The organism is Pseudomonas sp. MWU12-2029, assembly GCF_023242425.1.
GTDB lineage: Bacteria > Pseudomonadota > Gammaproteobacteria > Pseudomonadales > Pseudomonadaceae > Aquipseudomonas > Aquipseudomonas kribbensis.
Genome location: NZ_JALJDY010000011.1, coordinates 110,485 through 167,266, shown reverse-complemented (window position 1 = coordinate 167,266; position 56,782 = coordinate 110,485). Strand labels below are relative to the sequence as shown.

Annotated in this window: 54 protein-coding genes (1 of these 54 cut by a window edge); 30 read left to right on the top strand and 24 right to left on the bottom strand. The window is 61.9% G+C overall.

Features of this window, described 5'->3' with window-relative positions:
- Positions 1 to 107: 107 nt before the first annotated feature.
- Complete coding sequence (locus tag M5B44_RS24940; RefSeq protein ID WP_047293552.1) at positions 108 to 437, top strand: hypothetical protein; 330 nt, start codon at positions 108 to 110, stop codon at positions 435 to 437.
- Positions 438 to 510: 73 nt separating this feature from the next.
- Here M5B44_RS24940 and cynR read toward each other — a convergent pair whose 3' ends face one another.
- Positions 511 to 1,389 carry a transcriptional regulator CynR gene (cynR, locus tag M5B44_RS24935; RefSeq protein WP_248740852.1) on the bottom strand — a complete coding sequence of 293 codons (879 nt, stop codon included), beginning with the start codon at positions 1,387 to 1,389 and terminating at the stop codon, positions 511 to 513.
- 120 nt (positions 1,390 to 1,509) lie between these two features.
- Between cynR and cynS the strand changes: the two genes are divergently transcribed.
- The 4 genes from cynS to M5B44_RS24915 all read left to right on the top strand — a co-directional run bounded on the left by cynS (position 1,510) and on the right by M5B44_RS24915 (position 3,911).
- A complete protein-coding gene (gene cynS, locus M5B44_RS24930; protein WP_248740851.1) occupies positions 1,510 to 1,974 on the top strand; it encodes a cyanase in 465 nt (154 codons plus the stop codon).
- Between the two features lie 83 nt (positions 1,975 to 2,057).
- On the top strand, positions 2,058 to 2,294 hold the full coding sequence (locus M5B44_RS24925) for a DUF2790 domain-containing protein (RefSeq protein WP_114883776.1): 237 nt from the start codon (positions 2,058 to 2,060) through the stop codon (positions 2,292 to 2,294).
- A gap of 12 nt (positions 2,295 to 2,306) precedes the next feature.
- Positions 2,307 to 2,966, top strand: a complete 660-nt coding sequence (locus tag M5B44_RS24920) for a carbonic anhydrase (RefSeq protein ID WP_114883778.1) — start codon at positions 2,307 to 2,309, stop codon at positions 2,964 to 2,966.
- A 171-nt stretch (positions 2,967 to 3,137) separates the two neighbouring features.
- Positions 3,138 to 3,911 (top strand): alpha/beta fold hydrolase, encoded by a 774-nt coding sequence (locus tag M5B44_RS24915; RefSeq protein ID WP_248740850.1) that lies wholly within the window; start codon positions 3,138 to 3,140, stop codon positions 3,909 to 3,911.
- A 47-nt stretch (positions 3,912 to 3,958) separates the two neighbouring features.
- Here M5B44_RS24915 and M5B44_RS24910 read toward each other — a convergent pair whose 3' ends face one another.
- Together M5B44_RS24910 and glsB are read right to left on the bottom strand one after the other, a co-directional pair.
- A complete protein-coding gene (locus M5B44_RS24910) occupies positions 3,959 to 5,461 on the bottom strand; it encodes an aldehyde dehydrogenase family protein (RefSeq protein WP_248740849.1) in 1,503 nt (500 codons plus the stop codon).
- 69 nt (positions 5,462 to 5,530) lie between these two features.
- The gene (glsB, locus tag M5B44_RS24905) at positions 5,531 to 6,439 is read right to left on the bottom strand and encodes a glutaminase B (protein ID WP_096820185.1); all 909 of its coding nucleotides are present in this window, start codon (positions 6,437 to 6,439) and stop codon (positions 5,531 to 5,533) included.
- A 241-nt stretch (positions 6,440 to 6,680) separates the two neighbouring features.
- On the opposite strand from glsB, the gene M5B44_RS24900 reads away from it, so the two are divergent.
- Together M5B44_RS24900 and M5B44_RS24895 are read left to right on the top strand one after the other, a co-directional pair.
- A complete protein-coding gene (locus M5B44_RS24900; RefSeq protein WP_248740848.1) occupies positions 6,681 to 6,884 on the top strand; it encodes a hypothetical protein in 204 nt (67 codons plus the stop codon).
- Between the two features lie 58 nt (positions 6,885 to 6,942).
- Positions 6,943 to 7,458, top strand: a complete 516-nt coding sequence (locus tag M5B44_RS24895; protein ID WP_096820187.1) for a DoxX family protein — start codon at positions 6,943 to 6,945, stop codon at positions 7,456 to 7,458.
- 3 nt (positions 7,459 to 7,461) lie between these two features.
- Here the strand turns inward: M5B44_RS24895 and M5B44_RS24890 are convergent, their stop codons facing one another.
- Entirely contained in the window at positions 7,462 to 9,066 is a 1,605-nt protein-coding gene (locus tag M5B44_RS24890; RefSeq protein ID WP_248740847.1) for a L,D-transpeptidase family protein, read from the bottom strand.
- Between the two features lie 152 nt (positions 9,067 to 9,218).
- On the opposite strand from M5B44_RS24890, the gene M5B44_RS24885 reads away from it, so the two are divergent.
- From M5B44_RS24885 to M5B44_RS24870, 4 genes are all read left to right on the top strand, one after another.
- Positions 9,219 to 9,932, top strand: coding sequence for a murein L,D-transpeptidase catalytic domain family protein (locus M5B44_RS24885; RefSeq protein ID WP_085711462.1), 714 nt, complete (start codon positions 9,219 to 9,221; stop codon positions 9,930 to 9,932).
- A 167-nt stretch (positions 9,933 to 10,099) separates the two neighbouring features.
- Positions 10,100 to 10,351: a DUF2790 domain-containing protein gene (locus M5B44_RS24880; RefSeq protein WP_248740846.1), complete on the top strand. Its 252-nt coding sequence runs from the start codon at positions 10,100 to 10,102 to the stop codon at positions 10,349 to 10,351.
- Positions 10,352 to 10,370: 19 nt separating this feature from the next.
- Positions 10,371 to 11,042: a heavy metal response regulator transcription factor gene (locus M5B44_RS24875; protein WP_085711464.1), complete on the top strand. Its 672-nt coding sequence runs from the start codon at positions 10,371 to 10,373 to the stop codon at positions 11,040 to 11,042.
- A complete protein-coding gene (locus M5B44_RS24870; RefSeq protein WP_248740845.1) occupies positions 11,039 to 12,454 on the top strand; it encodes a heavy metal sensor histidine kinase in 1,416 nt (471 codons plus the stop codon). The genes M5B44_RS24875 and M5B44_RS24870 overlap by 4 nt, the downstream gene beginning before the upstream one ends.
- On the opposite strand, the gene M5B44_RS24865 is transcribed toward M5B44_RS24870, so the two are convergent.
- The gene (locus M5B44_RS24865; RefSeq protein ID WP_248740844.1) at positions 12,399 to 13,799 is read right to left on the bottom strand and encodes an MFS transporter; all 1,401 of its coding nucleotides are present in this window, start codon (positions 13,797 to 13,799) and stop codon (positions 12,399 to 12,401) included. The two genes, M5B44_RS24870 and M5B44_RS24865, sit on opposite strands and share 56 nt — an antisense overlap.
- A gap of 103 nt (positions 13,800 to 13,902) precedes the next feature.
- Here M5B44_RS24865 and M5B44_RS24860 point away from each other — a divergent pair, with 103 nt between their 5' ends.
- Positions 13,903 to 14,790: a LysR family transcriptional regulator gene (locus M5B44_RS24860; RefSeq protein ID WP_114883793.1), complete on the top strand. Its 888-nt coding sequence runs from the start codon at positions 13,903 to 13,905 to the stop codon at positions 14,788 to 14,790.
- Here M5B44_RS24860 and M5B44_RS24855 read toward each other — a convergent pair.
- Positions 14,787 to 15,407, bottom strand: a complete 621-nt coding sequence (locus tag M5B44_RS24855; RefSeq protein WP_085711468.1) for a cell wall hydrolase — start codon at positions 15,405 to 15,407, stop codon at positions 14,787 to 14,789. The genes M5B44_RS24860 and M5B44_RS24855 overlap by 4 nt on opposite strands.
- 201 nt (positions 15,408 to 15,608) lie before the next feature.
- Here M5B44_RS24855 and M5B44_RS24850 point away from each other — a divergent pair, with 201 nt between their 5' ends.
- Positions 15,609 to 16,460 carry a CAP domain-containing protein gene (locus tag M5B44_RS24850; RefSeq protein ID WP_085711469.1) on the top strand — a complete coding sequence of 284 codons (852 nt, stop codon included), beginning with the start codon at positions 15,609 to 15,611 and terminating at the stop codon, positions 16,458 to 16,460.
- Between the two features lie 65 nt (positions 16,461 to 16,525).
- Here the strand turns inward: M5B44_RS24850 and M5B44_RS24845 are convergent, their stop codons facing one another.
- From M5B44_RS24845 to M5B44_RS24830, 4 genes are all read right to left on the bottom strand, one after another.
- On the bottom strand, positions 16,526 to 16,678 hold the full coding sequence (locus tag M5B44_RS24845; protein ID WP_169430809.1) for a DUF2474 domain-containing protein: 153 nt from the start codon (positions 16,676 to 16,678) through the stop codon (positions 16,526 to 16,528).
- Positions 16,665 to 17,681, bottom strand: coding sequence for a cytochrome d ubiquinol oxidase subunit II (cydB, locus tag M5B44_RS24840; protein WP_115078336.1), 1,017 nt, complete (start codon positions 17,679 to 17,681; stop codon positions 16,665 to 16,667). Before cydB ends, M5B44_RS24845 begins: the two co-directional genes overlap by 14 nt.
- A 17-nt stretch (positions 17,682 to 17,698) precedes the next feature.
- The gene (locus M5B44_RS24835) at positions 17,699 to 19,114 is read right to left on the bottom strand and encodes a cytochrome ubiquinol oxidase subunit I (RefSeq protein ID WP_248740843.1); all 1,416 of its coding nucleotides are present in this window, start codon (positions 19,112 to 19,114) and stop codon (positions 17,699 to 17,701) included.
- 109 nt (positions 19,115 to 19,223) lie between these two features.
- Positions 19,224 to 21,548: an FdhF/YdeP family oxidoreductase gene (locus M5B44_RS24830; RefSeq protein WP_248740842.1), complete on the bottom strand. Its 2,325-nt coding sequence runs from the start codon at positions 21,546 to 21,548 to the stop codon at positions 19,224 to 19,226.
- Between the two features lie 357 nt (positions 21,549 to 21,905).
- Here M5B44_RS24830 and moaA point away from each other — a divergent pair, with 357 nt between their 5' ends.
- Both moaA and M5B44_RS24820 read left to right on the top strand, forming a co-directional pair.
- On the top strand, positions 21,906 to 22,904 hold the full coding sequence (gene moaA / locus M5B44_RS24825) for a GTP 3',8-cyclase MoaA (protein ID WP_248740841.1): 999 nt from the start codon (positions 21,906 to 21,908) through the stop codon (positions 22,902 to 22,904).
- A 28-nt stretch (positions 22,905 to 22,932) separates the two neighbouring features.
- Positions 22,933 to 23,832, top strand: coding sequence for a bestrophin family protein (locus tag M5B44_RS24820; protein WP_085711473.1), 900 nt, complete (start codon positions 22,933 to 22,935; stop codon positions 23,830 to 23,832).
- A gap of 33 nt (positions 23,833 to 23,865) precedes the next feature.
- Here M5B44_RS24820 and M5B44_RS24815 read toward each other — a convergent pair whose 3' ends face one another.
- From M5B44_RS24815 to M5B44_RS24805, 3 genes are all read right to left on the bottom strand, one after another.
- Complete coding sequence (locus tag M5B44_RS24815; protein ID WP_248740840.1) at positions 23,866 to 25,152, bottom strand: ATP-binding protein; 1,287 nt, start codon at positions 25,150 to 25,152, stop codon at positions 23,866 to 23,868.
- Positions 25,153 to 25,860 (bottom strand): response regulator, encoded by a 708-nt coding sequence (locus M5B44_RS24810; protein ID WP_248740839.1) that lies wholly within the window; start codon positions 25,858 to 25,860, stop codon positions 25,153 to 25,155.
- A gap of 139 nt (positions 25,861 to 25,999) precedes the next feature.
- On the bottom strand, positions 26,000 to 26,608 hold the full coding sequence (locus M5B44_RS24805; RefSeq protein ID WP_248740838.1) for a tRNA-(ms[2]io[6]A)-hydroxylase: 609 nt from the start codon (positions 26,606 to 26,608) through the stop codon (positions 26,000 to 26,002).
- A gap of 158 nt (positions 26,609 to 26,766) precedes the next feature.
- Between M5B44_RS24805 and M5B44_RS24800 the strand changes: the two genes are divergently transcribed.
- Positions 26,767 to 27,630 (top strand): universal stress protein, encoded by an 864-nt coding sequence (locus M5B44_RS24800; RefSeq protein WP_085711476.1) that lies wholly within the window; start codon positions 26,767 to 26,769, stop codon positions 27,628 to 27,630.
- Between the two features lie 45 nt (positions 27,631 to 27,675).
- Here M5B44_RS24800 and M5B44_RS24795 read toward each other — a convergent pair whose 3' ends face one another.
- Complete coding sequence (locus M5B44_RS24795) at positions 27,676 to 28,146, bottom strand: DUF1289 domain-containing protein (RefSeq protein ID WP_248740837.1); 471 nt, start codon at positions 28,144 to 28,146, stop codon at positions 27,676 to 27,678.
- A 468-nt stretch (positions 28,147 to 28,614) separates the two neighbouring features.
- Between M5B44_RS24795 and acnB the strand changes: the two genes are divergently transcribed.
- Positions 28,615 to 31,224, top strand: coding sequence for a bifunctional aconitate hydratase 2/2-methylisocitrate dehydratase (acnB, locus tag M5B44_RS24790; protein WP_114883810.1), 2,610 nt, complete (start codon positions 28,615 to 28,617; stop codon positions 31,222 to 31,224).
- A gap of 67 nt (positions 31,225 to 31,291) precedes the next feature.
- On the opposite strand, the gene M5B44_RS24785 is transcribed toward acnB, so the two are convergent.
- From M5B44_RS24785 to M5B44_RS24765, 5 genes are all read right to left on the bottom strand, one after another.
- A complete protein-coding gene (locus M5B44_RS24785) occupies positions 31,292 to 32,950 on the bottom strand; it encodes a SulP family inorganic anion transporter (protein ID WP_248740836.1) in 1,659 nt (552 codons plus the stop codon).
- Complete coding sequence (locus tag M5B44_RS24780) at positions 32,940 to 33,557, bottom strand: ParB-like protein (protein ID WP_114883813.1); 618 nt, start codon at positions 33,555 to 33,557, stop codon at positions 32,940 to 32,942. The genes M5B44_RS24785 and M5B44_RS24780 overlap by 11 nt, the downstream gene beginning before the upstream one ends.
- A gap of 137 nt (positions 33,558 to 33,694) precedes the next feature.
- Positions 33,695 to 34,975 carry an HAAAP family serine/threonine permease gene (locus tag M5B44_RS24775; RefSeq protein WP_085732019.1) on the bottom strand — a complete coding sequence of 427 codons (1,281 nt, stop codon included), beginning with the start codon at positions 34,973 to 34,975 and terminating at the stop codon, positions 33,695 to 33,697.
- A 256-nt stretch (positions 34,976 to 35,231) separates the two neighbouring features.
- A complete protein-coding gene (locus M5B44_RS24770; RefSeq protein ID WP_248740835.1) occupies positions 35,232 to 35,402 on the bottom strand; it encodes a hypothetical protein in 171 nt (56 codons plus the stop codon).
- 48 nt (positions 35,403 to 35,450) lie between these two features.
- Positions 35,451 to 35,738, bottom strand: a complete 288-nt coding sequence (locus tag M5B44_RS24765) for a hypothetical protein (protein WP_371320928.1) — start codon at positions 35,736 to 35,738, stop codon at positions 35,451 to 35,453.
- Positions 35,739 to 35,918: 180 nt separating this feature from the next.
- Between M5B44_RS24765 and M5B44_RS24760 the strand changes: the two genes are divergently transcribed.
- The 3 genes from M5B44_RS24760 (at position 35,919) to M5B44_RS24750 (ending at position 38,154) form a co-directional block, all read left to right on the top strand.
- Entirely contained in the window at positions 35,919 to 36,302 is a 384-nt protein-coding gene (locus tag M5B44_RS24760) for a tautomerase family protein (protein ID WP_248740834.1), read from the top strand.
- A gap of 219 nt (positions 36,303 to 36,521) precedes the next feature.
- Entirely contained in the window at positions 36,522 to 37,046 is a 525-nt protein-coding gene (locus M5B44_RS24755; RefSeq protein ID WP_248740833.1) for a cysteine hydrolase family protein, read from the top strand.
- Between the two features lie 139 nt (positions 37,047 to 37,185).
- Entirely contained in the window at positions 37,186 to 38,154 is a 969-nt protein-coding gene (locus M5B44_RS24750; RefSeq protein WP_119427306.1) for a 2-hydroxyacid dehydrogenase, read from the top strand.
- Here the strand turns inward: M5B44_RS24750 and tssA are convergent.
- The 5 genes from tssA to M5B44_RS24725 are packed head-to-tail and all read right to left on the bottom strand — an operon-like array spanning position 38,151 to position 45,655.
- The gene (gene tssA, locus M5B44_RS24745; RefSeq protein ID WP_248740832.1) at positions 38,151 to 39,233 is read right to left on the bottom strand and encodes a type VI secretion system protein TssA; all 1,083 of its coding nucleotides are present in this window, start codon (positions 39,231 to 39,233) and stop codon (positions 38,151 to 38,153) included. The genes M5B44_RS24750 and tssA overlap by 4 nt on opposite strands.
- Positions 39,230 to 43,051, bottom strand: a complete 3,822-nt coding sequence (locus M5B44_RS24740) for a type VI secretion system protein (RefSeq protein WP_248740831.1) — start codon at positions 43,049 to 43,051, stop codon at positions 39,230 to 39,232. Before M5B44_RS24740 ends, tssA begins: the two co-directional genes overlap by 4 nt.
- A complete protein-coding gene (locus M5B44_RS24735; RefSeq protein ID WP_114883823.1) occupies positions 43,048 to 43,812 on the bottom strand; it encodes a DotU/TssL family secretion system protein in 765 nt (254 codons plus the stop codon). Before M5B44_RS24735 ends, M5B44_RS24740 begins: the two co-directional genes overlap by 4 nt.
- 18 nt (positions 43,813 to 43,830) lie before the next feature.
- Positions 43,831 to 45,162: a type VI secretion system baseplate subunit TssK gene (gene tssK / locus M5B44_RS24730; RefSeq protein ID WP_248740830.1), complete on the bottom strand. Its 1,332-nt coding sequence runs from the start codon at positions 45,160 to 45,162 to the stop codon at positions 43,831 to 43,833.
- A 46-nt stretch (positions 45,163 to 45,208) separates the two neighbouring features.
- Positions 45,209 to 45,655 carry a type VI secretion protein gene (locus tag M5B44_RS24725; protein ID WP_134826533.1) on the bottom strand — a complete coding sequence of 149 codons (447 nt, stop codon included), beginning with the start codon at positions 45,653 to 45,655 and terminating at the stop codon, positions 45,209 to 45,211.
- A 228-nt stretch (positions 45,656 to 45,883) separates the two neighbouring features.
- Between M5B44_RS24725 and tssB the strand changes: the two genes are divergently transcribed.
- The 10 genes from tssB to tssI all read left to right on the top strand — a co-directional run.
- A complete protein-coding gene (gene tssB, locus M5B44_RS24720) occupies positions 45,884 to 46,426 on the top strand; it encodes a type VI secretion system contractile sheath small subunit (protein ID WP_114883827.1) in 543 nt (180 codons plus the stop codon).
- A 29-nt stretch (positions 46,427 to 46,455) separates the two neighbouring features.
- Positions 46,456 to 47,940, top strand: coding sequence for a type VI secretion system contractile sheath large subunit (gene tssC, locus M5B44_RS24715; protein WP_085711487.1), 1,485 nt, complete (start codon positions 46,456 to 46,458; stop codon positions 47,938 to 47,940).
- Between the two features lie 77 nt (positions 47,941 to 48,017).
- The gene (locus M5B44_RS24710; protein ID WP_025111453.1) at positions 48,018 to 48,515 is read left to right on the top strand and encodes an Hcp family type VI secretion system effector; all 498 of its coding nucleotides are present in this window, start codon (positions 48,018 to 48,020) and stop codon (positions 48,513 to 48,515) included.
- Between the two features lie 15 nt (positions 48,516 to 48,530).
- A complete protein-coding gene (gene tssE, locus M5B44_RS24705; protein WP_248740829.1) occupies positions 48,531 to 48,974 on the top strand; it encodes a type VI secretion system baseplate subunit TssE in 444 nt (147 codons plus the stop codon).
- Positions 48,958 to 50,751: a type VI secretion system baseplate subunit TssF gene (gene tssF / locus M5B44_RS24700; RefSeq protein ID WP_248740828.1), complete on the top strand. Its 1,794-nt coding sequence runs from the start codon at positions 48,958 to 48,960 to the stop codon at positions 50,749 to 50,751. Before tssE ends, tssF begins: the two co-directional genes overlap by 17 nt.
- A complete protein-coding gene (tssG, locus tag M5B44_RS24695) occupies positions 50,715 to 51,740 on the top strand; it encodes a type VI secretion system baseplate subunit TssG (protein ID WP_248740827.1) in 1,026 nt (341 codons plus the stop codon). The genes tssF and tssG overlap by 37 nt, the downstream gene beginning before the upstream one ends.
- A 1-nt stretch (position 51,741) precedes the next feature.
- Positions 51,742 to 54,282, top strand: coding sequence for a type VI secretion system ATPase TssH (tssH, locus tag M5B44_RS24690; RefSeq protein WP_248740826.1), 2,541 nt, complete (start codon positions 51,742 to 51,744; stop codon positions 54,280 to 54,282).
- Between the two features lie 37 nt (positions 54,283 to 54,319).
- Positions 54,320 to 54,958 (top strand): YopT-type cysteine protease domain-containing protein, encoded by a 639-nt coding sequence (locus M5B44_RS24685; RefSeq protein WP_248740825.1) that lies wholly within the window; start codon positions 54,320 to 54,322, stop codon positions 54,956 to 54,958.
- A gap of 82 nt (positions 54,959 to 55,040) precedes the next feature.
- Positions 55,041 to 55,622: a hypothetical protein gene (locus M5B44_RS24680; RefSeq protein ID WP_248740824.1), complete on the top strand. Its 582-nt coding sequence runs from the start codon at positions 55,041 to 55,043 to the stop codon at positions 55,620 to 55,622.
- Between the two features lie 32 nt (positions 55,623 to 55,654).
- Positions 55,655 to 56,782, top strand: the 5' portion of a protein-coding gene (gene tssI / locus M5B44_RS24675; protein ID WP_248740823.1) for a type VI secretion system tip protein VgrG. 882 nt of this gene lie beyond the right edge of the window; the window shows 1,128 of its 2,010 coding nt (coding positions 1-1,128); it begins with the start codon at positions 55,655 to 55,657; its stop codon lies off the right edge, out of view.

Below are 56,782 nucleotides of genomic sequence, written 5' to 3'. Positions count from 1 at the left end.
CGACCGCTGACGTCCTGGTTTCGGTGCCAGGGATCAACTAACCGATGGGCTACCTGTATTAGCGAATCAACTTTGAAAGATCACCAGACTGGTCAAGGGGCAATATCATGAATCTGAACAATCAACCTACTATCGAAGAACTGGCTCGTATGTTCGCTGCGCAAAAAGACAGCCACGACAGCCATATTCTGTGGATCAGCAAGTCGGGTCAGGTCCATATCGACTGCCTGTCGCCCCATGCTGGTGAAGAAGAGTTCGACCGGAACAACCAGAACCTGCTGGCCCGCCTGAAGATGTACCGCCGCGGCCACGGCTATGTCGGCAAGAAAGCCGCGGCCGACAAGGACTTCATCGGTAATGTTCTGCAAACGCTGAAACAGGCGTGGGACTCGATGCAGAACAAGAACGAAGTCCGGGTGATTGATCGGTTCTGCTAAGTTGCAACTTCAATAAACAAAAGGGCCTGCTTCCGATAAGGAGCAGGCCCTTTTTATAGATAACAAACAGTGCTCATGAACGGCTTTCCAACACCATCTCCATGAATGCCACCGCCGCCGCACTGTGATAATTGTTCTTGCGCCGCAACAACGCCGCTCCTCGCTGCGGCGCCTCACTCTCGACCCGCAACCGGCGCAACGCCCGATCCTCGGTGGCTATCGCTTCCGGCAACATGGTCGCCAACGGCGCATGCCGGATCACTTCGAGCAAGGTACTCACCGAATTCACCTCGATCTGCACCTTGGGCGTGATGCCATGTTGGCGAAAGTACTCATCGACGGACACCCGGGTGATGTAACCCGGCGCCAACAGTGCGAAATCAAGCTGCGCGATGTCATTGGGGCTCAGAACCAATGAGCTGTCATACAACGGATGCTCCCGCCCAACCATCACGCCCAGCGTCTCGACAAACGCCGGAATGCATTCAATGTCCGGATTGCGCACCGGGGTGAAGGCAATCGCGATATCCAGCGAGTCATCCGCCAGCCCCGCCTCGATGTCATCCATCGACAGCTCGAAAATCTCCAGATGAATCCCCGGATACCGCGCCACGAAGTCACGCACCAACGGCCCCACCAGATACGCCATGAACGTCGGGGTCATTGCCAGACGCAGCGAGCCTCGGGACAAGTCCTTCACGTCATGCAACGCACGCTTGCCCGCCTCCAGCTCCACCAGCACCCGCCGCGCACATTCGATGTAGGCCTCGCCGGCATCAGTGGGTTTGACCGAACGCGAGGTGCGATCGAACAGATCCACACCCAGGCTTTCCTCCAGTTGGCGGATCTGTTGCGACAGGGTCGGCTGCGACACGTGCAGCGCCTCGGCCGCCCGGGTGAAGCCGCCGTGATCGGCCACGGCCAGCAGGTAACGCAAATGTCGCAGCAGCATGGGGCTCTCCATCTATAGGCAGTGCTTATGCTTTGCATTGTATATCGGTCTTGGACGCTATGGATCAATCAGCAGAAGATGAATCCCACACAGCAAGCCAACCCCGAAAGGAGAAACACCATGCAATCTCAAGCCTACAACGACAGCCGCATCGCCCTGACCACTCGCGCTCTGGATGCCAAGGCACAGAAAAACCTGTCGTGGCAGGACCTGGCCGACGGCACCGGCCTGAGCCTGGCCTACGTCACCGCCGCCCTCCTCGGCCAGCACCCGCTGCCAAAAGCCGCTGCCGAAGTGGTCGGCGACAAGCTTGAGCTGAGCACCGAAGACGTCGCCGCCCTGCAAATCATCCCGCTGCGCGGCAGCCTCGACGGTGTGCCGACCGACCCGACCATCTACCGCTTCCACGAGATGATCCAGATCTACGGCACCACCCTGAAGGCACTGGTTCACGAGCAGTTCGGCGACGGCATCATCAGCGCCATCAACTTCAAGCTCGACATCAAGAAAGTCGAAGACCCTGAAGGCGGTTCCCGCGCCGTGGTCACCCTCGACGGCAAGTTCCTCCCGCTGCGTCCGTTCTGATCCCTCCGGGCCCGCACCCCGCGTGCGGGCCCATCCAAACCTGAATTGCCAAGTCGTCACCACATCTGTCTGGAGGCTGCCCCATGCAAAAAATCCTGCTGTCCCTGGCCCTGCTCGCCGGCCTCGCCGCTCAGGCCCAGGCTGATGAAGAGGCCGTCGCCTATCGCTACGGCATGCAACTGGACATCGCGCAAGTCGTGAGCATCACCCCGGTGGCCGACATCTGCGGCGTAGTGCCGGTCGAGATGACCTACCTCGACAGCCACGGCGCAAAACACATTCTTCAATACAGCGAATTCGGTACTGGCTGTTCGAATTGAGAGGACAACACCATGAAAAACCTGATCGAAGGCTTCCTGAAGTTCCAGAACGAAGCGTTTCCGCAACGCACTGAACTGTTCAAATACCTGGCCACTACCCAGACCCCGGGCACCTTGTTCATCACTTGCTCCGACAGCCGTGTCGTGCCCGAACTGCTGACCCAACAAGAACCCGGCGAGCTGTTCGTGATCCGCAACGCCGGCAATATCGTGCCGTCCTACAGCCCGCACCCGGGCGGGGTTTCGGCGACGGTGGAGTACGCGGTCGCCGTGCTCGGCGTCACCGACATCGTGATCTGCGGCCACTCCGATTGCGGCGCCATGACCGCCATCGCCCAGTGCAAATGCATGGATCACCTGCCCGCCGTCAGCGGCTGGCTGCAACATGCCGAGTCGGCGAAAGTGGTCAACGAATCGCGGCCACACGCCAATGACGCGGCCAAGCTGAGTTCGATGGTGCGCGAGAACGTGATCGCGCAACTGGCGAACATTCAGACTCACCCGAGCGTGCGTCTGGCCCAGGAGAAAGGCCTGCTGAACCTGCATGGCTGGGTTTACGACATCGAGACCGGCTCCATCGATGCCCTCACCGCCGACCGTCGCACCTTCGTCTCGCTGGCCGAGCAACCGTCGACCTGCGCAGTGCATGGCCAAACGGTCAATGCCGCCTGAACCGAACGCCCCGCACCAGCCGGGGCGTTTGCTTTGTATCAGCGTGTAGCCAGCGCCCTGCCAGACACAGTTCCATGCACCCGCGCCGGGAGGCGGACACATCCCCGATACAGCCGACGCTTTGAATAAGCCCGAGCGCTGCATCCCTCCTCCCGACACAAGGAACACCCGATGAACAAGTTGTTTGCAGGTTTGGCCCTCGCCGCCGCCATGGCCGGCGCGACCTCGGCGATGGCCGCCGAGAAACCCACGGTGGTGCTGGTGCATGGTGCCTTTGCCGATTCCAGCAGCTGGAACGGTGTGGTGAAGATTCTGGAAAAGGACGGTTATCCGGTAATCGCGGCGGCCAACCCGCTGCGCACGCTCAAGGGTGATGCGCAATCGGTCGCCGACGTGCTGGCCGGGATCAAATCGCCGGTGGTGCTGGTCGGCCATTCCTACGGCGGGCCGGTGATCAGTGAAGCGGCGTATGGCAACGCCAATGTGAAAGCCTTGGTGTATGTCGCCGCGTTTGCGCCGGAAACCGGTGAAACCGTGGCCGGGCTGGCCGGCAAATTCCCCGGCAGCACCCTCGGCCCGACCCTCGCGCCGCCCGTTGCCCTGAAGGACGGCGGCAAGGATCTGTATATCCAGCAGGACAAGTTCCACGACCAGTTCGCCGCCGACGTGCCGAATGCCAACGCGAAACTGATGGCCGCGACTCAGCGCCCGGTCACCGAGGCCGCTCTGAATGAGGCCGCCAGTGAGCCGGCATGGAAATCGATTCCGTCGTGGTTTGTATACGGTGACAAGGACAAGAACATCCCGCCGCAAGCCATGGCGTTCATGGCCGAACGGGCGCACGCCAAAAAGACCGTGGTGGTCAAAGGCGCGTCCCATGTGGTGATGGTGTCGAATCCGAAAGCCGTGGCCAGCCTGATCGAATCCGCCGCCACTGCCAAGTGATACGAAAACGCCGCGCCTGTCATTGCGACAGGCGCGGCGTTCTGGTTTTAGCGTTTTACGCCCAGATCGACCTGGGTCATGCGGCTGCGCACAGTGAACACACCGTCACCCGAAAGAATCGCGCTACGGGCAAACAGGCGACCGCTTTCCCAGTTCGAAAGGCCCAGCTCCGGCTTGTTCAGCGCGTACTGGCCATCGACCCAACGGGTAATCCCGTTGCCCACGAACGGTGCGTTGACCGCGCTGTAGAAACGCTCCTGAACGGCAGCGTCTTCGCTGATCAAGGACACGGTGAATTGCGGGCTGTAGCGGTTGAACAGCGCGATGGCCTGATCCAGGTCGTCGACGATCATCAGGCTGGTTTCCGGGGTTTCTTCCCATTCCCACTCGCGGCCCAGTTGCGCCTCCGGCAATGGCTCGGCCAGGGCTTCGGTCTGATAACCCTCGGCGCGATAGACCTCGACCGTCGCGTTCTGCCAGTCGCTCGGCAGGTAGCTTTCGCTGCCTTCAACGATGTGCAATTTGCAGCCCTGACCGCGCGCGGTGCCGGCCTGCTGCAAGGCATCGAGGAACAACGGCACCAGTTCGGCGGCACGGTCGCGCTGGATCAGGCAGACGTTGAGGGTGTTGCAGACCTTGCGATCCAGCGAGTTGCGCACCACGGCGGAGAAGCGTTTTGCGTTGGCATCACGATCGGCAATCAGCCACGCGCCACCGGTGCCGTGGAGGCTGACGGCGGTGCCGGCCTGCTGGGCGATGCTGCCCAACTGGCTGACTGCACGGCCCGAACCACGGGCCACGGCCAGCGAAAGACGCCGGTCGGCGAACATCGCCCAACCGGCGGCGTGGTTGACGCTCTCGACCAGCGACACCGCACCCGCCGGCAGACCGGCATCGGCCAGCGCCGGGTTCAGGGCGTGGGTGACGATGGCTTGCGCAGTGCCCAGCGCATCGCTGCCGATGCGCAGCACGGCGGTGTTGCCGGTACGCAGTACGCCAGCGGCGTCGGCGAAGACGTTCGGCCGACCTTCGAACACAAACGCGACGATGCCCAACGGCGACACCACCTGCTCGACCTTCCAGCCGTCATGTTCGACGCTGCTGATTACTTTGCCGCGAGTGGCCGGCGCATCACGCCAGGCGCGCAGGCCGGCGATCATGTCGCGGCGCATGCGCTCGTCAGCGAGCAACCGGGTGGTGGACCGACCGCGGGCCTTGGCCCGTTCGATGTCAGCGAGGTTGGCGCTTTCGATCAGCGCCCAGGCGTCCGGGTTTTCCAGGCGTTGAGCGAACAGATCGAAGAAGCGGCTGATCGCTTCATCCGACACGGCAGACAACGCAGTAAACGCTGCCGCTGCACGCTCGATCGCCACCGAAGCGGCCTGTTGATCCACCACAGGAATCAGCAACAGCTCACCGCTCACCTGCTCCACCAACAGGTGGTCGCCGGGTCGGAAACGCTCGGCCAGTTCGGGGCTGACCACGGTGACGCGGTTACCAGCGAAAGGGATAGGCGTGCCAGCGACGAGACGTTCGAGCGCGAGAGACATGGAGCAGATTCACCATATTGAGGGCGGCCGGAAAATGTATAGCTTGCCCACCCTCAAAGCAACACAGGTTCAGAACACCGACCAGCCGATCCGCGAGCTGAGCATTTCCAGCGCCGCCATCCCCGCCAGCGAGTTGCCCGCCGCGTTCAGTTCCGGCGACCACACACACACCGTGAATTGCCCTGGCACCACCGCGACGATGCCGCCGCCGACGCCACTCTTGCCCGGCAGACCGACGCGGTAGGCGAAGTTGCCGGCTTCGTCGTACAGCCCGCTGGTGGCCATGATCGAGTTGACTTGCTGGGTCTGGCGGCGGGTCAGGATCTGTTCGCCGCTGTGCTTGCAATAGCCGTCGTTGGCCAGGAAGCAGAACGCCCGGGCCAGGTCGATGCAGCTCATGCGCAACGCGCAGTGGCTGAAATAGCTGCGCAGCACTGCTTCGACGTCGTTGTGGAAATTGCCGAAGGATTGCATCAGGTAGGCCATCGCCGCGTTGCGTGCGCGGTGCTGGTATTCGGACTCGGCCACTTTGCCGTCGACCATCACCTGAGGATTGCCCGACAGCCGTCGCACGAAATCGCGCATCGACAAGGCCGGCGCCGCGAAGCGCGACTGGTTGATGTCGCAGATCACCAGTGCCCCGGCATTGATGAACGGATTGCGCGGGCGGCCGCGTTCGAATTCCAGCTGCACCAGCGAGTTGAACGGCTGGCCCGACGGCTCGTGGCCCAGACGTTCCCAGATCGCCTCGCCGGAGTGTTCGATGGCCTGCACCAGGCTGAACACCTTGGAAATACTCTGCACCGAGAACAACGTCTCGGCATCGCCGGCGCAATACATTTCGCCGTCGTTGCCGTACACGGCGATGCCCAATTGATCGGGCGGCACAGTGCCGAGGGCGGGAATGTAGTCAGCCACCTTGCCCTGCCCGATCAGGGGCCGGACAGCGTCAAGGATCTCGTTCAACAGCGCTTGCATGCCGGGTCTCGAAGTCTCGCCCCATGGGATTGCGGGGACACGGTGGCTAGACGCTGCGCCCGCCGGCCGAATCACACCGCGTTCGTGTATCGCACTGTATATGGCGCAGGCCCGGACACACCACGAGCACAAATCCCCCCGCTGACGACACATCCCCGATACAGCCCGACGTTCAAATGAGCCTGTCGATCGGCAGCCCCGATCAAGCCTTTGAACTCACATTTCTTATCGGAGATTCACCATGACCAAGCTCTCGAAAACCTCCCTGACCCTCAGCCTGCTGCTGGCCGGTGGCCTGGCCCTGTCCAACGCTGCATCGGCTTCCGAGGCGTTCAGCGTCAAGCAACTGGATCACGGCTACAGCCAGACTCAGGCCCAGGCCGACAACCCGGAAAAAACCTCGGAAGGCAAATGCGGCGAAGGCAAGTGCGGCGCCGGCGAATAACCCTCTGCAAGGGGCACGTCGGTGCCCCGCTTACCACTGAATTGAATGGAGCCTTCCCATGACCACTGCTCTCTCGACCGCCGTCAAAGGCCTGCACCTGAACCTCGACCGCGCCGGCCAGTGGCTGGCACCGCTGACCCTGCGCCTGTTCATCGCCTGGGAGTTTTTTGAATCGGGTCTGGAAAAATTCAACGGCCAGAACTGGTTCGAAGACATTCAGGACCGCTTCCCGTTTCCCTTCGATCACTTGCCGGCGACGCTGAACTGGGAGCTGTCGATGTGGGCCGAGCTGATCTGCGCCCTGGCAATCCTGATCGGACTCGGCACGCGGATCTCGGCGATTTCGCTGATCGTGGTGACGGTGGTCGCCACCGCCGCCGTGCACTGGCCGGCAGACTGGTCGTCGTTGAGCGAACTGGCCCAGGGTTATGCGATCACCAACAAGGGCTTCGGCAACTTCAAGCTGCCGGCGATTTATCTGGCCGCGCTGGTGCCGCTGGTGTTCGCCGGGGCCGGCAAGTTGAGTGTGGATGCGTGGCTGGCGCGGTTTTTCTGGAAACGCGCCAGCCGTTGAAGATCAATGCGCCCGATCAAGGCCCGCGAGCAACGCGCTGTCGCGGCTGTAGATGTCCGGCGCGTAGAGCACGCGGCCCTGCCCGTCGACCTGTACTGTCCAGTACGTCATGAGGATCGGCACCGGGTTGCTCAGGCGGAACTCATGGGTGGTGCCGGTGGCGAGCAAGGTGTCGGTGCGCGCTCGTTCCGCCGGGCTGAGCAGGAAGTCGCGCAGTTTCATCGGGTGTTCGACCCGTACACAACCGGAACTGAACGCCCGTGGCCCCTTGTCGAACAGCGCCTTGCTCGGTGTGTCATGCAGGTACACAGAGAACGGGTTGGGGAAGCGGATAACCATCTGCCCCAGCGGATTGCGCGGCCCGGCATCCTGACGCAGGAGGATGTTGCCAGGGTTGTCCCAGTCGATGTCGGCAGCGGCCAGCGGCTGACCGTTGGCGTCGAGTACTTGCAGGTTCTGCCGGCTGAGGAAGGTCTGGTCCTTGCGAATTTCCGGCAGCTTGTCTTCTTTCCAGATAGTCGGCGGCACGGTCCAGGTCGGGTTCAGTGTCAGACGCGTGACCCGGGATTTCAGCAGCGGCGTCTGGCGTTCGGCGCGACCGACCTGAGTTCGTGTCTGCCAAACCGGCTCTCCGCCCTGATACAGGGTCAGTTCCGCAGCGGCGACGTTGACCAGCAAACCATCGGGCTCCATGTCCTGGGCCAGCCAGCGGAACCGCTCGAGGTTGACCCGCAGCTGCTCGCGACGGGTCAGCGGGCTGATGTTCATTTCGGCAATCGTCCCCGGCCCGACCACACCGTCGGCCTGCAACGAATGGTTGGCCTGGAAGCTTTTCACGGCTTCGACCAAAACACCGTGATAAGCGTTGTCCGGCGTACCGACCACACTGCTCAGATAACCTTCGCTGTACAGCCGCCGCGCCAGCTCCGGCACGCGTTTGTCTTCCATGTCCGGGCGCAGCAGCGGCCCGTTGCCCACCGATTGCCAGTGCGGCAAGGCCTGCAGGCGTTGTGCGGCGTAGAGATGGCGCAGGTTCTGGTATTGCGCCAGGCGCGGGCGGGCCAGATCGAAGGCGGCGGCAACGTCATGCATGCCCGGCACGGCGATGGCGAGCAACTCCGCCTGACGGTCGCGGGGCGTGTCGTCGGAATGCCACAACGGTTCGAAATGCGATTGCAGCAGACGACCGTAATGCAGGTCCTGCAGGGCCTGCAGGTAATTGCGGCTGATGTCGATGTCGGCACACAGTTCGCCATCCTGCGGAGCCGTGTCGGCGACCGGATAGCGTTTCGGATTGAGGCCATCGTCGGCCAGCAGCTGCAATTGCGCATGCAAGGCCGGCAATTGCCCGGCCGCCGCCCACACCGGCATCCAGTCCTGCTGCCGGTAGAACGCCTGCAACTGTTCCAGGGCCGGGCCACTGAGACGGGCGGCAATTGCCGGGCAAGCCTGCGGCAGACCGATCAGCACGGCCTGCAACGGACTTTGCGGCTCCACGGGCACCTCCGCCGGCAGTGTCGGGAGCGCCGGCAACGGCTCTTCGGCACAAACGACAAACGGCGCAGCGAGCAGACAAATGCTCAAGTAGCATGCGTACTTTTTGAACAACTGCTTTACTCCAATCCATGGCCGTCATGATTGACGGCCAACCTTACATCAGGTGCGGTGATACAGTCAGGTCCGATTCGCGGGCCTGCCGGGGACGACTGGACGTCAGGAGCCAAAGTGCCAACCATGTAGCCAGTGAGGATTCACTTTAAATGTTGACGTTTTTGCGCCGACTTCTGCTGACTGCCGCTGCCCTGGGGCTGGGGACCAGTCAGGTTTTTGCCGCCGGCACCGCTTCGCCGGTTCTCTACAACAGCCTCGCCCACGCCGCTCCGGAACTCAATCCCCAGGCGCTGAAAGGTGCCCTGAACGCCATGCAATGCGCGATCAACAACGGCGCGAAGCAGTCCCGTCACCTGGCGATCATCGATTATTCGCAACCGTCCACCGAGCGACGCCTGTGGATCTTCGACCTGACGCAGAAAAAACTGATCCTGCGCGACCTGGTCGCCCACGGCTCGAAGTCCGGGGACAACTTCGCCACCCGCTTCTCCAACCGTGAAGGCAGTTTTCAGTCCAGCCTCGGGCTGTTCCGCACCCAGGAAAGTTACGAAGGCACCCACGGTTATTCGTTGCGCATGGACGGCCTGGAACCGGGCGTCAACGACATGGCCCGCGACCGCGCCATCGTGATCCACGCCGCCGACTACGTGAATCTGTTCTGGAGCAAACGTACAGGCCGGCTGGGCCGCAGTCAGGGTTGCCCGGCGGTGCGTCCGCAAGTCGCCAGACGGGTGATCGACAGCCTGAAGGACGGCCAGTACATGTTTTCCTGGTACCCGGACCAGCACTGGCTGAAGTCCTCGCCCTACCTCAACTGCCAGCCGCAGCAGATTGCGAGCATTCTCAGTACCCACGGCAGTTGAAAACACCCGCGGTCAAAACAATCCCCTGTTCTCACAGGGGATTTGTGTTTTCAGGGTTTCATTACAACTTTGTCATTGAGTTGTCGGTTTGCCGAGCGGATCGCTCGGTAGCCTGAAGTTGTTCCGGCACACCTGCCGATCCACTTCACCGACACGAGTGACTCATCATGAAAACCCTGATCCTGGCCTTCACCGCCCTCCTCGCCACCGGTTCCGTGTTCGCCGCCGAAATGCCCGAGCGCACGGTCATTCACGACACCAATGGCTTCTACGTACACCTGGATGTCGACAAAGTCCTCTCCAGCACCGATATTTCCCAGGCCTGCGGCGTCATTCCCGCACGACTCAACTACCTCGACCACCAGGGCCGCGAACATGTGCTGGACTACCAAGTGCAAGGCAGCGGTTGCACCAACTGACCAGTGAGGCGCAGTGCCCATGAATATCCTTGTCGTCGAAGACGAACCCAAGGCCGGCAATTACCTGCTCAACGGCTTGCAGGAACTGGGTTACAACGTGAGCCTGGCCCGGGACGGCGCGGACGGTCTGCACCTGGCGCTGGAGCACGACTTCGACGTGATCGTGCTGGACGTGATGATGCCAAAAATGGATGGCTGGGAAGTCCTGCGCCGGCTGCGCAAGGAAGCCGACACGCCGGTGCTGTTCCTCACCGCCCGTGACGACATCGCCGACCGGGTCAAAGGCCTGGAACTGGGCGCCGACGACTACCTGATCAAGCCGTTTTCCTTCGCCGAACTGGTGGCGCGCCTTCGCACCCTGACCCGGCGCGGGCCGATTCATGAAGAAGAACAGTTGCAGGTGGCCGACTTGCAGATCGACGTGCTCAAGCGCCGGGTCACCCGCGCCGGCAGCCGGATCACCCTGACCAACAAGGAATTCGCCCTGCTGCAACTGTTCGCCACCCACGAAGGGCAAGTGCTGTCGCGCTCGCTGATCGCCTCCCGGGTGTGGGACATGAATTTCGACAGCGACACCAATGTGGTCGATGTCGCCGTGCGCCGCCTGCGGGCGAAGATCGACGATCCGTTCCCGCTCAAGCTGATCCACAGCGTGCGCGGCATCGGCTACCGCTTCGATACCCAGCCATGAAAGTCACTGGCACGTATTCCCTGACGCTGCGCCTGGCGCTGGTGTTCGCGGTGCTCGCCTTCGCGTCCCTGGCGGGCCTCGGCGCGGCGCTGTACAACGCGCTGGATGAACAACTGACCCGCCGCGATGACATCCAGTTGGTCAGCCGCATCGATCAGTTGCGCACCATCCTCAACGACAGCAACACCCTGGAGCTGATCCAGAACAAACCGGCGCTGTTCCAGAACATGCTCGGCAATCGCGAAGCGCTGTTGACCATCGGCGCCCCGGGCCAACCACCCTTGTTCGTGGTCAATCCCAGCAACCTGACCTTGCCGACCGTACCCGCCGTGCCGATCAACCATGTGATGGCCCTCAACGATGTGCAGCATCTGCCGAGCATCAACGGCGTGCCGTTCTCGGCGGTGGCGGCCAGTATCGACTCCGGCGATCAGGGCAATCTGCAAGTACTCATCGGCAAGGTGATGAGCGAACGCACAGCGATGCTCGCCAGTTACCGACTCAGCGTGTATGGCCTGGCGTCACTGGCGGCGATTGTCCTGGCGCTGGTCGGCTGCCTGCTGGTGTATCGCGGCCTGCTGCCGTTGCGGCGGCTTGCCCGGCATGCCCACGGAATCGGCATCGCCAACCTCGGTGAACGCCTCGACCGCCACGGCACACCCCGTGAATTGCAGCCGATGATCGAAGCCTTCAACGCGATGCTGGACCGGCTCGACCGAGGGGTTACCCAACTGAGCCAGGTCTCCACCGACATGGCCCACGAACTGCGCACACCGATCAACAACCTGCTCGGCGAAACCCAGGTCGCCCTGCAACAGAACCGCAGCGTCGAGGCCTATCAGCAGTTGCTCGCCTCCAACGTCGAAGAACTCGAACGGCTGGCGCGGATGCTCGACAACATGCTGTTTCTCGCCCGCACCGACCCGGCCAGTGCCTTGAGCCAGCGTCAGGAGCTGGACGCCTGCGATGAAATGCAGCGCATCGCCGATTACTTCGAAGGTCTGGCCGCCGATGTCGGCGTCACCATCGAGGCCCGTGGCAGCGGCGTGATCTGGGCCGAGCCGATGCTGCTGCGCCGGGCACTGGCCAATCTGTGCGCCAACGCGATCAAGTACGGCGCGGCGGATTCGACGATGCAGGTTGAAGCCATCGCCGAGCCGGATGGCAGCTACCTGCGGGTGCGCAATCAGGGGGCGACGATTCCTCCCGAGCATCTGTCGCGGCTGTTTGAACGTTTCTACCGCGCTGATCCGTCCCGTGAGCGTTCGGCTCAGTCCAACGGTCTGGGCCTGTCGATCGTGGCGACCATCATGCAATTGCATCAGGGCCGCTACAGCGTCAGCAGCGCTGATGGCGTCACCTGCTTTGAGCTGTTCTTTCCTGCGCGAGAGACGCGAGACGCAGGTGTGTGAAGACGCCGAGCCCGAGCGCCGCAAGCATCAACGCCGCAGCAACGCCGAAGGTCATGTGCAAACCGCTCGCGATGACCGCAGCCGTCGCCCGGGTCGGATCGTCCGTGGTCAGGGCAAACACCGCGCCCATGGCCGCCGCCCCGGTGATCAACCCCAGATTGCGTGACAACCCGAGCATGGCCGACACCACCCCGCGCTGATCCTGCCCGACACCCGCCATCAGCCCAGTATTGTTGGCGGCCTGGAACAGCGCATAACTCAAGGCCACCACTGTTATCGGCAACACATAGGCAAGCAGTCCGAGACTCACCGGCAACAGCGCCAGCAAACCACAACCGCAGGCCAGCCCAAGCAATGCGCCCGGCACCATTCTCCGCGCCCCGAAACGATCCACCAGACGCCCGGCCGGCACGCCACTGAACGCCGCCAGCAACGGCCCGACCGACAACACCAGTCCCACCTGAGTGCTGCTGAGCCCCAAGCCTCGGCTCAGGTAAAACGGCCCGACCACCAGCGTGGTCATCATGACCGTGGTCACCAGCAAGGTCAGCGCCAGACTGCTGCTGATGCGTGAATCGGTGAACAATGACAAATGAATCAGCGGCGCTTTGCTCTTCTTCTCGATCAGGATGAACAACCCCAATCCCAACAGACTGATCAGCAACAACGTCTGCATAAGCCCTTCAACCGTCATCGCCAGTGCATAGGCCGCCAGCGTCAGCATCAGCACCGCAGTGCCGGGATAATCGAACGCAAGAGGCTTGCGTACGATTCGGTCCTTGGGCAGATAGCGATACACCAGCCATGCGTTGAGCAAGCCCAGCGGCACATTGATCACAAAGATCGACTGCCAGCCGACATGCGCCATCAACAGCCCACCGAGCGACGGCCCGAGGGTGGTGCCGGTGGCCGACATCGTGGCCAGCAAGCCCATCGCGCTGCCGGCCCGGGCCTTGGGCACCGCATCGGCCACCAATGCCACGGTCAACGCGAACATGATCGCCGCGCCCACGCCTTGCACCGCCCGCGCGCCGATCAGCCAGGCCAGGCTCGGCGCCAGTGCGCATGCAAGGGACGCGGCGGTAAAGATGCCGATGCCGATCAACAGCAAGCGCCGCCGACCGAGACCGTCACCCAGTCGCCCGACGCTGACAATCAAGGTGGTGACCGCCAGCAGATAGGCCAGCACGATCCACTGCACTTCCTGAAACGTCGCATCGAAGGCCGCCGCCAGGGTCGGCAGTCCGGCGTTGGCGATGCTGGTGTCCAGCGACGGCATCAGCATCGACAGCGCCAGACTGGTCAGCGCCCAGCGGGCTGAAGGGTTCAGGGGTTCTCGGTGCATGGGGGGCTCACAGGGCAAAAGTCATGGGACATAGCCTGAGCCTCGACAATACAAGGCGCAAGACGCATGCTTTGCACTTGATACCTGCATGGAACGCCATGTCATGAATGCACCGGATCTGAACCTGTTGATCACCCTCGACGTGCTGCTGAGTGAAGGCAGCGTGGCCCGCGCCGCCACGCGCCTGGGTCTGAGTCCGTCCGCCATGAGCCGGGCGCTGGCCCGTCTGCGCGAAACCACCGGGGATCCGCTGCTGGTGCGCGCCGGTCGCGGGCTGGTGCCGACCCCGCGTGCGCTGGAGTTGCGGGACCGGGTCAGCTATCTGGTGCAGGAAGCCGAAGCGGTTTTGCGCCCGGCAGAAGTGCTCGATCCCGGCCAGTTGCGGCGCACCTTCACCCTGCGCAACACCGACGGTTTTGTCGAAACCTTCGCCGCCGCCCTGCTCGCCCGCATCGCCGAAGAGGCGCCCGACGTGCGCCTGCGCTTTGTGCAGAAGGCCGACAAGGACAGCACGCTGCTGCGCGAAGGCCGTGTGGACCTGGAAACCGGCGTGGTCGACGACAGCACCGACCCGACGCTGCACAGTCGCATCCTGTTCCGCGATCAGTGGATCGGTGTGGTGCGTGAGGGGCATCCGTTGAGCAGCGGCAAGGTCAGCGCCAAACGCTTCGCTTCGGGCCAGCATATTCTGGTGTCACGGCGCGGGCGCAGCAGCGGCCCGGTGGACGAAGCGCTGCTCGCCTTCGGCCTGACACGGGATATCGTCACTTCGTTCGGTGGCTTTTCGGCGGCCCTGACGCTGGTCCGTGAATCCGACCTGATCGCCACCGTCCCGGAACGTCACACCAGCAAACTGCGAACGGGTCTGTTCAGTTTCGCCCTGCCGTTGCGCATGCCGGACATCAGCGTGTCGATGCTATGGCATCCGCGCATGGACGCCGACCCGGCGCATCGCTGGTTGCGCAATTGTGTGCGAGAGGTCTGCGCCTAGCGCGCCTCGCCATCCTTGGGTTTGTAGAACAGGAATTTCCCGGTCTCGGCGGTCTTGGTGTATTTCTTCGCCCAGCTCGGGTCGACGTTGTGGTCGTGAAAGTACAGCGCACCGTGGGTACGGTCGGGGAGCTGACGGTTCAGCGCTTTGCCAGCAATCTCCTTGGCCAGCGCGTATTCGGCGTCTTCCTTGACCTGATCGGACTTGCCGTCGCACCACCAGGAAAACTGGCAGCTCTTGGTTTCCGAGCCTTGCTTGACTACCTCGCACACGGTGCCTGGAAAACCATCATGGCCGAGGCGGTTCATCACCACGTTGGCCACGGCTTCCATTTCCGCCGTGTCCTTGCCCTTGGCTTCCCAATAGATGCTGCGCGCCAGGCAGGTGATCGGGTCGTCCAGCGGCGCGGTGCCGGCCGGGTCGACGGCTTGCACCTCTTTCGGGGTGATGGCTTCGGATTTCGGCGCCGGGGGCGCGTTGGGCTTGTCGGCCGCTTTCTCCTCCAGGACCTCGGCTTTCGCCTCGGCCTTTTCCTTGATCGGTGCCTGATCGGTGGCCAGCACCGCGCCGCTCAGCAGGGTCAACACAAGACAACAGATCAGCCCGTGCAATTTCATGATCGATTCTTCCGGCAGCGCCCGTTGCGGGCAAAGTGTTACGTGGCTGAGACGCCCGGATTCCGGGGACTTCGCAGAGTGTAGACGGCAAAATCCGGCGCAACGTTCCGTGCTGAAAACCACACAATGAAGAAAAAAGACATTGCACGACCCCGGGGCGTTTCGCGCATCATGGGCGCACTCAGCCCAAGGGAGATTTCCATGCGCTTCATGCCATCCGTTCTGCGATTCGCCGCGTTGTCCACGGGCCTGGCGCTGGCCGCTTCGGCCATGGCCAGTGACGAGTCGCAATTGATCGAGTCGATCAACAGCTACCGCAGCCAGCCGCAGCGCTGCGGTACCCAGGCATCCAGTGAATTGCCGCCGCTGTCGGCCGACCCGCGCCTGCATCTGCCGGCCAGTGGTGTCGTCGATCTGCAACAGGCCATGGCCAGCGCCAGCTACCCGATGGTCAATGTACAGGCGATCACCCTCAACGGCCCTCGGGATGCAGCGGCGGCGATGAAGGCGATTCAGGAGAGCTTCTGTCAGGTGGTGCTGGATCCGCAGTTTGTCGATATCGGCGTCAGCCGCGCCGACCGTGACTGGCGCATCACGCTGGCGCGACCGCTGCTGTCGGCACGCCTGGGCGACGGACAGGCCGAGGGCCAGAAACTGCTGACGCAACTCAACGCCGCCCGCAGCCAGCCGCGCCAGTGCGGCGGCCAGGCCTTCTCCGCGGCGGCGCCACTGGCGTGGAACGCCGTGCTCGGCGGTGTCGCTCAGGATCACAGCCGCGAGATGGCCAACAACAACTATTTCGACCACAAGGACCGCAACGGCGGTACTCCCGGCGACCGCGCCGAACTGGCCGGTTACAGCGGCCAGCAGGTCGGCGAGAACATCGCCGCCGGGCAGGACACGGTGCAGAAAGTCGTCGCCGGCTGGCTCGCCAGCCCCGGTCATTGCGCCAACCTGATGAACCCGCAGTACCGCGAACTGGGTGCTGCCTACGCCGTCGATCCGAAGAGCAGCGCCGGCATTTACTGGACGGCGATGTTTGGCGGGGAATAATTCTCAAGGCGCCCTCCCATCAGGAGGATGCAAAAAAACCGGAGCCAGGCTCCGGTTTTTTATTGTCAGTGAATCCTCATCCCCGCCGCATACATCGCCAGTTTCAGCAGGCTCGCCACCACCGCCAGCGACACCACGCTGCCGGACCAGATCAGCAGCAGCCAGCCCAGACGTTTGTACCAGCGGCTCTTCACTTCACGCATTTCAATGGTAGCCATCGCCGATCCTCACTTTGCCGCGGAACACGTAGTAGTTCCAGAAGGTGTACATCAGGATCACCGGCAGGATGAACAGCGCGCCGATCAGGGCGAACAACTGGCTGGTGGCCGGTGATGCCGCCGCCCACAGGCTGACCGACGGCGGGATGATGTTCGGCCAGATGCTCAGTGCCAGTCCGATGTAGCCGAGGAACATCAGCACCAGAGTGAACACGAACGGCCAGTGGGTGTGGCGCTGACGCAGCGAACGCAGCAGCCCGAACAGCGCCAGTGCCGCCAGCACCACCAGCCCGGCGAACACGGTCAGGTGTGCATGGTTGAACCAGCGAGTGGCCAGTTCCGGGTGCAGTTGCAGCGTCCACGCGCCGATCACCAGCACCATCGCCAGCAGCAGCCACGCCAGCGGACGGCTGTAGTGACGCATCCGCGACTCGAGCATGCCTTCGGTCTTCACCAGCAGCCAGGTGCTGCCCAGCAAGGCGTAAGCGACCACCAGACCGACGCCGCAGACCAGCGGGAACGGTGCGAGCCAGTCGAGACCGCCACCGGCAAACTGCCGATCCACCACCGGAATCCCGGCCACATACGCGCCGATCACCACACCCTGGGAGAACGTCGCCAGGAGCGAGCCGCCGATGAACGCCCAGTCCCACAGATGACGTTTTTCCGCTGGCGCCTTGAAGCGAAACTCAAACGCCACACCACGGAAAATCAGCCCCGCGAGCATGAAGATCAGCGGCAGATACAACGCCTCCAGAATCACCCCGTAAGCCAGCGGAAACGCGCCGTACAACGCCGCGCCGCCGAGCACCAGCCAGGTTTCGTTGCCGTCCCACACGGGTGCGACGGTGTTCATCATCACATCGCGTTCCTGCTCGTCGCTGATCATCGGGAACAGGATCCCGAGGCCCAGATCGAAGCCGTCCATGATCACGTACATCATCACCCCGAAGGCAATGATCACGCCCCAGATCAACGAGAGATCGATACCTTGAATACCCATGACTCAACGCTCCTTTATCAGTGGATCCGGGTCGCGGATTCGAGGTTGTCGGTAACCGCCGAAAGTGGCCGGCGCGGGGTCTGCAACTGGGTGCCTTCGGGCGGGTGTTCGTGGTGCGGCTGCGGACCCTTGCTCACCAGTTTCATCATGTAGCCGATGCCCACGGTGAACACCGAGCAGTAGATGACAACGAACAGCGCCAGCGAGGTGTTCATCTGCGCCACCGAGTGATGGGACGCGGCGTCATGGGTACGCATCAGGCCGTACACCACCCACGGCTGACGCCCGACTTCGGTGGTGATCCAACCCGCCAGCAGCGCGATCAGACCGCTCGGCCCCATCAACAGCACCAGTCGCTGGAAGCCGCGATGCCGGTAGACCTTGCCGTTGCGCCGCAACGCCAGCCCCAGAACACCAACGAGGATCATCAACATGCCGAGCCCGGCCATCACGCGGAAGCTCCAGAAGATCACGGTCGAGTTCGGCCGGTCTTCTTTCGGGAAGCTCTTGAGCGCCGGGATCTGCTTGTCGAGGCTGTGGGTGAGGATCAGGCTGCCGAGGTACGGAATCTCGATCGCATACTTGGTCTTCTCCGCCTGCATGTCCGGGAGGCCGAACAGCACCAGCGGGGTCGGCCCGTTGTCGGCGTTTTCCCAGTGGCCTTCAATGGCGGCGATTTTCGCCGGTTGGTGCTCCAGAGTGTTCAAGCCATGGGCGTCACCGACCACTGCTTGAATCGGCGCGACGATCAGCGCCATCCACAGCGCCATGGAAAACATCTTGCGCACCGGTTGGGTGTCATTGCCGCGCAGCAAATGCCAGGCTGACGAAGCGCCGACGAAGAACGCTGTCGCGACGAATGCAGCAATCGCCATGTGCGCCAGACGGAACGGGAACGACGGGTTGAACACGATGGCCAGCCAGTCCAGCGGCATCACCCGGCCGTCAACGATTTCGAAACCCTGCGGAGTCTGCATCCAACTGTTGGAGGCGAGAATCCAGAAAGTCGAGATCAGCGTGCCGATGGCGACCATCACCGTGGCGAAGAAGTGCAAGCCACGGCCCACTCGATTCCAGCCAAACAGCATCACCCCGAGGAACCCGGCCTCGAGGAAGAACGCGGTCAGCACTTCATAGGTCAGCAACGGCCCGGTGATGCTGCCGGCGAAGTCGGAAAATCCGCTCCAGTTGGTGCCGAACTGGTACGCCATGACCAGACCCGACACCACGCCCATGCCGAAGTTGACGGCGAAGATCTTCGACCAGAAATGGTAAAGATCGCGGTAAGTGTCGTTACGGGTTTTCAGCCACAGGCCTTCGAGCACCGCCAGAAAACTCGCGAGGCCAATGGTGATCGCCGGAAAAATGATGTGGAACGAAACCGTGAACGCGAATTGAATTCGCGCCAGGTCCAGTGCCTCCAGGTTGAACATGATGATGTCCTCATCAAGGCTGAAAAGCGGCAGCACACGGCCGGGCCACCGCCAGGCGCGAACGCCTGCAGCCAGTCAGATTGCAAAAGGGTTGGATCGCGCGAGTCGGTTACACCACCGATGACGGGATCAGGTTGCTCGCCTCGGCCGCTTCGAGGCGGATCGCCACGAACTTGGAGGTCGGCGTGTAGGTGCGGTCACCGTAGCTTTCCAGCGGCACCAGCGGATTGGTCTCCGGGTAGTAAGCGGCAGCCTGCCCGGCCGGAATGTCGTAGGCGATCAGGGTGAAACCGCTGACCCGACGCTCGCGCTCGTCGCCCCACAGCGCCACCAGATCGACCTTCTGCCCGGGTTCGAAACCGAGCCGGCGGATGTCCTGTTCGTTGGCGAACACCACGTCACGCATGCCGTAGACCCCGCGATAACGGTCGTCGAGGCCGTATAGCGTGGTGTTGTACTGATCGTGGGAACGCATGGTTTGCAGGATCAGATGCGGCTTGACCGGCAGGTTGCGCACGCCTTCGCTGATCAGATGTTCCGGCAGCACGCACGGGGTGAACTGGGCTTTCCCGGATTCGGTGTTCCAGACACGGTCGGAGGCGTCGTTGCCGAGGTGGAAACCACCGGGAATCAGCAGCTTCTCGTTGAAATTCTCGAAGCCCGGAATCACATCGGCAATCAGGTTGCGGATGCGCCCGTAGTCGCCCACCGCCCACTCCCAGTCGATCGGGTGCTTGCCCAACGTGGCGGCAGCAATCCCGGCAATGATCGCCGGCTCGGATTTCAGATGGGCCGATTTCGGCTTCAGCTGGCCGAACGACAAATGCACCATGCTGAAGGTGTCTTCCACGGTCACGCCTTGCGGGCCTTCGGCCTGAACGTCGATGTCGGTGCGGCCCAGGCACGGCAGGATCAGCGCGTCACGCCCGGTCACCAGATGGCTGCGGTTGAGCTTGGTCGAGATGTGCACGCTCAGGTCGAGTTTGCGCATCGCCGCGTGGGTGCGCGGAGTGTCCGGCGTGGCTTGGGCGAAGTTGCCGCCCAGACCGATGAACACCTTGGCTTCGCCACGCTCCATGGCGCCGATCGCCATCACCGTGTTGTGGCCGTGCATGCGCGGCACCTTGAAGTTGAAGCGTTTTTCCAGGGCGTCCATCAGCGCTTTCGGCGCCAGTTCGTTGATGCCCATGGTGCGGTCGCCCTGCACGTTACTGTGACCACGCACCGGCGACAGCCCGGCGCCCGGACGGCCGACGTTGCCGCGCAGCAGTTGCAGGTTGATGACTTCCTGCAGGGTCGGCACCGAGTGCACGTGCTGGGTCAAACCCATGGCCCAGCACATGATCACGCTCTTGGCGCGGGCATACATGCGCGCAGCCAGTTCGATGTCATGCAGCGGCACGCCGGACTGCTCGACGATGTGCTCCCAGCTCGTGGCATCGACTTCGGCCAGATAGCTGTCGAGACCCGAGGTGTGCTCGGCAATGAACGCGTGATCGAACACCGGCTCGCCGCCGGTGGCCTGGGCTTCACGCTCCCACTCCAGCAGGAACTTGGCCATGCCGCGAATCATCGCCATGTCGCCGCCCAAGGCTGGACGGAAGTACGCAGTGTTGGTCGCTTCCCAGCCGTTGCTGAGCATCTCGATCGGGTTCTGCGGGTTCTGGAAACGCTCCAGCCCACGCTCCTTCAGCGGATTGATGCACACCACTTGCGCGCCACGCTTTACCGCTTCGCGCAGCGGTTCGAGCATGCGCGGATGGTTGGTGCCGGGGTTCTGGCCGATGACGAAAATCGCGTCGGCATGGTGCAGGTCTTCATAGACCACGGTTCCTTTGCCTACACCCAGGCTCTCGCCCATGCTCACCGCACTGGCTTCGTGGCACATGTTCGAGCAGTCCGGGAAGTTGTTGGTGCCGTAGGCACGGACGAACAACTGATAGAGAAACGCCGCTTCGTTGCTGGCACGACCCGAAGTGTAGAACTCGGCCTCGTGGGGCGATTTCAGACCTTTGAGGTGTTTGGCGATCAGCGCGAAGGCTTCGTCCCAAGTGGTTTCGACATAGCGGTCGACCCGCGCGTCGTAGCGCATCGGGTGGGTGATCCGGCCCTGATACTCGAGCCAGTAGTCGCTTTGCTCGGCCAGCGTCGACACCGTGTACTTGTTGAAGAATGCCGGATCGACCAGGCGGCCGGTGGCTTCCCAGTTCACCGCTTTGGCGCCGTTCTCGCAGAACTTCAGCATGCTCGCGCCGGGCGCTTCACCCCAGGCGCAACCGGGGCAGTCGAAGCCGCCGTTCTGGTTGGTCTTGAGCATGGCGCGAATGTTTTTCAGGGCGTTTTCACTGCCCAGCCAGTTCTTCGTGAGGCTGATCACAGCGCCCCAACCCGCAGCGGCGCCCTTGTAGGGTTTGTAACGGTCGACTTGTGACATGGGACTTCTCCATGACGATGCACACAGGCAAAAACCTGATCGGGTTTAAACAGCGACGACTGACTTTCAAGTTAAAAAAGCGGTCGTTTCGTTTGACGGGGCCAAGGATAGGAACCGCTGCAAAAACTTGTCTAATCGCTATTAATGACTGCGTTATCGAAAGCATCTATCACGGACTTAAATCCTTTAAATCCGGGCACTTGCAAAACTAAGAAGCGTAAAAAACCGAATAATTATTTCATCATCGACAGCATCAATCGGCCGGTCATTAATAGTGATTGGACGCTGTTCGAAGTTGCTCATAACCTGCGCCGACCCAATCCCTTCAATAGCGGATTTCACCCAAGCGAGGCTGTCATGTCAGAGCGCGTCCTGATCGATGGTTACAACCGCCGCGTCGACTACCTGCGCATGTCGGTCACCGACCGTTGCGACTTCCGCTGCGTGTATTGCATGGCCGAAGACATGCAGTTCCTGCCCCGCCAGCGAGTGCTGACGCTGGAGGAGATCTATCAACTGGCGCAGAGCTTTGTGGCGCTGGGCACCCGCAAGATCCGCCTGACCGGTGGCGAGCCGCTGATTCGTCCCGGCGTCGTCGGGTTGTGCAAGCAGATTGCTGCCCTGCCCGGCCTGCGCGAGTTGTGCCTGACCACCAACGGCTCGCAGCTCGGCAAACTCGCCAGTCCGCTGTTCGACGCCGGGGTCAAGCGCCTCAACGTCAGCCTCGATAGCCTTGACCCGGTGCTTTTCAAACAAATGACCCGCACCGGCGACCTGGCGCAAGTGATCAACGGCATCGATGCCGCCCGCGAGGCCGGATTTACCCGCACTAAACTCAACTGCGTGGTGATGCAGGGCCGCAATGATCACGAGATCAACGATCTGGTGCAGTTCGCCATCGAGCGGGATCTGGATATTTCCTTTATCGAGGAAATGCCGCTGGGCATCATCAGCGAACACAGCCGCGCCGAGTCGTTCTTCTCCAGTGCCCAGGTGCGTGAGCGGATTGCCGAGCGCTTCACCCTGATTGATTCCGCCGAAACGACCCAGGGCCCGTCGCGCTACTGGCGGCTGGCCGAAGCGCCGCACATCCGGCTGGGGTTCATATCGCCCCACAGCCATAACTTCTGCGGCACCTGCAACCGGGTGCGGCTGACGGTCGAGGGGCGTTTGCTACTGTGTCTGGGGAACGAGCATTCGGTGGACTTGAAAGCCGTGCTGCGGGCCCATCCGGGTCAACCGCAACGACTGGAGAAAGAGATCATCGATGCGATGAAGCTCAAGCCTTACCGGCACAACTTTGAAGTGAACGACGACGTGCAAGTGGTGCGTTTCATGAACATGACCGGCGGCTGAGCCGCCACGTTTTCAAGGCAAAAACAGCATGATCATCCGACCCAAGGTCAACCAGTTCGCCATCCTGTTCACCCTCAAGGGCTCGATTGCCAAACGCATCGCCCTGCGCACCCTGATGGTCACGTTGCTGGCGTCGGCCATCGTGCTGGTGGAAATCCTTCATCCGAGCAACTTCACCAAGGTCAACGCCACGCCGTTTACCTTGCTCGGTCTGTCGCTGTCGATCTTCATGAATTTTCGCAACAACGCCTGCTACGACCGCTGGTACGAAGCGCGCAAGGCCTGGGGCGAGGTGATCGTGCATGTGCGTTCGGTGATTCGCGAAACCCATGTCATCCGCGAATCGGCGCAACGCCGCTTGCTGTTGCTCAACCTCTGCGGCTTTGCCCATGCGCTGAATGCGCGATTGCGCCGGGAAAACGAAGCCGCCGCCAGCGCCGAGTGGATCACCCCGCAACACGATGCACAGGTGCCGGACTACAGCGGGCGCATTTTGCAAACCGTCGGCCAGCAATGTTCTGATCTGCACGAGGCGGGCGACCTCAGTGAATGGCGCTATATGTTGCTGGCCAATCACCTGACCAGCCTGACCCAGGCACAAGCGGTGTGCGAGCGGATCAAGAACACGCCGCTGCCCTTCCCTTACACCTTGCTGCTGCACCGCACGATCTATCTGTTCTGCATCCTGCTGCCGTTCGCCATGGCCGAACCGCTGGGCTGGCTGACGCCGCTGTTCACGGCGATTGTCAGCTACACCTTCTTTGGCCTGGATGCGATTGCCGATGAACTGGAAGACCCGTTCGGGCGTGATGAAAATGACCTGCCGACCGATGCGCTGGTGCGGGGTATCGAGCGGGACATTCTGGCGGAACTCGGTGTCGAGCCTTTGCCTCCGGCGCTGAAACCGGTGGACTACGTGCTCAGCTGATTGGACACCTCCCCTTCGGGGGAGGAAATTCAATCAATCCAGATGCGCCCAGGTCATACGGAACGACGCCCCGCCCCACGGTGAGTCGCCAACCTCAACCCGACCGCCATGGGACTGCGACACTCGCCGCACCAGCGCCAGGCCGAGGCCGAAACCACCGGTGCGGCGGTCGCGGCTGGCGTCCAGGCGCGAGAACGGTTCGAAAATCTTCTCCCGACCGGCCAGCGGCACGCCCGGGCCGTCGTCGTTCACCTGCACTTCGTATTGATCGCCGATGCGCACCAGCGACACCTCGACCCGTTGCTCGGCATAACGGATGGCATTACGCAGCAGATTGATCACCGCCCGCGCCATGAAACGTGGCTCGATCCGCACCTCGTCGACCCGGCATTCGCCGATCAACAGCTGCACGCCGGCCGCCTCGGCCTCCAGCGCCACGCTCCCGACCACACTGTCGAGCCAGTTGGCGGCCTGAATGTTTTCGCGGGTAATGACCGTCGCGCCGCGTTCGAGGCTGGCGTAGGTCAGCAGCTCGGAAACCATTTCTTCCAGCTCGCCAAGGTCGGCGTACATGTCGGCGATCAGTTCGCGGTTCTGGCTGGCGTCCGGTTGTTGCTTGAGTTGGTCGAGCTCAAACGACAACCGGGCAATCGGCGTGCGCAGTTCGTGGGACACGGCATTGGTCAGTTCACGCTGATTGGCGATCAGGCCTTCGATGCGCGCCGCCATCAGGTTGAAGTGTTCGGCCAGATCGCGGATGTTCGAGCGCTTTGAAAGCTGGATACGTGCGGAGAGGTCATTGTCGCCGAAACGCTCGGCGGCCAGTCGCAGCTTTTCCAGATCACGCCAGTGCGGGCGCACCCAGAAGTACAGGACGATACCGAGCAGCACGGCCAGCATCATGTAAGCCGCCGAAATGTAGAACGGCATCAGGCTCGGCTCCGGCGGCAACTTGATGCTGAGCAATTGCGAACCGCCGTCGATGTTGCTGATGAACTGGGTGTAGTCGTGGCGGATCACCAGCAGGCCCTGGGCCAGTTCGGCTTTTTCCTCATCGCTGAGGTTCAGTTGATCGGCCTCGACCAGACTCAGCGTCAGCCCGTAGTGCGGGCGCAGCGCGTCCAGTTGCGCCTCGCGCGCCGCGCCTTTCTGGTCGCGCATGTGCTCGATCAGCGACCAGGCCTGGCCACGCACCGCCTCGCGGTTGTAGGCCTGCATCTGGTTGTCGAGCAGCGCGTTGAAGGTGTGTTCGACAGTTTGCAGCGCCGCCACCAGCCCGACGGTCATCACCAGAAACAGCCCGAGAAATAACCGCAGCATCTACAACTCCCACGCAAACGGATTGAACAGATAGCCTTTGCCCCACACGGTCTTGATGCACACCGGCTCGCGGGGATTGTCCTTGAGTTTGTTGCGCAACTTGCTGATGTACACGTCGACGCTGCGGTTGAGGCCGTCGAAGGCGATGCCGCGCATGCGGTTGAGAATGTCGTCGCGCGACAGGATGTTGCCGGCGGCACTGGCCAGCAGCCAGAGCAGTTCGAATTCCATGGTGGTCAGCTCGATCAGTTCGCCGGCCAGACGCACTTCGCGGCAACTGCGGTCGATATGCAACTGACCGAACTCCAGGGAACTGACCACGCCGCTGTCCGGCACTTGCCGGCGTTGCAGCGCACGCAGACGCGCGAGCAGCACCGGCGGTTTGATCGGTTTGATCACGTAATCGTCGGCCCCGGACTCCAGGCCCAGAATGTGGTCGAGGTCGTCTTCCTTGGCGGTCAGGATGACAATCGGCGTGTCCGACACGCTGCGGATTTCCCGGCACACGTGCAGGCCGCTCTGACCCGGCAACATCAGGTCGAGCACCACGACTTTGGGCTTGAATTCAAGAAACGCGGCCAGGGCCAGATCGCCGCGATGCACCGTGCGCACCTCGTAGCCGTGTTGTTCGAGAAAGTGGGCGATCAGCGCGGCCAGCCGCTCATCGTCTTCCACCAGCAGGACTCTGCCAAAACCAAGGTTATCCATAACGACCGTCGCCAACCCTCAGTGAAGTGGGCGACATTATGGCGGCATTCGCAGGCAAGACGATTATCGCGGGCAGCAAAAACCGGCCACTTGGGCCGGTTTTCGTTGATGTTTCATGCTCTTAAGAGTTTTTAACAATTCATGCCGCGACGGGTACGCCGCTGTGGAAACGGAATTCCTCGTCCGGGGACTCGATCAGCTCCTGCTCGGCGGCGCGGACTTTCTCGATCACTTGGGCAATGTCCTTGGCGTCACCGTACTGGTAGGCGAGTTTCAGGTAACCCTGGAAATGCCGGGCCTCACTTTTCAGCAGGCCGAAGTAGAACTTGCCCAGCTCTTCGTCCAGATGCGGCACCAGCGCTTCGAAACGCTCGCAGCTGCGGGCTTCGATGAAGGCACCGACCACCAAAGTGTCGACCAGTTTCACCGGTTCGTGGCTGCGCACCACTTTGCGCAGGCTCGAGGCATAACGGCCGGCGTGAAGCTGGCGCAGCTCGATCTTGCGCCGCTTCATGATGCGCATGACCTGTTCGTGGTGCACCAGTTCTTCCCGGGCCAGACGCGACATCATGTTGATCAGATCGACATGGGAATGGTACTTGGCGATCAGGCTCAACGCGGTGCTGGCGGCCTTGAACTCGCAGTTCTTGTGGTCGATCAGCAGGGTTTCCTGATCGGCCAGCGCGGCCTGGACCCAGGCGTCTGGCGTGCGGCAGCCAAGGAATTCGTGGATTTCGGGAAGGATCATGGGGCTCACGGTCAAAGGTGTTCGAGCGAAGGGCGCCGATTATACCGGCCTGCCCGCAGACCACCAGCGCCAGCCCTTGATATGCATCAAGTCGCAGGCGCATCAGCAGCAACTATAGTTGTGCAACGCCGTGCCTTTTCATTGCTGGAGACTCACTCATGCAAGCCATTCGCAGCATTCTGGTGGTCATCGAACCCGAACACGCGGAAAGCCTGGCGCTCAAGCGCGCCAAGCTGATCGCCGGGGTGACCCAGGCCCATCTGCACCTGCTGGTCTGCGACAAGAAGCACGATCACGCCGGCATGCTCAGCGTGCTCAAGGCCGCGCTTTTGGCGGACGGCTACAGCGTCACCACCGAACAGGCGTGGAACGAGAGCCTGCACGAAACCATCATCGACGTGCAGCAGGCCGAAGGTTGCGGGCTGGTGATCAAGCAGCATTTCCCCGACAGTTCGCTGAAAAAAGCCCTGCTGACTCCGGCGGACTGGAAACTGCTGCGCCACTGCCCTACTCCGGTGCTGCTGGTGAAAACCTCCGCCTCCTGGAAAGACCGGGTGATTCTGGCCGCGGTCGATGTGGGCAACGCCGATGGCGAACACCGCCACCTGCACACCACCATCATCGACCACGGTTATGACATCGCGAGCCTGGCCAAGGGGCATCTGCACGTGATTACCGCCCATCCGTCACCGATGCTCTCGGCCGCCGACCCGACTTTCCAGCTCAAGGAAACCATCGAGGCGCGCTATCGCGAGCAATGCAGGGCGTTCCAGGCTGAATTCGATGTCGATGACGAACATCTGCATGTCGAGGAAGGCCCGGCGGACGTGCTGATTCCGTTCATGGCGCACAAGCTGCAGGCCGCCGTGACGGTGATCGGCACTGTGGCGCGTACCGGATTGTCAGGGGCGCTGATCGGCAATACCGCCGAAGTGGTGCTGGATGCGCTGGAGAGTGATGTGCTGGTGCTCAAGCCGCAGGAAGTTGAAGACCATTTGGTGGAGCTGGCGGTGAAGCATTAAGCACTGTTGTCATCCTGTGGCGAGGACACTCGCCACAGGTAACGCTTATTCGCCCAGCGCATCCTTCAAAAAACCGGGCGCGATATAGCGCTGATAGTGCGCTTCCGACAGCAGGAAAAATTCCCGATCAATGGCATCGCGCAGTTCCGGCAGGTTCCAGTCGCGAAACTCCGGCAGCAATACCATCCCGTAGGCTTCCAGATTAATGATCACCCGCGCGCCTCGGGCGATCAGCTGATACGCCCAGCAATATTCCGACTGATGCGGCACGAAGCGGATCTTGCGCTGTTCCAGCTGATGGCGCAGGCGCGCCGGGTCGAAGACTTCGACCTTGCTCGCCATCACTTGTGACAGCAATTGCTCAAGACGCAGCCACACCGCGCGCTTTTCTTCCTCGTTGTAACCGTTCCAGTGGATCACTTCGTGGTGGAAACGCTTGCAGCCACGGCACACCAGATCACCGTAAACAGTGGAGCAGAGGCCGACGCAGGGGGTCTTGATGGTCTGATTGGGCATAAATGGGCAGAACACTTGAAACGCGGAACAGGTCGGCATGTTAGCCCTTTGTCCGGCATTCATCACCCCTCAAACGTCAGGGGCAAGCGCTGGATCGGGGTTTGCCTCACCCACACACAACGCCACCAAAGTCCAATAGAGCCCGACTTACCTTTAAATTTTTTTTGCCGTAGAATCAGCCAGCCTTTTTAGGCGCCAATGTCCGTTAGAAGCTGTTTTCAAAGCGTCACGAGCACAGTCGTTCCTTCAGAGCGGTGTTGGTGATGGGTTTTTCCAGCGGGGAAAAGCCCAACGCCAACCCTCATCAGCTCCCCGTTCTGCAGGCGTAAAACTTTGAAAGCAGCTTCTGTAAGGAATTGCCGGTAATTCTGGCCGAACGACCCACAACGTCGTGAGGAGCATGAGTACGGCAATTTCGGGATGAGCGTCCCGGACACCCATTTGGGACCACTGATGAGGGTAATAACTGTGCTTGAAGCCTACCGCAAACATATCGAAGAGCGTGCAGCCCTGGGTATCGTTCCCCAGCCGCTTAACGCCGAACAAACTGCAGGCCTGGTCGAGCTGCTGAAGAATCCTCCGGCTGGCGAAGAAGCTTTCCTCGTTGACCTGATCACCAATCGCGTTCCACCAGGAGTGGACGAAGCCGCCTACGTCAAGGCCGGTTTCCTCTCCGCACTGGCCAAGGGCGAAGTCTCCTCCCCTCTGCTGGACAAGAAACGCGCTGTAGAACTGCTCGGCACCATGCAGGGCGGCTACAACATCGTGACCCTGGTCGAACTGCTGGACAACGCCGAACTGGCGCCAGTGGCCGCCGAAGAACTCAAGCACACCCTGCTGATGTTCGATGCCTTCCACGACGTGGCTGAAAAAGCCAAGAACGGCAACGTTCACGCCAAGGCCGTGCTGCAATCCTGGGCTGACGGCGAGTGGTTCAAGAAACGCCCTGTGCTGGCCGACAAGATCAGCCTGCGCGTCTTCAAGGTCACCGGCGAAACCAACACCGACGACCTGTCCCCTGCTCCAGACGCCTGGTCGCGTCCTGACATCCCGCTGCACGCCCTGGCCATGCTGAAAATGGCCCGTGACGGCATCGTTCCGGACGAGCAAGGCAAGACCGGCCCGATGAAGCAGATCGAAGAAATGCGCGGCCAGGGCTTCCCTATCGCCTACGTCGGTGACGTGGTCGGTACCGGTTCTTCGCGTAAATCCGCGACCAACTCGGTCCTGTGGTTCTTCGGTGACGACATCCCTTACGTGCCGAACAAGCGCGGCGGCGGTTTCTGCTTCGGCAGCAAGATCGCTCCGATCTTCTACAACACCATGGAAGATGCCGGTGCACTGCCTATCGAGTTCGACGTATCGAACATGAACATGGGCGACGTGATCGACCTGTACCCGCACGCCGGCAAAGTCTGCAAGCACGGTACCGACGAAGTCATCACCACCTTCGAAATGAAGACTCCGGTCCTGCTGGACGAAGTCCGCGCCGGCGGCCGTATCCCGCTGATCATCGGCCGTGGCCTGACCGAGAAGGCTCGCGCCGAACTGGGTCTGCCTGCGTTCGACCTGTTCAAAAAGCCTGAAGCACCGGCCGAAAGCACCAAGGGTTACACCCTGGCGCAGAAAATGGTCGGCAAGGCCTGCGGTCTGGCAGAAGGCAAAGGCATCCGTCCTGGCACCTACTGCGAACCGAAGATGACCACCGTAGGTTCTCAGGACACCACCGGTCCAATGACCCGTGACGAACTGAAAGACCTGGCGTGCCTGGGCTTCTCCGCTGATCTGGTGATGCAGTCCTTCTGCCACACCGCGGCGTATCCAAAGCCGATCGACGTGACCACCCACCACACCCTGCCTGACTTCATCATGACCCGCGGCGGCGTTTCCCTGCGTCCGGGCGACGGCATCATCCACTCGTGGCTGAACCGCATGCTGCTGCCGGACACCGTGGGTACCGGCGGTGACTCGCACACCCGTTTCCCGATGGGCATCTCGTTCCCGGCCGGTTCCGGTCTGGTCGCGTTCGCCGCAGCCACCGGCGTCATGCCGCTGGACATGCCGGAATCGATCCTGGTGCGCTTCAAAGGCAAGATGAAACCTGGCATCACCCTGCGTGACCTGGTTCATGCCATTCCTTACTTCGCCATCCAGAACGGTCTGCTGACTGTCGAGAAGAAAGGCAAGAAAAACGCCTTCTCCGGCCGCATCCTGGAAATCGAAGGCCTGGAAGGTCTGACCCTGGAACAGGCGTTCGAACTGTCCGACGCCTCGGCCGAACGTTCGGCTGCCGGTTGCACCATCAAGCTGTCGAAAGAGTCGATCACCGAGTACCTGCAGTCCAACATCACCCTGCTGCGCTGGATGATCGGCGAAGGCTACGGCGATGCGCGTACCCTGGAGCGTCGTGCTCAAGCGATGGAAGCCTGGATCGCCAACCCTGAGCTGATGGAAGCCGATGCCGACGCCGAATACGCCGAAGTCATCGAAATCGATCTGGCCGACATCAGCGAGCCTGTACTGTGCGCGCCGAACGACCCGGACGACGCCCGTCTGCTGTCCAGCGTTGCTGGCGAGAAGATCGACGAAGTGTTCATCGGTTCGTGCATGACCAACATCGGTCACTTCCGCGCTGCCGGTAAACTGCTGGATCAGGTCAAGGGTCAGCTGCCAACCCGTCTGTGGCTGTCGCCGCCGACCAAGATGGACGCTCACCAGCTGACCGAAGAAGGCTACTACGGCATCTACGGCAAGGCCGGCGCCCGCATGGAAATGCCAGGCTGCTCGCTGTGCATGGGTAACCAGGCACGCGTCGAGCCGAACAGCACCGTGGTGTCGACGTCGACCCGTAACTTCCCGAACCGTCTGGGCGACGGCGCGAACGTCTACCTGGCTTCGGCTGAGCTGGCGTCCGTTGCTTCGATCCTGGGTCGCCTGCCGACCGTCGAGGAGTACATGGAATACGCTGGCAAGATCGACAGCATGGCGGCCGATGTTTACCGCTACCTGTCCTTCGACCAGATTGCCGAGTTCCGTGAAGCTGCTGCGAACGCCAAGATCCCTGTCGTTCAAGCCTGACGCTGCAACGCAATGAAAAACGCCGCCCATCGTGAGATGAGCGGCGTTTTTTTATGCCTGCGGAAACTCATGCATTCAGCTTGAGTGCCTGCTGAACCGCCTCATCCACACTCAAGCCGCTCAACAGTACCTGCTCACGTTCCAGCGCTGGCAATTGCGCCAGCACGGTCTGCGCCTCATGTTTGAGGCGCGCCAAAATCAACAGTTTGTCTTCGGCCCGCACCTGCAGGAAGAACGCTTCCAGCGCTTCGATGCTGGTGCCGTCCAGATCCGGCGATTCTTCCAGACTCAGGATGATTGTGTGCACCGCCGCCGGCGCATGTCGAGCCAGCCGCAGCGCGCCGCCGAGAATCCGTTCCACGTTAGCGAAAAACAGTGCCTCGCTCGGACGCACGATCAGCACGCCGGGAATTTCCCGGGCATCCGGATGGCGCTGCACGTCGACATAATCGTGACCGCCACCCATTTGCCCCAGCACCTGGATATCCGCCGAGGACATCTGCTTGAGCATCAGCACCACACTGATCGCCACTGCCAGCAGCAAACCGTCGAGCACACCCAGCACCAGCACCGCCGCCACCGCGCAAATCACCAACAAGCGGTCACGCCGCCAGATGAAGTAGCGGCCCAGCGGTTGCAGGCTCAACGCACGCCCCAGGGCGTGAATCACGATCGCGGCCAGCACCGGTTCCGGGGTCAGGGCGATGTACGGCAGCACGGTCAACACGATCAGCAACACCACTGCCGCCGCGACTACACCCGCCAACCGCGATGTCGCCCCCGCCGCTTCGTTGGCCGAAGTCGCCGAATACCCGGCCCCGGCGGGCATGCCATGAAACAGCCCCGACAGCAGATTGGACGCGCCAAGGGCCAGCAGGTCGCGGTTCGAGGACACCCGATCGCCGTGTTTCAGGGCAAACGAGCTGATCGAGCCATAGGATTCGGCATACAGAATCATCACCATGGCAAACGCCAGCTCACCGAGGCGCAGCCAGTCGGCAAACGGCATGTTCGGCAACTGCGGCATCTCCAGCGCCAGATCGATAACCCCGATCAGCTTCACCCCGTGGGCCGGCAGATTCAGCCACTGACTGGCGGCAATGCCCAATGCCACGACGATCAGCCCGCCCGGTACCCGGCGAAAACGGGCACAGACCATCAGTACAAGCAACGCCACCAGCGCGACCCCGGCGCCTGCCAGGTTCCATTTCGGCCACTGCTCCAACAACTGCGGCAGAAAGCGAACCAGGTTGCTCTCAGTCAAGTGGACATCGACGACGCTCGCCACCTGCTTGAGGATGATCGTCACCGCCAATCCCAGTGCAAAGCCACGCAACACCGGTTTGGCGATGAAGGACGTCACACTGCCGAGCTTGAACAACCCCGCCAGCAGAAACAGCACACCAGTCATCATCACCAGACCGACCGCCAGGCTCAGGCGCAAGGCCGGATCGCCGCCAGCCAGCGACGCCGTCGCAGCCGCCAGTACCGCCGCCGAGGACGACGTGGCCGAGACCACGGCAAAGCGGCTGGTGCCCATCAACGCGTAACACAGCAGCCCGGCGAACAATGCGATCACCCCGGCCTGGGGTGGCAACGCGGCAATGCTGGAATACGCCACGGCCTCGGGCAGTAACAGACCGGCAATCGACAACCCGGCCAGCAGGTCCTGGCTACGACTTTGCACTTCGGGTCGGGAAGCGGCACTCAGAGGTTCAGTTGACAATCGGACCCACCCACCCTGGCAGATACCGAGCTTCCTGACTGCGGGCCAGATTCATGGCTTTGGTTTGCAATTTGGGACTGAGGTCGTTGATCTGATCACTGGCGATGCGGCTGCGAAAGAAGTCCGCCCAGAGAAACTCGCTGTAGGGCGTCGCGTCTTTGGCGTAACCACCGGCCCGGCGCAGGCGTCCGGCGAGGCTGCGATAAGGATCGTCCTGCAGATCGGCGATGGACTTGGGAATGGCTTCAAAGGTGCGCCGGACACCGCGCCCATCGTAGGGGTGCGCCCACTGGTTGAAGTTCATCACGTTCCAGAAGGTTACCGTGTCGACAAACGAAAGATCTTTGAGCACCAGCAAGGAGGCCTTCTTGACCTCTTCCTCGATCAGCGCCAGACCAAAGTGATGGTGATCGACGATGTAATAGACGCCTTCAGGCCCGAGCACACTGGGGAACCAGTGATTGTCCAGCGCTGCCGCCCGCTCCTTGCGTTTGAGTTTTTTCCATTCCTGGCGCTTGTCGGCGACTTCGGCGAGGCCGACCGTAAGCTGGGTGGGATGGAGTTTTTCCAGTTTGGCGCTGATCAATTGGGGTCGGGCACGGGGCATGAGGCATCTCCGGGGAAAAGTGCCTTTCAAGCGTAGCCGTTTATGCCTTGGGATGCGTGCCCTGGATCAGGCACTGAGGGGGTCTTGCAAAAACGGGGGCGAATGGCTCGCCCCCGTTTGGAACTGCTGGCCTGGAATCAGGCGGCCAGCGAGTAGATCAACGCCGAAATGGCCACCAGGCCTACAGCGGTGACAAACACGTTCGACGCCTGACCGCGATAGCGCGCCATGGCCGGTACCTTGCGGATCGCGTACATCGGCATCAGGAACAGGATCGCCGCGATGACCGGGCCACCGATGGTTTCGATCATGCCGAGGATGCTCGGATTCAGGGTCGCCACGATCCAGCACACCACCAGCATGAACGCTGCAACGATTCGATCCAAGGCCTTGGCGCCCGGGCGCTTGCCGCTTTTTACGATCAAGCCTTTGAGACCTTCGCTGGCACCGATGTAATGGCCGAGGAACGACTTGGAGATGGCTACGAACGCAATCAGCGGCGCGGCGAACGCGATGGTCGGGTTGCTGAAGTGGTTGGCCAGGTACGACAGGATCGACAGGTTCTGTGCCTTGGCTTCAGCCAGTTGCTCCGGCGACAGGGTCAGCACGCAGCTGAAGACGAAGAACAGCACCATCACCACCATCAGCAGGTGGGCGCGGGACAGGATCTGCGAACTGCGTTCGTCGGCGTGAACACCGTAACGACGCTTCTGATCCACCGCGAACGCCGAGATGATCGGCGAATGGTTGAACGAGAACACCATCACCGGAATCGCCAGCCACAGCGTGTGCAGCAGCGCCGACGGCGCCGGCACCTGCGAAGCGGTGCTCAGGATGCCGCCGTTCCAGTGCGGAATCAGGTACACCGCGAGGAACAGCAGCGCGACGATGAACGGATACACCATCAGGCTCATCGCCTTGACGATCACCTGCTCGCCGCAACGCACCACGGCCAGCAGGCCGAGGATCAGCACGAACGACAGCAACGCGCGCGGTGGCGGCGTGATGTGCAGTTGGTGTTCGAGGAAACTGGCGACGGTGTTGGTCAGGCCAACGCTGTAGATCAGCAAGATCGGGAAGATCGCGAAGAAGTACAGCAAGGTGATCAGCGCGCCGGCCTTGATGCCGAAATGCTGTTCCACCACCTCAGTGATGTCGGCGCCTTCGCGACCAGAGAGCACAAAGCGGGTCAGACCGCGGTGTGCGAAGAAAGTCATGGGGAATGCCAGCAGCGCGAGGATCACCAGCGGCCAGAAGCCACCCAGACCTGCGTTGATCGGCAAAAACAGGGTACCGGCGCCGATGGCCGTCCCGAACAGTCCCAACATCCAGGTAGTGTCATGGCGATTCCAGCTCGACAATTGGGCTGGTGCTGCCGTTTCAAAGCGTTGTTCGACGCTATTGGCCTGATCATTCATCCGGTCGGATCTCCGCATTCCGGTCACTTGCCACTCGGTCAGGACGCGTCGGAAAAAACCGACAGACATGCTCCGGCCGAAACAGGGGCGCGATTCTCCGCGATAAATGAGCGGAAGCAAAGACTTAGCTGAGGAATGGTTGTGCGGAGCAGATTGGAAGGTTGTCGCTTTTGGGAAAATAGCTGTCGGCACCAGATACGTAAAATGTCGTTTTATGACACGTTCTAGCGCCGAATGCGCCATGGGGAAAATCCGATCAAATCGATCGGGCCAACATGAAGCCAAGGGACATGCAAAAGATGCCCAGCCCCAGCAAGCCCCAGATCGGGCGCATTTCTTTCCTGTTTTTGATCCGCATTTTTTCGGCCCACTCATCGTGTTCCCGTTCCAATTGTTCCATTCTGGCTTTGGCGTCATAGGTACTCATGTTGATTTCCTTTTGGGTCATGTGTCTGAAGATGGCGAAAACGAACGCTCAAAACCTGAAAAAGACGCCAGCCAATGCCGCGCTTGCCGTTAACACGCCGGCCACTACCGCGACTGGATAAAAATACGTCTCCCATTTCAGCTTCTTTTCTTCCGCCAGAAGCTTTTGCCGTTCAGCCACAAGTTTTCGCGTTTCGTTATGCAGCCTGTCGAGTTCCAGGTTTTCACGGTTGTTCTGAAGCATTGGCCTTCCTTGGCTGATGGCAATTTCCGTCCAGGCCGCCGCTTCATCCTGAAGAACGCGCCCTGTCCTGCTCTCTATGGTTTCGTGCTTCACATCTCGCCGTATAGCGGATAAATCCGGCAGCACTCGTAGGCAACATCCGTAAATCCCGCAGGACGCGGCATCCGCTTCCTAACGTTTTTAAACAACCTCACCGATTGGCATTTTTCGGCTATACCCAATGGCGAACCGACTGACAGCCCTTTCCAGTCCCCTGCCCCATGGAGCCCTCCCATGCCCCTCGTCCGCGTCGAACTCAAGAAACGCCCCGACCCGACCTTCGCCAAACGCGTCGGCGAGCAGATCTACGCCGCCATGCGCAGCACGATCAATGTGCCGGAGCACGACAACTTCCAGATCCTGGCGGAACACGAGGGCGAGCATTTCGTCTTCGATCCGCAATACTTGGGGATCCAGCGCAGCGACCAGTTGGTGATCATCCAGATCACCCTCAATGAGGGCCGGACGCTGGAGCAGAAAAAGGCGCTGTACCAGACCATCGCCCGGAACCTGAACACGCACCTGTCGATCCGTCTGGAAGATGTGTTCATCAATCTGGTCGAGGTGAAAAAAGAGAACTGGTCGTTCGGCAACGGCATCGCCCAGTACGCCAGTTGATACGCCTGTTGACAGTCCGCTGACGCCGCCAGCATGATCGGCCCCATGAACCTTTGCGCGCTGCACCTCACCCGTACCACCACGACCGCCACCGGCGGGTCGTGGTGTTTGCGCCTGAGGTAAAACCAGCGCAGCAAACCCAAGGCCCCGCCAGCAATGGACGGGGCCTTTTTGTTTCTCCCGTCCGTGCGGCACGTTTGGTACCCAAGGAGAAACACCATGTCCGCAGCACTGTTGATCATCGATATACAGGTCGGCCTGTTCCAGGGTCAGGAAAAACCCCACGACGGCGAACGCATGCTCGCCAATATCCAGCGCCTGATCGCCCGGGCACGCCAACGACAAGTGCCGATCTTTGCCGTGCGCCACACAGGCCCGCAGGGATCGCCTATTGCCGCCGGCACTGCGTTCTGGCAGTTACTGCCTGCGCTTGAGCTGGATGCCGCAAACGCCACCCTCTTCGACAAATCCCGCCCCAACGCCTTCCACGGCACGGACCTGGCCCGGCAACTCAACGCCGCGAAAATCGAAGACCTGTACATCGTCGGCATGAAAACCCAGTTCTGCATCGACAGCACCTGCCGTGCCGCGGCCGATCTGGGCTTCAAGCCCTTGCTGGTAGCCGATGCCCACACTTGCATGGACACCCCCGCATTAGCGGCCCCGGCGATCATTGAGCACCACAATGCAACCCTCGGCGCGGCGTTCGTGCGGTTGATCAACACCGCCGACATCGCCTTCTGACGAAGCGCCCGCGCACTCCCCGCATCAGCTCCTACACTGGCTGGTGCGGGGCAATGTCGGCCATTGCCAAACCGCTCTGCAATCAGCACTCTGACACGACTTTCGCGACCGACCCGCCGACGATCACAGGAGCCGAGCAATGCCCGCCACCGTTCTGGTACTGGTTGAAACCATCAATGACTACCTGCCCATTCTTGAACGACAGGGCTTTCACCTGATTCTTGCCCCGACTCCCGCCGAACGCGCCCAGGCCATTGCCACTCATGGCGCTCGTATCGACGCAGTGCTGACCCGTGGTCCGCTGGGGTTGTACGCCGAAGAAATCGCCGCATTGCCCGCGCTGAAAATCATCTGCGTGATCGGCGCCGGCTACGAACAAGTGGACCTGCAAGCCGCCAGCAACCGGGGCCTGACCGTGACCAACGGCGCCGGCGTCAACGCCTCGTCGGTAGCCGACCATGCCATGGCGTTGCTGCTGGCGCTGGTACGCGACATTCCACGCTGCGATGCCGCCGTGCGCCGTGGCGAATGGCCGAAGATCATGCGCCCGTCCCTGGCGGGCAAGCGGCTGGGGATTCTCGGCCTCGGCGCAGTGGGCATGGCCATCGCCAAACGCGCGAATCTGGGTTTCGACATGGAGATCAGCTACCACAACCGCCAGGTGCGCAACGATGTGCCTTACACCTTCTGCTCGACCCCCACCGAACTGGCTCGGGCCTCGGATTTTCTGGTGGTGGCGACGCCCGGCGGCATCGGCAGCCAGCATCTGGTGACCCGTCCCGTGCTGGACGCGCTGGGGCCCAAAGGCTTTATCGTCAATATCGCCCGCGCCAGCGTGATCGCCACGGCGGACCTGATCACGGCACTTGAGCAACGGCGAATTGCCGGCGCCGCACTCGACGTGTTCGACCACGAACCTCGGGTTCCGGACGCGCTGAAAACCCTGAGCAACGTGATCCTCACCCCGCACGTCGCCGGGCTGTCACCGGAAGCCACTCAAGGCACCGTGGAACTGGTGGGGAAAAACCTGGTGGCGTTCTTTTCCGGGGAGCCGGTGCTGACACCGCTGACACTGCCGCCGAAGCAGAACAACCAGCGCGTGCACTAAAGCACACCGAGCAACGTCCACAGCCGTCGCGATTCGGCGTCGGCCGAGATCAGCTCGCCGAGCAGTTCGCTCAACGGCTTGTTGCCCCACTCCACCCCGCGCCGGATCAGGTATGGCACAGGGCTGTGGGGTTCGGTGCGGGCCAGGTATTCGGCGATCAGCAGCAATTGCCGATAGGCCTCTTCACGGTTCGCCGGTTCACGAAAGACCTGCCCCGCCACGGGGGCCTCCTCGACCGGTTGCGCCTCAACCACGGGGGCTTCGACAGGGGCGACCGGCGCCGGTTTTTGTGGGTGCATGGCGATGAACTCCTGAACCAGTTTCAACAGCGCTTGAATGATCTCCTGCAAGGGCTGCAGACCCGGCCCCTGATCACCGAGGTACGTATCGCTCCAGGCGTTCAGACGTTGCAGGTGCTGCTGGCTCAGCAGCAGATTGCCCTGTTGGCGCAGCCAGAACGCCAGCGGCGTGGCGCGTACCTGTTCGCTGAGTTTCTTCTGTTCATTACGTGCGGTCTCCGCTGAAGCCTTGGCATTCTTGCTGTCATTGACCTGCACCTGCTGCACCTGCAAACGGCGCCAGGTTTCCAGGTTGTATGCCTCGAAATCGCTGTTGTGCGAGCCGAACAGCGGCACCCGGGTCAGCAGCACTTCACTGTAACGCCGCACCAGCCACTCCAGCGGAATCACCCGCCACGACTGATCACCCTCCTCGGCCTGCGGGTGCAGTTGTTCGGGATAGCGCTCACACAATCCGGCGATCAGCGCCAGGCTGCCGGGCAATCCGTCCAGCCCCTGAAGATGCAGCCAGGCCTCGCCGAGCCAGGCGCTGAGCATCAGGTCCTTGCTGCGCTCGATCAGCAGCGTGGTGGTGAGTGTTTCCACTGCCGGCCAGTTCGCCTGTTTCAACGTCGATTGCCAGACTCCGGTCGGCAGGCTCGCATCGTCTTCACGGCGCAGGTCGCGCAATTGATCGAACTCGCGTTCGTAACGCAGATCCGCACCACAAGGCGCATCAGGGCTGATCGGTGCGAGCAACTGATCGATCAGGTCGGGCAAGGTTGCAGATGGCAGGCTCACAGGCCCTCCTCGCGGGATTCAATGGCGGCGGTGGTACCGGTTACCTGGAACGGCGAACGCGGCGCCCGGGTCGGCAACGGCGGAATCGCCAACGGCAGTTTCGAGCCCTGACTCATCAACGACAGGCGCACGAACATCCGGGTGAACTCCGTGGTCACGCTGTCGTTCAGCGCAGTGACCGGCAGGCGCAATGTCAGGGGAAAATCCGTGTAATCCATGCTCGGCTGGCGCTGCACCGAGAAATGCGCGCGCATCAGCCGCAGCAACGACCATGGCCCGCCGTACTCCCAGCCCGCCTCCATGTCGCGCACCACCAGGTTTGGTTGCAGCGGATCATTGACCGGCCGCTCGCGACCGTTGCGCGCCCAGCGCAGGGTCAGGCGGATCGGCTGACCGACCATCCAGCGCAGGTTCGGCTGTTCGGCGGCGGGATAGCTGATCTGCTGACTGCCGGCCAGCAAGCCCCCCGCGATCACCTGATCGGCACCGCGCTCATCATCACGATCAGTGCGCCAGCGAACATCCATCTCGACACCGAGAATGCCACTCTTGTCGCGCACGAACAGCGGGGTCAGCCACAGGCTTGCCTGCTTCAAGCGGTTGAGAAAATCTTCCGCCGCCAGTCGTTCCGGAGTCTGGCTCAGCACCAGTCCGGCCTGGGCCACCGGCAGACGCTTGTCGATGATTTCCAGAAAATGCTGCACCCGCGCCGGGTCCGCGTCCTGCGCCTGCAAACCGTTGGCAAACGGAAAGCGATCGGCCAGGTACTGATTGAAATAGTTGGCCAGTTCATTCCACGCCGCCGCAGCCTGCTGTTGTTGCAGGTACTGGCAACGCTGCATGGCCGACTGTTGCAACTCCACCGCACGCATCGCCAGGGTGCCGCGCCCGCCCGCCAGATTGGCGGTCTGCAACACCTGCACGCAGGAGCCGGTGTCCATCTCGATGAAATCGCGGCTGACCAGTTGCTCGATCTGCGCCGGCGAACTGGCCGGGTTCGAGTCCTTGTATTTGAGCAGTTCGTCGTTGAGTGCGCTGAACTGGGTCACCCGCTCGTAATCCAGCGCCGACAGATTGCCCTGCTGAGTCATCAGCCACTGCAACGCCGAAGTGCGCCGCTCGGTGATGCCGAGCATGGTGTTGAATTGCTGCTTGAGGCTCAGTTTCAAATCCTGCACATCGCTGGCACCGTACAGTTGCAGGCCGAGGTTTTTCGAGCCGTCCCACTGACTGATTTCAGTCCGGCCACCGAACAGCGGTTGCGCGGTGATTTCCTCCAGACCGTTGACGATCTGCGCCATGGCCCGGCGATTCAGCGCGCCTTGCAGACGGGCCGCCAGATCACTGCGATGGACTTCAACAAACGCCTTCTGCAAAGCCATCGCTTGCTCGGCCTGCACGTTGAACACCGCGTAAGGATGCGTCTGGTCGTTGTGATCCTTCAGGCTCAGCCACATGGCCTGCGCCGCCGCGCCTTCTGCCGCTTGCAGCAACGCCTCGCGATAAACAGGTGGGATGCGCGGCAATTCTTCGGCAACGTAACTCTTGTAACTGGTGAAGTAGTTGAGAGATGTGTTGAGGTCATCGCCATCGACGGTCTGGCCTTGCAGGTTGACGTTGTCTTCAGTGGCGCGCATGGCGATGGACACGAAGTCGCGCTTGAACAGTGCCTGCACCGCGTTATTGAGTTTCACCACCTGATCCTGCAACGCCAGTTGCCCGCTGCCCTGTTGCACCAGCAAGTTGCCGCGCGAACCGATCTGGGCGATCCACTGGTCACGGAAACTCTGCTGCAACTTGCCCGCCTGGGCGTCGAGTTGTTGCTCGACCGCCGGCCCGAGCAGCGTGCTCTTGCGCACCTTGTCGAGAAATTCGCGGTAGCCCGGCACCAACTCTTGCCCCTTGCCGCGGCTCCAGGTCGAGTTGGTCAGGGCAATTGCGGCTTGCAGGTCATCGATCAGCGCACGCAGGTCTTCCAGCTCGCTGAGGCTGTTGCCACCCCCCGCCTCGAGCTGCTCCAGGTGCAACTTGAGGTAGCCGGCCCTGCTGACAAAGTTGTCGGCCAGGAAATACTGATCGAGCCAGCGCTCCATCAGTCCGTTGAAATTGCTGACGATCAACGGCCGCTCGACACTCAAGTCCAGCGCCTGCAAATCACCGCTGTCCCCCGCCGCCAGCAGCCGGTTGTAGTAAGCAGCGTGAGGTAGCGTCGCTGCGTTGAGGTTGAGCGACAGCGCGTTGTTGCTCAGTTGCACCAGATCGTCCAGCGGAACGCGCTGATTGTTCTGCACCTCGGCGAACAACTGGTTCTGTTGCTCCAGGCGCAACGCCCGGTCCACCAGGTCCGTGGCTTTCTGGTAGTTCTGCCACTGGGCCGGGTCTTCGCTTTCGACGCTGTTGCGCCGATCCGTCGCGCGGATCGCCTTGACCTTCGCCAGCTCCGCCACCAGCAAGTCATGCAGCGGCTGGATCATATGACGCTGGGCGGACTGGAATACCGCCCGTTCGATCTTCACGTCGACAGAAGAAATCCACGATGACGGAAACGCCAGCGACACGTAGTGCCAGTGCGGGGCCTTTTCCAGCACCCGCCAGAAGCTCTGCACGTTGCGCCGGGTCGGCTCGACGCGGTGGGCGTCATCGGTGACCGTGACGTAACTCTTCTGCGCGCCCTGCATCAGCCGCGCCAGCTCATGGGCATCCTTGACCGACTGGTTCCACACCCAGAACATCGCCAGCGCCCAGACGACCCCGACCACCAGCGCCACGCCGGCCGTCAGCCGTTGCCAGCGCTGACGCAGGCGCAACAGACGCGGCACCCCCTGGGCCAGCCCCCGCTCGCCCACCAGGCGCTGGCGCCACAGCTGACGCATGAACACGCTACGCTGCAGACCACTGTCATCGGCACTGAAGCCGTCCAGTGCGTCGTCGGCCGGTTGGTTGGCGCTGAAGTACACGCCGCGAAAACACGGAGCCTCGCCCTGAGCGTTACCCTGGAACACCGGTTCCAGCACATTCTGCAGACCCCGTCGCAGCGTTTCGAGACGCTCTGGCAAGGCGTACAGATCCGCAGTCAACTGCCCGGACAACGTACCGAGTTCAATCACCGCTTCGGCGACGGCGCGGTGCAGGCGATCCAGCGCCTGATCACTCCACTGCCCCTGCCACACCGCATCCCGCGTAAACGGCGATGACCAGCCCAGGGTACGTTCGCGTGCCTCATCCGGCAGCGCACTGATCAGGTCCTGAAACCCCGGCAGTTCTTCAAGCCCGGTGACGATCACGTACACCGGCACACTCAGGCCAAAGCGTTGCAGCAGGTCGATGAAGCGTCGGCGCGCCGCCAGCCCCAACTGCGTCGCCTGCTCCAGATTGCCCAGGCGACTGACCGGCACGGTCCAGATCACCCCGTCGAGCGGACGCTTGCTGCGCAGGCGCAGGATCAACCCGAGCAACCGCCACCAGCCACCCCGTTGCAAATGCATGCCGTCTTCCGGCAGAAACAGGCCTTGGGGCACCACCAGCACCGCACCTTCAGGGTCCGACCACCAACGGCCGAACCAGGCCGGCTTGTCGGTGGGTTGCAGGCGCCATTCGGTCACCAGTTGCGTGCCCTGGACCTCATCACCGAGCATCAGCAGCCATGGCAACTGATAGCGATCGTGAGTGCCCTGCTCTTGCTCCATGTGCCGCACCGCAAGATAGAAACTGCGGATCGCCGCACCGCTTCGAGTGCGCAGCCACCACACCGCCACCCCGACGATCACCAGCAGCAACAGCACCGCCACCACCCACGCGACGATCGTCAAGGTACTCATGAGTCTTGCTCCGGCGCCGCCATCGAGTCGGTGGTTTGCAGCACCGGCTCCAGTTCGGAACGAATGTCACTCCACAAGAACTGGCCGACCCCGGTCAGCAACAGCACCATCGCCAGAATTCCCAGCGCCAGACGAAAGCCGTCCGGCAACGCCGTGCGCACCGGCAATTGCAGCGGCGCGGCCAGCGACGGCTGCACCAGTCGCTGGCTGACATCGTCGTAACTGGCCTCGTCCTGCCAGGCAAAGGTGAACAGCGCCAGCCGCCACTTCTCCAGTTGCGCCTGGCTATGCTCGCCGCGCAAACGTCCGTGGAAACCGAGAATCAGGCATTGCAGGTAAACGTTGGCGAGGTCGCGGGTGGTGGGTTGCTGTTCATCGAGAAGGGTCTGGATCGCCGCCGGCAACTGCTCACCCGCCTGCCGGCTGGAGTAGAGGCGCGATTCCAGAGGTTTTTCCTGCCAAGCACTCTGGCCCGGCCATGGGCTGAACAGCAGGGTTTCATCGACCAGCGCAACGAAAGCGTACACCAGCGCCTTGACCTGTTCGGTCGCCGAGTCGCCAACCCGAGAAAACGCCGTGCGCCACAGCCGTTGCGAAGCCTGGGTGGACAGCTCGACCACGGTTTCGACCAGCGCCGCATCGTCCTCGATGTCCTTGGGCAACTGCGTCCAGTCCAGTTGCCATTGCTGCCACGTCTGACGGAACGCGCTGCTCAACGGTGCGTCCTGCAACCCAAGGCTTGCGGCACTTCCTTGCGACATACGGCGTTCCTTGTGTGATCAGGCACTTTCACTGTTCTGGGCGACAAACAGCACCACTTGCCACGGACTGCTGGTCAACCGGTTGGCGGGCGCGGCGATCACCAGCGGCAATTGCGCGTCGAACCAGTTGCCTTCGGCTGTCACCACAAACAGTCGGGTGTCGTCGCCGACGCTGTAGGCCACTTGCTCGCTGCGATTCATGGCCTGATGCGTCAGACCGCTCATGCGCTGGCGGCTGAGCAAGGCGATATGCGGCGCCGAGGCGATGATCGCGCCGCGCAGCCACTCGCCGGCCGCCTGTTCGCTGGCACCGTTGGGCATGCGCAGGCCAATGACCAGCCGCTGGCTCGGCTGCTCGTCCGGCAACTGAATGGAAAAGCTGTGTTCACTGCGCTCGAATGCAATGCTGCGATAACCGGCGCGGATCAGCTCAAGCGTGGTTTCCAGCCAATCGAGCAGCGGCTCGTAACCACGCTGCAACTCGAAAAAATCCAGCGGCGCAAACGACGGCACCCCCGCCAGCGGATCCAGCGCCGACCACGCGCCGGCCAGCCCCAGCAGTTGCACATACAACGCCTGCGGGTGGGCGATGCGGCTGTTCAGCGAGCCTTCAACTTCCGGCAATCGCGTCCATAACGCGGTCAGTTGGCGGCGAATCTCCAGCGCATCGTCCTGATTGCCGGACTGTTGTGCCTGACGCAGACGCCCGCCGAGAAACAGGCATTTCTCCCGGGCCCGCGCGCAGAGCCCGGCAATCCGCCGACCCAGCGGCGACTCCGGCAACAGGACCGGCGTCGGCGGTGTATACGGCAACGGCAGGAAACCGCCACCCTCCCTGCGGATTTTCAGCAGCGGCAGGCAGATCGAATCGGCCTTGTTGAGTTGCGTGCACAGACGCGGATTGGGTCGCCACACGGTAATCGATTCGGGGAATTCACCGCTGGTGAGATCCGGCAGGGCCTCGCCGACCACCGACTGTAAACGGCCCTTGAGCGGTAGCAATTGACCGGCTCGCCACAGCGGACTGATCGCCAGGTACACGGTGACAGTCGCATCGTCGGTTTCGTTGATCGACGGGCCGACATCCAGCTCCAGCAACGGCCCGACTCCAACCTGCAGATTGACCGGCAACCCGTCGGGCATCGTCCCTTGCAACGACAGCACGCGAACCACCCCGGCACTCATCGCCGAAGGGTCGAACTCCATGTGGCTGATCCCGAAGAACCACGGATTGCACGCCTGGGCCAGATGCGCGCCGAGCGCTTCGGCCCGCAGGCCCTGCAACTGAAAATGCTGTGGCAGCAATTGCATGCCTTCATGCCAGCAGACCGCGTCAGGTAGCAGACTCATACGACTCCCTTCGACTGCACCGCGAACCGGCGGCGGACGGTTTTTTTCAGTTTTCCTTGCTGACCAGGGTCATCTCGCGGCTGTCGAACTTGAGCCACGCATCGCTCTGATCGTCCAGCCGCAAGCGGTGCGCTCCGGGTGTGTTATAGCTGGCGAAGACTAAAAGTCCAGCCGCCCGCTTGCCCCCCAGCGGGAAGGGTTGGCGGTCGATGAATTGCCCCGGTACCAGCTCCAGTCCCCACACGCTCATCAGTTGACGATAGTCGCGCTGGTACTGCTCGCGCCCGGCGAACCACTGCTGGGCGCTGATGCCCGACAGTTGCTTGAGCAGGTCAGGGTCGTTGACCGCGATGAAATCCACGGCGATCGGGGTGTCGTCATTGGCCTTGGGCGCGACGTCGAGGGTCAGGCTGTCGAGGTCGACTTTCGGCCCGAAGAACGAACAGCCCGCGAGCAGCGCAAAGCCGAATGTTAGAAAAAGTCGTGAAGACAAAATGAATTTTCCTTTTCGCGAGACAGTCCAAAAATGTTTTTCGCTTGCATTTTTATAGACCTGTTCTAGCGTCTTGGGTAGTTCGGTTCCTACAGCCGAATGTGGAAGGTTTGTCAAAGGAACGACAGGTCATCTGCCTCCCTTTCTAACCTGTGGTCCAGCAAGGGAAAGCGATGAACGGGCCTCCCCGATGCATTGCGCCCGCTCATCGCATCGGAGTCCGCCGACATGGCAGAAAGTACCCAGCACAAGCTCGACCGGGTTCGCCCGCCCCGAGTGCAAATCACCTATGACGTCGAAATCGGCAACGCCATCGAGAAAAAGGAATTGCCGCTGGTGGTCGGGATTCTTGCCGACCTCTCGGGCAAGCCGCTCGAACCACTGGCAAAACTGACCGAACGCCGTTTCACCGAAATCGACCGCGACAACTTCAACGACGTCCTCGCCTCCATCGCCCCTCGCGCCACGCTGCAAGTCAACAACACCCTCAGCGGCGACGACAGCAAGCTCAACATCGAACTCAACTTCAAACACATCGACGATTTCGACCCGGTCAGGGTGGTGGAGCAAGTCACCCCGCTGCGTCGCCTGTTCGAAGCCCGTCAGCGCCTGCGCGACCTGCTGACCAAACTCGACGGCAACGACGATCTCGACAAGCTGTTGCGCGATGTCATCGCCAACACCGAAGGCCTGCAAGAGATCAAATCGGCTCGCCCGGACACCGCTGTCCCGGCAGCTGATGCCGAGGCCCCGGCCGAACCGCAAGCCTGATCGTCCACCTGACCGAGGAAGAATTCGCCATGCCCGCCGCCGCCCAGAATCAAGCCAGCGAAAATGCTGCCGCCGAAACTTTATCCCTGCTTGACCGGATCATCGCCGAGGGCCGCATGGCCCATGACGACAGCCAGCAGGACTACGCCCGCGACATGCTCGCGGAATTCGCCACCCAGGTACTCGACGAAGGCATGGCCATCGACAAGGACACCGTGGCGATGATCAACGACCGCATCAGCAAGATCGATGAACTGATCAGTGCCCAGCTCAACGAGGTGCTGCATCACCCGGACCTGCAAAAACTCGAAGCGTCCTGGCGCGGCCTGCACATGCTGGTGCAGAACACCGAAACCAGCACCCGGTTGAAGCTGCGCCTGCTCAACGTGACGCAGAAAGAGCTGCAGAACGATCTGGAAAAAGCCGTCGAATTCGACCAGAGCGCCCTGTTCAAGAAGATCTACGAAGAGGAATACGGCACCTTCGGTGGCCACCCGTTCAGCCTTTTGGTCGGTGACTACACCTTCGGCCGTCACCCACAGGACATCGGTCTGCTGGAAAAATTGTCGAACGTCGCCGCCGCTGCGCACGCGCCATTCATTGCCGCCGCCAGCCCACGCCTGTTCGACATGAACAGCTTCACCGAACTGGCCGTGCCCCGTGACCTGTCGAAAGTCTTCGAGAGCCAGGAACTGATCAAGTGGCGCTCGTTCCGTGAGAGCGAAGACTCGCGCTATGTCTCGCTGGTGCTGCCGCACTTCCTGCTGCGTCTGCCATACGGCCCGGACACCTCGCCGGTGGAAGGTATCAATTACGTCGAAGACACCAACGGCACCGACCACAGCAAATACCTGTGGGGCAATGCCGCGTGGGCGCTGTCGCAACGCATCACCGAAGCCTTTGCCAAGTACGGCTGGTGCGCGGCGATCCGTGGCGCTGAAGGCGGCGGCGCGGTCGAAGGTCTGCCGGCGCACACCTTCCGCACCAGCTCCGGCGACCTGTCGCTGAAATGCCCGACCGAAGTGGCGATCACTGACCGTCGTGAGAAGGAACTCAACGACCTCGGTTTCATCGCCCTGTGCCACAAGAAGAACAGCGACATCGCGGTGTTCTTCGGTGGCCAGACCACCAACAAATCCAAGGTCTACAACACCAACGAGGCCAACGCCAACGCACGAATCTCGGCGATGCTGCCGTACGTGCTCGCGGCCTCGCGTTTCGCCCATTACCTGAAGGTGATCATGCGCGACAAGGTCGGCAGTTTCATGACCCGCGACAACGTGCAGACCTACCTCAACAACTGGATCGCCGACTACGTGCTGATCAACGACAACGCGCCGCAGGAAATCAAGGCGCAATACCCGTTGCGTGAAGCGCGGGTGGACGTCACCGAAGTCGCCGGCAAGCCCGGTGCCTATCGCGCGACGGTATTCCTGCGGCCGCACTTCCAGCTGGAAGAGCTGACCGCGTCGATCCGCCTGGTCGCCACCCTGCCGCCTCCGGTAGCAGCCTGACCTGCCTGCGCCCGCAGGATTTCCCTGCGGGCGCTCCCCCGTTTGTCTAGCGCGACAACCTTCAGGAGTTTCAAGCGATGGATGCAATCATTCTCGACCTCGGCGGCGACATCAAAGGCGACAGCCTGCTCGAGGGCTACAAGGACAAGATCGAAGTCATGTCCTACAGCCACAACGTGGCGATGCAGGTGACCAACGACGTCAGCAACTCGGAACGCACCTCCGGCCGGCCGCACATCGGTGAGTTTACCCTGACCAAATTCATCGACAGCTCCACCCCTTCGCTCAACGAGTATTGCTGCGCCGGCAAGCCGATCCCGGAAGCCAAGATCACCATCGGCCGCAACGCCGCCGAAGGCAGCGGGCAGATCATGCCGTTCATCATCTACACCCTGACCAACGTGGTGATCTCCAACGTCAGCGTCAGCGGCGGCACCGGGGGCAAACCGGTGGAAACCCTGTCCCTGAACTTCACCAAGATCAAATGGGAACTCACCGCGCAAAAAGACGACGGCACCAAGGAAGGCACCGCCGGCACGGTCTGGGACCTGGCGGCCAACAAGGCCAGCAAGTAACCGGACGCCCTCGCCATGGCTGGCACCGGCATACGCGCACCGCTGTTCGAACGCCTCGCTTGCAGCGAGGCCGACGAGCCGCCGGTGTTCGATCGGCAGGACTTGCTCGACTCGGTGCACGCCGAGCTCGGGCGCCTGTTCAACACCCGCCGTGGCCCGCGCGTACTGACGACACCTCCGAGCGTGATCGACTACGGCATCGCCGACTGGAGCGCGCTGCAACAACAGCGCAGCGATGACCGCCGTCGCCTGGCGCGGGACATTCGTGAGGCCATCAGCCATTTCGAACCGCGCTTGCTGCTGGGCGAGGTTCAGGTCAATCCCCTCCCCGAACAGCCACAGCGGTTGAGCATCCGCCTGCTCGGCGAATTGCGCAGCGGCTCGCTGCACTGGCCGGTGGCCTTTGTCATCGAGCCCGGCAACGAAGGGCTGGAGGTGCGCCATGAGCGACTCGATTGACCCGCAACTGCTCGACTATTACCAACGCGAACTGACCTGGTTGCGCCATGCCGGCAGCCAGTTTGCCGAACGCTACCCGAAAGTCGCGCGGCGATTGGAGCTGTCTCCCGGTGAGTGCCCCGACCCGCACGTCGAGCGACTGCTCGAAGGCTTCGCCCTGCTCGCGGCGCGTCTGCAACGGCGCCTGGATGACGACTACGCCGAGTTCAGCGATGCCTTGCTGGAGCAGCTCTATCCCTTGGCCGTGCGCCCGCTGCCGTCCTGCGCCATCGTGCAGTTCGAGCCGGACCCGAGCAAAGGCAAACTCGACGGCGGCTATCCCCTGCCCCGGGACACGCCGCTGTTCGTCACCACCAGCAAGGGCGAAAGCATTCACTTTCGCACCAGTGCCGCCGTGCGGCTGTGGCCGATCGAAGTGACTGAAGCGCTGTTGCTCGGCAGTGACGAAGCCCAGGCGCTGACCGGTGTGGCGCAGTCCCGTTCAGCGTTGCGCCTGAGTCTGCGTTGCCTGGGCGAAAGCCAATGGTCCGAGCTGGAGATCGACAGTTTACGCATTCATCTGGCCGCCTCACCGGTGATCAATGCCGGGCTCTATGACCTGCTCGGCGCCCATGCCGTGCAGGTGCTCGCAGGCTCGCCGGGGAGCATTCCGGCGAAAGTGAAAGGACTGCCGCAGATCGTCGGGTTCTCCGACGATGAAGTGCTGCTGCCGGACGAAGACGGCGTGCACCCGGGCATGCGTCTGTTGGCGGAGTACTTTGCCTTCCCGGAGAAATTCCACTTTTTTGACCTGCCACTCGGCGGCGTGTCCAGCGACAGCCAGACGCTCTACCTCTATATCGTTTTCGACCGTGCACCGGCCGGCCGATTGCACCTGCAGGCCAGCGACATCGCCCTCGGCTGTGCACCGGTAATCAATCTGTTCCCGCGCACCTCCGAGCCGCTGCGCCCCGACGGCACCCGCAGCGAATACCGACTGGTCGCCGACAGCCACCGGGAAAACAGCGTCGAGATTCACAGTATTCGCGCGATGCGCTCCAGCTCCAGCACCGGCGTGCAGCGCCTGCCCGCCTATTACGGCAGCCAGCACAGCGGCGGCGATCAACAGCGTTACTGGCATGCGCGGCGAGTCAGCGGCCAGTCGCCGAACCGGCTCGGCAGTGATCTTCTGGTCAGCGTCGTCGACACCCGTTTTGAACCGCAAACCGACCTGCCCGACTACAGCCTCACCGCCGAACTGTTGTGCACCAACCGGCATCTGGCCCAGAGCCTGCCGGCCGGCACGCCGCTGGGATTCGAGCGGCCTGGGCCGGTGGCGTGGGCACGCCTGCGCAATCCGCCGAGCCCCCAGAGTCTGCCGCGACTGGACGGTGATTCGCGCTGGCGGCTGGTGTCGCAACTGACCCTCAATCATTTGTCGCTGGTCGAAGGACCGCAGGCGCTGGATGCGCTGAAGGAGATTCTGCATCTGCATAACCTGCGCGATGAAGCCAGCGCCCTGCGTCAGATCGATGGCTTGCTGAGCCTCGCTTGCGAACGGGTGATCGGCCACGTCGGTGCCGATGCCTGGCGCGGCTGGCGCAACGGACTTGAAGTGCAGTTGCAGCTCGATCCGCAGCATTTCGTCGGCAGCAGCGCGGTGCTGTTCTCGGCGGTGCTCGCGCAATTCTTTTCGGTGTACGCCACGGCCAATCGCTTTGTGCGCACGGTGCTCATGCAAGCAGACAAGGAGGTCAAGGCATGGCAACCCCAAGCCGGCATGCCCCTGTCGCTCTGACCCTGGGTCAGCGACTGCGCCGCGATCCGCAGGCCTTCGAATGGTTGCAGGCGTTGCTGTTGCTCGAGCGCGAACAGCCGCAGGCCGACTCCCTCGGCTCAGGCACGTCGCCGCAGGCCGAAGCGCTGAAATTGCGCGGGCCGTTGACACCCGTGTTCGCCGCCAGCCAGATCGAAAGCCTGGAAGAAAAACCCGGTGAACCACTGACCCTCAACTCGCCGATGTTCGGCCTCGGCGGCCCCGACGGCCCGCTGCCCTACGCCTATCAGGAATGGCTGCAACAACGGGCCCGGGCCAAGGATCACGCGCCCGCCGAGTTCCTCGACCTGTTCCAGCATCGGCTGCTGAGCCTGCTGTACAAGGTGATGCGCAAACACCGGATCGCCCTCGGATTTACCACGCCCGGCGCTTCGCCGGTGCAGGCGCAATTGCGGGCGTTGACCGGGTTGTTGCCCAAGTCCCTGCAGGAGCGCCAGGCGATTCCCGACTGCGCCGTTCTGGCCTGCACCGCGCTGTACGCCGATGGCCGCCGGTCGTTGGCGGGGTTTGCAGCCATTGTCCGCGAGCAATTTTCCGTACCGGTGGAGCTGAACGCCTATGAAGGTGCATGGCGTGAGATTCCGGCCGCCAGCCGCAGCGTCATGAAGGCTGGCGGGCGCAATCTGCAACTGGGTCGCAGCGCCGTGGCCGGCACCCGGGTCTGGGATGAGCATGCCGGGATTCGTTTGACGCTCGGGCCATTGTCCTCGGCGCAAGCCGGAAGCTTTCTGCCGGACGGCGAAGCGCACCCGGCACTGGCGAGCCTGGCGGCGTTGTATTTCGGCCCGGATCTGGACGTAAAACTGGTGATGCTGGTGCGCGGCGCCGGGCCGCTGAAGCTCGGTCGTCAGGCCCCGGCGTTGTTGAGCTGGAACGGCGGTTTGCAGCGTCAGGCCAGCCTTGCAGTGCAACGGATCGAAACCCGTCTTCGTCAGCTGGAGATCACCTGAAATGGAACTGGCCAGCCTGATCGGACGCCTCAACCCGGACAACCGTCGCGCCCTCGAACGCGCCGCCCAGCGCTGTTTGCAGCGCGGGCATCACTTTGTCGAAATCGAGCATCTGTTGCTGGAATTGCTCGACATCGACGGTGGCGACTTTGCTTTTCTGCTGCCGCGTTTCGGGCTGGAACGGGATGCACTGACGGCTGAAATCAACAAGGCACTGGATCTGTTCAAGGCTGGCAGCACGCGCACGCCGGCGCTGTCCTCGCACACGCTGGGATTGCTGGAAGATGCAGTGGTGCAGGCCAGTGTGCTGGGGATCGACAGCATTCGTTCCGGGCTTTTGCTTCTCGCGTTGATTGATCGTGACGAGCGCCGAAGTCTGCTGCTCAACAGTGCGTCGTCATTGCTGCGGATTCCCAAGGAAGCCTTGCGCGCGAATCTGCTGGAGTGGACGGAGAACTCCCGCGAGCACGTCGGCCCGCGCTCAGTGTCTGCCGGGAGTTCTGCGCCACGGCAGGACTCGGTGCTGGACCAATACACCCAGGATCTGACCGCCGACGCCCACGCCGGGCGTATCGACCCCATCGTTGGTCGCGACGGCGAGATTCGTCAGTGCATCGACATTCTTCTAAGGCGGCGGCAGAACAACCCGATTCTGGTAGGCGCACCCGGCGTGGGCAAAACCGCGGTGGTCGAAGGCCTTGCGCTGCGCATCGCCGCCGGAGACGTACCGCCGTCGTTGCAGGAAGTCAGCCTGCGGGTGCTCGACCTGGGCCTGTTGCAGGCCGGTGCCGGGGTCAAAGGTGAATTCGAACAACGGCTCAAAGGCGTGATCGATGCCGTTCGCAGCGCCGACAAGCCGATCATCCTGTTCATCGACGAAGCCCACACCTTGATCGGTGCGGGCGGAGCCGAGGGTGGCAGCGATGCGGCCAACCTGCTCAAGCCTGCGCTGGCCCGAGGCGAGTTGCGCACCCTCGCCGCCACGACCTGGATGGAATACAAAAAATACTTCGAGAAAGACCCGGCCCTCGCCCGCCGCTTCCAGCTTGTACAGGTCGAGGAGCCGGACGAAATCACTGCCGTGGAAATGCTCCGTGGCGTGGCCGCCAAACTCGAACAGCACCATGGCGTACAAGTACTGGATGCCGCAATCCATGAAGCGGTGAAGCTCTCGCACCGTTACATCTCTGGCCGTCAGTTGCCGGACAAGGCCATCAGCGTCCTCGACACCGCGTGCGCCCGGGTTGCCCTCGGCCAGCATGACGTGCCGCCACCGCTGGAGAGCCTGCGCCATCGCCAGCAAAGCCTGAAAGAAGAAGTTGAGCGCCTGCGTCGTGAACAGGCCACAGGGCTCGATCACCGCGAACGCATCACCCTGCTGGAAAGTGAATCGAAGACCAATGTCCAGGCGATCCGCGAACTGGAAACCCGCTGGGGCGAAGAACGCGTCGCCGTGCGCGAACTGCTCGACACCCGCCGCGAATTGCTCGACCTCAGTGAACGCGCCGACAGCGACAAGCCCGACGAAGCCACCGACAGTCGCATCGATCATCTGGCCGCCGAACTTCTGCGCCTGGAGGCGGGACTGGATGCGATTCGCCAGGACGACCCGCTGGTGCCGGAACAGGTCGACAGCAAAACCGTCGCTGCCGTGATCGCAGGCTGGACCGGCATCCCCGTCGGCAAAATGCTTGCCGACGAAGCCCATGCCGTGCGAACCCTAGGCACCCGCATGGGCCAGCGCGTCATGGGCCAGAGCACCGCACTCAACACCATCGCCCAGCGTTTGCAGGCTTATCGCGCGGGGCTGACCGATCCGCAAAAACCGGTCGGCGTGTTCCTGCTGGTCGGCCCCACGGGCGTCGGCAAAACCGAAACCGCGTATGCACTGGCCGACGCGCTGTACGGCGGCGAACGCAACCTGATCAGCATCAACCTTTCCGAATATCAGGAAGCCCACACCGTCAGCCAGCTCAAAGGCGCCCCGCCGGGTTACGTCGGTTATGGCAGCGGTGGCGTGCTGACGGAAGCGGTACGACGCAAACCGTATTCGGTGGTGTTGCTGGATGAGATCGAGAAGGCGCATCCCGACGTGCTCGAAGCGTTCTACAACGTCTTCGACAAAGGCTTGATGGAGGACGGAACCGGGTTGGTGGTGGACTTCAAGAACACCGTGATGCTCGCCACCAGCAATGTCGGTGCCGAGTTGCTGCTCGATACACCAACTGCACAACTCGGCTCGGAAGCGTTCAACGAAGCGCTGCACAAAGTCCTCCTGCAAGCCTTCCGCCCGGCGTTTCTGGCGCGCATGACGGTGGTCGCGTATCGGCCGCTGGATGAGGCGACACTGGAAGGAATTGTGCTGGCGAAGCTGGAGAAATTGCGTGGCCGCTACAAGGCGGCGACCGGTAAGCAGTTCGAGTTTGATTCGGGAATTGTGAAAGCGGTACTCGCCAAGTGCAGCGCGGCCGGTGCGCGGGATGTCGAGAATGTGTTGATGACGCAAGTGACGGGGAAGTTGGCGGAGTGGGTGTTGGAGTAGTTGTGCGCAAGCACATTGCCGGAATCAGGGAGGCAGCATGAGCTACAAGGCCATTTGCGACAAAATCGAAGGACATGGCGAAGGCATCTACAACTTCGGTCAGTCCAGCTTTCTTTTACTCGTCGCCGACAACCGGGACGGCATCTGCCGGGGTGTCAGCACCGCATGGCTCATCGCCAAGAAAAAAGGCAACGACTACCTCAAGGACATCGTCAAGCCTACGATGAGCACCGGACTGCTGCACGAACAGAAGACGGCGCGCCAGGCCTCTGACTTCCAGTCCGAGTATGTGGACATCAGCGGCGATACACCCGGCTCTCCGTCAGCCGCGACCCTGGGGGCCTTGAGAACCGGCGGGGTGGGATCGCTGGGCCAGACAAAAGCGGAGGCCTACCAGAGCTTCGCCACTGCCGGTAAAGCCATCGGCGAGTTCGTACTCACCTCTTCCTGCCGCTACTTCATTCTGTCTATCAAGGGCACGCTTGGCGGGCATTCCGTGGCCTTTTACCGACCTTGGGTATTGTTTGGCAAAAGCAGCAGCTGCGTATTTTTCGATCCCAACTTTGGCGAATTCAAGCTGGAGGGCGCCCAAGGCGTAGCCCTCTGCATGGATGCGGTCGCAACGGCTTACAACCAGGGTCTGTCGACAGGTTATCGACTTTGGGGGTTCAGCTGACAAGCACTTTATAAGGGGACAGATTTATTTTTGTTGACGCCTGTTGACGAAGCGAACTGAAAGAATCCCGGCGGAGATTGCCATGGCAGAAATACATAAGGTCGGTCGTTACTCAGGTGGCAATGTCGCAATGACAGGAACAAACCCGCTATACGCCAACTGGCTGGCGGCCAATCACGCCACCAACGGCGGGACGATTCCTGACTTGGCCACCATCTGCCATGAATCCTCTTCAACTCGTCGAGCCTTGGCCGGCTCGGGCGCCTCCCATGGAACCTGTTTTGCCGTCGTCGAACACTTTGATGCCTCACGCGGCGTACTGATGTACAAATTCGGCGACAGTGCGCTGAAACTGGACCTTCTCGGAAACTACACAACAACAACCAAAAAAGTCGTCACAACCCTTCGCGGGCATGCTGAAATCAGTGCGTTGGTTCAGGCGATCAACAGTGTTGCGCTCCCTGACGGTGATTACAGCAACTTCGTTACACGTATCTATATCGAACTCAGCCCCTGCCCTCTTTGCGGGCCGCAACTCGAGCCTTACGTTAGAAACTCGGTGGTGATGTACAGCTACGTTTATGGAAACGAGAGAGAGATGGATGGGTGGGTCAGTGACAACCAGGCTGCAATCCATGAGAAAGGCGGTACGTTCAGGTGGTGAGCTTTTTCTCTCCCAACAGCTGAGGTCAGCTCATGCCCCGGTCTACCGACAGCAACACCACCCTGTCCCTCACCGCACCCTCGTTGTCGGCGATTTACCCTGATTCGCTGTCCGGCGACGAGGCGCTCAATCTGTTGGGCTCGCAAATCCTCAACGGCCTCAACGACGGCACCTCCCTCACCCTGACCACCGCCATCGCCACCCACGTCACCACTACCCTGCACAACGACGCCCAACTCCGCCCGTTCGATGCCTTGGTCGCTGAAATCCGCCAACTGCCAGCCGATGCCACCGCCGAACGCTATCAACTGGTTTTACGTCCGTGGCTCTGGTGGCTGACCCTCGCCAGCAACAACCGCGTATTCCAGAACCTCGCCACCTCGGACATCGTCACCACGATCTTCAAGGCCCACGGCTTCACCGATTTCAAACTCTCGCTGACCGGCAGCTACACCCCGCGCGAGTACTGCGTGCAGTACGGCGAAACCGATTTTGCCTTCGTCTCTCGCCTGCTGGAAGAGGAAGGTATCTTCTGGTTTTTCACCCACGACGAGGGCAAGCACACGCTAGTGCTGGGCGACAGCAATGACGCCTTCGTGCAGATCCCCAACGGCCCGAAGGTCAAGTATCTGGGCCAGCAAATGGGCGAACGCGAGTTGCATGGCATTCGCTCGGGTCAGGTGTGTATGCAAGCGGTGGCCGGGGTGTACAAGGCAACGGATTACGAGTTCACCACGCCGACCACTTCACTCTTCGGCCAGGCCGAAGCCGTGGCCGGGCCGCTGTCGATCTATGAGCATCCCGGCGGCTACAACGCCAAGGCGCGCGGCGATGCGTTGACCAAGCAGCGGGTCGACGGGCTGCGCAGCGAGGAGAAACGCTTCGTCGGCGAAAGCGACTGCCGCTGGATGATCCCGGGCCACTGGTTCACCCTCGACGGCCACGAAGACGAAAGCCTGAACATCGATTGGGTCGTCACGCGGGTCACCCACGACGCCAGCCACGAAAGCTATCGCAACCGCTTCGAAGCCATCCCCAAGGCCACACCATTTCGTCCGCAACGCACAACGCCCAAACCGCGCATGCATCCGCAGACCGCGATCGTCGTGGGCAAGTCCGGCGAGGAAATCTGGACCGACGAGTACGGCCGGATCAAGTTG

Coding starts and splice junctions, on each gene's coding strand:
- M5B44_RS24940 (WP_047293552.1), top strand. CDS start 108: ATGAATCTGAACAATCAACCTACTATCGAAGAACTGGCTCGTATGTTC.
- cynR (WP_248740852.1), bottom strand. CDS start 1,389: ATGCTGCTGCGACATTTGCGTTACCTGCTGGCCGTGGCCGATCACGGC.
- cynS (WP_248740851.1), top strand. CDS start 1,510: ATGCAATCTCAAGCCTACAACGACAGCCGCATCGCCCTGACCACTCGC.
- M5B44_RS24925 (WP_114883776.1), top strand. CDS start 2,058: ATGCAAAAAATCCTGCTGTCCCTGGCCCTGCTCGCCGGCCTCGCCGCT.
- M5B44_RS24920 (WP_114883778.1), top strand. CDS start 2,307: ATGAAAAACCTGATCGAAGGCTTCCTGAAGTTCCAGAACGAAGCGTTT.
- M5B44_RS24915 (WP_248740850.1), top strand. CDS start 3,138: ATGAACAAGTTGTTTGCAGGTTTGGCCCTCGCCGCCGCCATGGCCGGC.
- M5B44_RS24910 (WP_248740849.1), bottom strand. CDS start 5,461: ATGTCTCTCGCGCTCGAACGTCTCGTCGCTGGCACGCCTATCCCTTTC.
- glsB (WP_096820185.1), bottom strand. CDS start 6,439: ATGCAAGCGCTGTTGAACGAGATCCTTGACGCTGTCCGGCCCCTGATC.
- M5B44_RS24900 (WP_248740848.1), top strand. CDS start 6,681: ATGACCAAGCTCTCGAAAACCTCCCTGACCCTCAGCCTGCTGCTGGCC.
- M5B44_RS24895 (WP_096820187.1), top strand. CDS start 6,943: ATGACCACTGCTCTCTCGACCGCCGTCAAAGGCCTGCACCTGAACCTC.
- M5B44_RS24885 (WP_085711462.1), top strand. CDS start 9,219: ATGTTGACGTTTTTGCGCCGACTTCTGCTGACTGCCGCTGCCCTGGGG.
- M5B44_RS24880 (WP_248740846.1), top strand. CDS start 10,100: ATGAAAACCCTGATCCTGGCCTTCACCGCCCTCCTCGCCACCGGTTCC.
- M5B44_RS24875 (WP_085711464.1), top strand. CDS start 10,371: ATGAATATCCTTGTCGTCGAAGACGAACCCAAGGCCGGCAATTACCTG.
- M5B44_RS24870 (WP_248740845.1), top strand. CDS start 11,039: ATGAAAGTCACTGGCACGTATTCCCTGACGCTGCGCCTGGCGCTGGTG.
- M5B44_RS24865 (WP_248740844.1), bottom strand. CDS start 13,799: ATGCACCGAGAACCCCTGAACCCTTCAGCCCGCTGGGCGCTGACCAGT.
- M5B44_RS24860 (WP_114883793.1), top strand. CDS start 13,903: ATGAATGCACCGGATCTGAACCTGTTGATCACCCTCGACGTGCTGCTG.
- M5B44_RS24855 (WP_085711468.1), bottom strand. CDS start 15,407: ATGAAATTGCACGGGCTGATCTGTTGTCTTGTGTTGACCCTGCTGAGC.
- M5B44_RS24850 (WP_085711469.1), top strand. CDS start 15,609: ATGCGCTTCATGCCATCCGTTCTGCGATTCGCCGCGTTGTCCACGGGC.
- M5B44_RS24845 (WP_169430809.1), bottom strand. CDS start 16,678: ATGGCTACCATTGAAATGCGTGAAGTGAAGAGCCGCTGGTACAAACGT.
- cydB (WP_115078336.1), bottom strand. CDS start 17,681: ATGGGTATTCAAGGTATCGATCTCTCGTTGATCTGGGGCGTGATCATT.
- M5B44_RS24835 (WP_248740843.1), bottom strand. CDS start 19,114: ATGTTCAACCTGGAGGCACTGGACCTGGCGCGAATTCAATTCGCGTTC.
- M5B44_RS24830 (WP_248740842.1), bottom strand. CDS start 21,548: ATGTCACAAGTCGACCGTTACAAACCCTACAAGGGCGCCGCTGCGGGT.
- moaA (WP_248740841.1), top strand. CDS start 21,906: ATGTCAGAGCGCGTCCTGATCGATGGTTACAACCGCCGCGTCGACTAC.
- M5B44_RS24820 (WP_085711473.1), top strand. CDS start 22,933: ATGATCATCCGACCCAAGGTCAACCAGTTCGCCATCCTGTTCACCCTC.
- M5B44_RS24815 (WP_248740840.1), bottom strand. CDS start 25,152: ATGCTGCGGTTATTTCTCGGGCTGTTTCTGGTGATGACCGTCGGGCTG.
- M5B44_RS24810 (WP_248740839.1), bottom strand. CDS start 25,860: ATGGATAACCTTGGTTTTGGCAGAGTCCTGCTGGTGGAAGACGATGAG.
- M5B44_RS24805 (WP_248740838.1), bottom strand. CDS start 26,608: ATGATCCTTCCCGAAATCCACGAATTCCTTGGCTGCCGCACGCCAGAC.
- M5B44_RS24800 (WP_085711476.1), top strand. CDS start 26,767: ATGCAAGCCATTCGCAGCATTCTGGTGGTCATCGAACCCGAACACGCG.
- M5B44_RS24795 (WP_248740837.1), bottom strand. CDS start 28,146: ATGCCCAATCAGACCATCAAGACCCCCTGCGTCGGCCTCTGCTCCACT.
- M5B44_RS24780 (WP_114883813.1), bottom strand. CDS start 33,557: ATGCCCCGTGCCCGACCCCAATTGATCAGCGCCAAACTGGAAAAACTC.
- M5B44_RS24775 (WP_085732019.1), bottom strand. CDS start 34,975: ATGAATGATCAGGCCAATAGCGTCGAACAACGCTTTGAAACGGCAGCA.
- M5B44_RS24770 (WP_248740835.1), bottom strand. CDS start 35,402: ATGAGTACCTATGACGCCAAAGCCAGAATGGAACAATTGGAACGGGAA.
- M5B44_RS24760 (WP_248740834.1), top strand. CDS start 35,919: ATGCCCCTCGTCCGCGTCGAACTCAAGAAACGCCCCGACCCGACCTTC.
- M5B44_RS24755 (WP_248740833.1), top strand. CDS start 36,522: ATGTCCGCAGCACTGTTGATCATCGATATACAGGTCGGCCTGTTCCAG.
- M5B44_RS24750 (WP_119427306.1), top strand. CDS start 37,186: ATGCCCGCCACCGTTCTGGTACTGGTTGAAACCATCAATGACTACCTG.
- M5B44_RS24740 (WP_248740831.1), bottom strand. CDS start 43,051: ATGAGTACCTTGACGATCGTCGCGTGGGTGGTGGCGGTGCTGTTGCTG.
- M5B44_RS24735 (WP_114883823.1), bottom strand. CDS start 43,812: ATGTCGCAAGGAAGTGCCGCAAGCCTTGGGTTGCAGGACGCACCGTTG.
- tssK (WP_248740830.1), bottom strand. CDS start 45,162: ATGAGTCTGCTACCTGACGCGGTCTGCTGGCATGAAGGCATGCAATTG.
- tssB (WP_114883827.1), top strand. CDS start 45,884: ATGGCAGAAAGTACCCAGCACAAGCTCGACCGGGTTCGCCCGCCCCGA.
- tssC (WP_085711487.1), top strand. CDS start 46,456: ATGCCCGCCGCCGCCCAGAATCAAGCCAGCGAAAATGCTGCCGCCGAA.
- M5B44_RS24710 (WP_025111453.1), top strand. CDS start 48,018: ATGGATGCAATCATTCTCGACCTCGGCGGCGACATCAAAGGCGACAGC.
- tssE (WP_248740829.1), top strand. CDS start 48,531: ATGGCTGGCACCGGCATACGCGCACCGCTGTTCGAACGCCTCGCTTGC.
- tssF (WP_248740828.1), top strand. CDS start 48,958: ATGAGCGACTCGATTGACCCGCAACTGCTCGACTATTACCAACGCGAA.
- tssG (WP_248740827.1), top strand. CDS start 50,715: ATGGCAACCCCAAGCCGGCATGCCCCTGTCGCTCTGACCCTGGGTCAG.
- tssH (WP_248740826.1), top strand. CDS start 51,742: ATGGAACTGGCCAGCCTGATCGGACGCCTCAACCCGGACAACCGTCGC.
- M5B44_RS24685 (WP_248740825.1), top strand. CDS start 54,320: ATGAGCTACAAGGCCATTTGCGACAAAATCGAAGGACATGGCGAAGGC.
- M5B44_RS24680 (WP_248740824.1), top strand. CDS start 55,041: ATGGCAGAAATACATAAGGTCGGTCGTTACTCAGGTGGCAATGTCGCA.